General features: G+C 35.8%; 67 protein-coding genes and 2 riboswitches (1 of these 69 running past the window's edge). Of the genes, 20 read left to right on the forward strand and 47 right to left on the reverse strand.

What is annotated here, in order from left to right:
• Positions 1-282 precede the first annotated feature (282 nt).
• The 5 genes from J2S10_RS24955 to J2S10_RS24975 all read right to left on the reverse strand — a co-directional run bounded on the left by J2S10_RS24955 (position 283) and on the right by J2S10_RS24975 (position 4,014).
• Complete coding sequence (locus J2S10_RS24955) at positions 283-807, reverse strand: CBO0543 family protein (protein ID WP_307413520.1); 525 nt, start codon at positions 805-807, stop codon at positions 283-285.
• A gap of 177 nt (positions 808-984) precedes the next feature.
• A complete protein-coding gene (locus J2S10_RS24960) occupies positions 985-1,488 on the reverse strand; it encodes an SMI1/KNR4 family protein (RefSeq protein WP_307413522.1) in 504 nt (167 codons plus the stop codon).
• Between the two features lie 393 nt (positions 1,489-1,881).
• Positions 1,882-2,784 (reverse strand): DMT family transporter, encoded by a 903-nt coding sequence (locus tag J2S10_RS24965; RefSeq protein ID WP_307413524.1) that lies wholly within the window; start codon positions 2,782-2,784, stop codon positions 1,882-1,884.
• 346 nt (positions 2,785-3,130) lie between these two features.
• Complete coding sequence (locus tag J2S10_RS24970; protein ID WP_307413528.1) at positions 3,131-3,565, reverse strand: hypothetical protein; 435 nt, start codon at positions 3,563-3,565, stop codon at positions 3,131-3,133.
• A gap of 176 nt (positions 3,566-3,741) precedes the next feature.
• The gene (locus J2S10_RS24975; RefSeq protein ID WP_307413532.1) at positions 3,742-4,014 is read right to left on the reverse strand and encodes a hypothetical protein; all 273 of its coding nucleotides are present in this window, start codon (positions 4,012-4,014) and stop codon (positions 3,742-3,744) included.
• A 401-nt stretch (positions 4,015-4,415) separates the two neighbouring features.
• On the opposite strand from J2S10_RS24975, the gene J2S10_RS24980 reads away from it, so the two are divergent.
• Positions 4,416-4,775, forward strand: coding sequence for a darcynin family protein (locus tag J2S10_RS24980; protein ID WP_307413535.1), 360 nt, complete (start codon positions 4,416-4,418; stop codon positions 4,773-4,775).
• A 175-nt stretch (positions 4,776-4,950) separates the two neighbouring features.
• On the opposite strand, the gene J2S10_RS24985 is transcribed toward J2S10_RS24980, so the two are convergent.
• Both J2S10_RS24985 and J2S10_RS24990 read right to left on the reverse strand, forming a co-directional pair.
• Positions 4,951-5,436, reverse strand: coding sequence for a DUF3291 domain-containing protein (locus J2S10_RS24985; protein WP_307413538.1), 486 nt, complete (start codon positions 5,434-5,436; stop codon positions 4,951-4,953).
• A gap of 282 nt (positions 5,437-5,718) precedes the next feature.
• A complete protein-coding gene (locus tag J2S10_RS24990) occupies positions 5,719-6,543 on the reverse strand; it encodes an MBL fold metallo-hydrolase (RefSeq protein WP_307413542.1) in 825 nt (274 codons plus the stop codon).
• A 628-nt stretch (positions 6,544-7,171) separates the two neighbouring features.
• On the opposite strand from J2S10_RS24990, the gene J2S10_RS24995 reads away from it, so the two are divergent.
• Positions 7,172-7,813 carry a YARHG domain-containing protein gene (locus tag J2S10_RS24995; RefSeq protein ID WP_307413546.1) on the forward strand — a complete coding sequence of 214 codons (642 nt, stop codon included), beginning with the start codon at positions 7,172-7,174 and terminating at the stop codon, positions 7,811-7,813.
• A gap of 725 nt (positions 7,814-8,538) precedes the next feature.
• Here the strand turns inward: J2S10_RS24995 and J2S10_RS25000 are convergent.
• The 7 genes from J2S10_RS25000 to J2S10_RS25030 form a co-directional block, all read right to left on the reverse strand.
• Positions 8,539-10,257 carry an NAD-dependent malic enzyme gene (locus J2S10_RS25000; protein ID WP_307413549.1) on the reverse strand — a complete coding sequence of 573 codons (1,719 nt, stop codon included), beginning with the start codon at positions 10,255-10,257 and terminating at the stop codon, positions 8,539-8,541.
• Between the two features lie 213 nt (positions 10,258-10,470).
• The gene (locus tag J2S10_RS25005; protein WP_307413552.1) at positions 10,471-11,439 is read right to left on the reverse strand and encodes a 2-keto-3-deoxygluconate permease; all 969 of its coding nucleotides are present in this window, start codon (positions 11,437-11,439) and stop codon (positions 10,471-10,473) included.
• 141 nt (positions 11,440-11,580) lie between these two features.
• Positions 11,581-11,727, reverse strand: coding sequence for a hypothetical protein (locus tag J2S10_RS27555; protein WP_370876284.1), 147 nt, complete (start codon positions 11,725-11,727; stop codon positions 11,581-11,583).
• A 121-nt stretch (positions 11,728-11,848) separates the two neighbouring features.
• Positions 11,849-12,130: a response regulator gene (locus J2S10_RS25015; protein WP_307413554.1), complete on the reverse strand. Its 282-nt coding sequence runs from the start codon at positions 12,128-12,130 to the stop codon at positions 11,849-11,851.
• Positions 12,131-12,277: 147 nt separating this feature from the next.
• Positions 12,278-13,132: a cupredoxin domain-containing protein gene (locus J2S10_RS25020; protein ID WP_307413557.1), complete on the reverse strand. Its 855-nt coding sequence runs from the start codon at positions 13,130-13,132 to the stop codon at positions 12,278-12,280.
• A 233-nt stretch (positions 13,133-13,365) separates the two neighbouring features.
• Positions 13,366-13,824 carry a CBO0543 family protein gene (locus tag J2S10_RS25025; RefSeq protein ID WP_307413559.1) on the reverse strand — a complete coding sequence of 153 codons (459 nt, stop codon included), beginning with the start codon at positions 13,822-13,824 and terminating at the stop codon, positions 13,366-13,368.
• Positions 13,825-13,982: 158 nt separating this feature from the next.
• Positions 13,983-14,177, reverse strand: coding sequence for a hypothetical protein (locus J2S10_RS25030; protein WP_307413561.1), 195 nt, complete (start codon positions 14,175-14,177; stop codon positions 13,983-13,985).
• 348 nt (positions 14,178-14,525) lie between these two features.
• Here J2S10_RS25030 and J2S10_RS25035 point away from each other — a divergent pair, with 348 nt between their 5' ends.
• Positions 14,526-14,741, forward strand: coding sequence for a (4Fe-4S)-binding protein (locus tag J2S10_RS25035; protein WP_307413562.1), 216 nt, complete (start codon positions 14,526-14,528; stop codon positions 14,739-14,741).
• Between the two features lie 31 nt (positions 14,742-14,772).
• Complete coding sequence (locus J2S10_RS25040) at positions 14,773-15,063, forward strand: GNAT family N-acetyltransferase (protein WP_307413564.1); 291 nt, start codon at positions 14,773-14,775, stop codon at positions 15,061-15,063.
• Positions 15,064-15,274: 211 nt separating this feature from the next.
• Here the strand turns inward: J2S10_RS25040 and J2S10_RS25045 are convergent, their stop codons facing one another.
• From J2S10_RS25045 to J2S10_RS25085, 9 genes are all read right to left on the reverse strand, one after another.
• On the reverse strand, positions 15,275-15,598 hold the full coding sequence (locus tag J2S10_RS25045) for a hypothetical protein (RefSeq protein ID WP_307413566.1): 324 nt from the start codon (positions 15,596-15,598) through the stop codon (positions 15,275-15,277).
• 292 nt (positions 15,599-15,890) lie between these two features.
• Positions 15,891-16,688, reverse strand: coding sequence for a hypothetical protein (locus tag J2S10_RS25050; protein WP_307413568.1), 798 nt, complete (start codon positions 16,686-16,688; stop codon positions 15,891-15,893).
• Positions 16,689-16,961: 273 nt separating this feature from the next.
• Positions 16,962-17,402, reverse strand: a complete 441-nt coding sequence (locus tag J2S10_RS25055) for a cell wall hydrolase (protein ID WP_307413570.1) — start codon at positions 17,400-17,402, stop codon at positions 16,962-16,964.
• A gap of 608 nt (positions 17,403-18,010) precedes the next feature.
• On the reverse strand, positions 18,011-18,253 hold the full coding sequence (locus tag J2S10_RS25060) for a hypothetical protein (RefSeq protein WP_307413571.1): 243 nt from the start codon (positions 18,251-18,253) through the stop codon (positions 18,011-18,013).
• Positions 18,254-18,337: 84 nt separating this feature from the next.
• The gene (locus J2S10_RS25065; RefSeq protein ID WP_307413573.1) at positions 18,338-18,811 is read right to left on the reverse strand and encodes an SMI1/KNR4 family protein; all 474 of its coding nucleotides are present in this window, start codon (positions 18,809-18,811) and stop codon (positions 18,338-18,340) included.
• Between the two features lie 304 nt (positions 18,812-19,115).
• Positions 19,116-19,721, reverse strand: coding sequence for a hypothetical protein (locus tag J2S10_RS25070; RefSeq protein WP_307413576.1), 606 nt, complete (start codon positions 19,719-19,721; stop codon positions 19,116-19,118).
• A gap of 664 nt (positions 19,722-20,385) precedes the next feature.
• Positions 20,386-20,514 carry a hypothetical protein gene (locus tag J2S10_RS25075; RefSeq protein WP_307413578.1) on the reverse strand — a complete coding sequence of 43 codons (129 nt, stop codon included), beginning with the start codon at positions 20,512-20,514 and terminating at the stop codon, positions 20,386-20,388.
• 546 nt (positions 20,515-21,060) lie between these two features.
• A complete protein-coding gene (locus tag J2S10_RS25080; protein ID WP_307413581.1) occupies positions 21,061-21,285 on the reverse strand; it encodes a spore germination protein in 225 nt (74 codons plus the stop codon).
• Positions 21,286-21,418: 133 nt separating this feature from the next.
• Positions 21,419-21,640 carry a spore germination protein gene (locus tag J2S10_RS25085; RefSeq protein WP_307413583.1) on the reverse strand — a complete coding sequence of 74 codons (222 nt, stop codon included), beginning with the start codon at positions 21,638-21,640 and terminating at the stop codon, positions 21,419-21,421.
• Positions 21,641-21,801: 161 nt separating this feature from the next.
• Here J2S10_RS25085 and J2S10_RS25090 point away from each other — a divergent pair, with 161 nt between their 5' ends.
• Positions 21,802-22,023 (forward strand): spore germination protein, encoded by a 222-nt coding sequence (locus J2S10_RS25090; protein ID WP_307413586.1) that lies wholly within the window; start codon positions 21,802-21,804, stop codon positions 22,021-22,023.
• Between the two features lie 212 nt (positions 22,024-22,235).
• Here J2S10_RS25090 and J2S10_RS25095 read toward each other — a convergent pair whose 3' ends face one another.
• The gene (locus J2S10_RS25095; protein WP_307413588.1) at positions 22,236-22,811 is read right to left on the reverse strand and encodes a GNAT family N-acetyltransferase; all 576 of its coding nucleotides are present in this window, start codon (positions 22,809-22,811) and stop codon (positions 22,236-22,238) included.
• A 444-nt stretch (positions 22,812-23,255) separates the two neighbouring features.
• On the opposite strand from J2S10_RS25095, the gene J2S10_RS25100 reads away from it, so the two are divergent.
• The 3 genes from J2S10_RS25100 (at position 23,256) to J2S10_RS25110 (ending at position 26,622) form a co-directional block, all read left to right on the forward strand.
• Positions 23,256-24,290: an N-acetylmuramoyl-L-alanine amidase gene (locus tag J2S10_RS25100; protein ID WP_307413590.1), complete on the forward strand. Its 1,035-nt coding sequence runs from the start codon at positions 23,256-23,258 to the stop codon at positions 24,288-24,290.
• Positions 24,291-24,517: 227 nt separating this feature from the next.
• Complete coding sequence (locus J2S10_RS25105; RefSeq protein WP_307413592.1) at positions 24,518-24,769, forward strand: hypothetical protein; 252 nt, start codon at positions 24,518-24,520, stop codon at positions 24,767-24,769.
• Positions 24,770-25,398: 629 nt separating this feature from the next.
• The gene (locus J2S10_RS25110) at positions 25,399-26,622 is read left to right on the forward strand and encodes a two-component system sensor histidine kinase NtrB (protein ID WP_307413594.1); all 1,224 of its coding nucleotides are present in this window, start codon (positions 25,399-25,401) and stop codon (positions 26,620-26,622) included.
• Positions 26,623-26,791: 169 nt separating this feature from the next.
• Here the strand turns inward: J2S10_RS25110 and J2S10_RS27560 are convergent, their stop codons facing one another.
• On the reverse strand, positions 26,792-27,013 hold the full coding sequence (locus J2S10_RS27560) for an IS3 family transposase (RefSeq protein WP_370876285.1): 222 nt from the start codon (positions 27,011-27,013) through the stop codon (positions 26,792-26,794).
• A 317-nt stretch (positions 27,014-27,330) separates the two neighbouring features.
• Between J2S10_RS27560 and J2S10_RS25115 the strand changes: the two genes are divergently transcribed.
• Both J2S10_RS25115 and J2S10_RS25120 read left to right on the forward strand, forming a co-directional pair.
• Positions 27,331-27,474 (forward strand): YjcZ family sporulation protein, encoded by a 144-nt coding sequence (locus tag J2S10_RS25115; protein ID WP_307413596.1) that lies wholly within the window; start codon positions 27,331-27,333, stop codon positions 27,472-27,474.
• Between the two features lie 307 nt (positions 27,475-27,781).
• Positions 27,782-27,868, forward strand: coding sequence for a YjcZ family sporulation protein (locus J2S10_RS25120; RefSeq protein WP_307413670.1), 87 nt, complete (start codon positions 27,782-27,784; stop codon positions 27,866-27,868).
• 504 nt (positions 27,869-28,372) lie between these two features.
• On the opposite strand, the gene J2S10_RS25125 is transcribed toward J2S10_RS25120, so the two are convergent.
• Entirely contained in the window at positions 28,373-29,140 is a 768-nt protein-coding gene (locus tag J2S10_RS25125; protein WP_307413598.1) for a TSUP family transporter, read from the reverse strand.
• Between the two features lie 112 nt (positions 29,141-29,252).
• Here J2S10_RS25125 and J2S10_RS25130 point away from each other — a divergent pair, with 112 nt between their 5' ends.
• Positions 29,253-30,038 (forward strand): TrmB family transcriptional regulator, encoded by a 786-nt coding sequence (locus J2S10_RS25130; RefSeq protein WP_307413600.1) that lies wholly within the window; start codon positions 29,253-29,255, stop codon positions 30,036-30,038.
• A 946-nt stretch (positions 30,039-30,984) separates the two neighbouring features.
• Positions 30,985-32,679, forward strand: coding sequence for a multicopper oxidase family protein (locus J2S10_RS25135; RefSeq protein ID WP_307413602.1), 1,695 nt, complete (start codon positions 30,985-30,987; stop codon positions 32,677-32,679).
• Positions 32,680-33,379: 700 nt separating this feature from the next.
• Here J2S10_RS25135 and J2S10_RS25140 read toward each other — a convergent pair.
• The 4 genes from J2S10_RS25140 to J2S10_RS25155 form a co-directional block, all read right to left on the reverse strand.
• A complete protein-coding gene (locus J2S10_RS25140; protein WP_307413603.1) occupies positions 33,380-33,559 on the reverse strand; it encodes a DUF2187 family protein in 180 nt (59 codons plus the stop codon).
• A 170-nt stretch (positions 33,560-33,729) separates the two neighbouring features.
• On the reverse strand, positions 33,730-33,861 hold the full coding sequence (locus J2S10_RS25145; protein ID WP_307413605.1) for a hypothetical protein: 132 nt from the start codon (positions 33,859-33,861) through the stop codon (positions 33,730-33,732).
• A gap of 221 nt (positions 33,862-34,082) precedes the next feature.
• A complete protein-coding gene (locus J2S10_RS25150; protein ID WP_307413671.1) occupies positions 34,083-34,700 on the reverse strand; it encodes a LysE family translocator in 618 nt (205 codons plus the stop codon).
• A gap of 19 nt (positions 34,701-34,719) precedes the next feature.
• Positions 34,720-35,529, reverse strand: coding sequence for a TrmB family transcriptional regulator (locus tag J2S10_RS25155; RefSeq protein WP_307413607.1), 810 nt, complete (start codon positions 35,527-35,529; stop codon positions 34,720-34,722).
• 363 nt (positions 35,530-35,892) lie between these two features.
• Here J2S10_RS25155 and J2S10_RS25160 point away from each other — a divergent pair, with 363 nt between their 5' ends.
• The 5 genes from J2S10_RS25160 to J2S10_RS25180 all read left to right on the forward strand — a co-directional run bounded on the left by J2S10_RS25160 (position 35,893) and on the right by J2S10_RS25180 (position 40,206).
• On the forward strand, positions 35,893-36,405 hold the full coding sequence (locus J2S10_RS25160) for a CBO0543 family protein (protein WP_307413608.1): 513 nt from the start codon (positions 35,893-35,895) through the stop codon (positions 36,403-36,405).
• Between the two features lie 786 nt (positions 36,406-37,191).
• On the forward strand, positions 37,192-38,019 hold the full coding sequence (locus J2S10_RS25165) for a peptidoglycan-binding protein (RefSeq protein WP_307413672.1): 828 nt from the start codon (positions 37,192-37,194) through the stop codon (positions 38,017-38,019).
• 574 nt (positions 38,020-38,593) lie between these two features.
• Positions 38,594-38,722 carry a sporulation protein YjcZ gene (gene yjcZ, locus J2S10_RS25170; RefSeq protein WP_307413610.1) on the forward strand — a complete coding sequence of 43 codons (129 nt, stop codon included), beginning with the start codon at positions 38,594-38,596 and terminating at the stop codon, positions 38,720-38,722.
• A gap of 95 nt (positions 38,723-38,817) precedes the next feature.
• Positions 38,818-38,889, forward strand: a complete 72-nt coding sequence (locus tag J2S10_RS25175; protein WP_370876287.1) for a YjcZ family sporulation protein — start codon at positions 38,818-38,820, stop codon at positions 38,887-38,889.
• Between the two features lie 1,085 nt (positions 38,890-39,974).
• Positions 39,975-40,058, forward strand: a riboswitch (cyclic di-GMP riboswitch).
• Between the two features lie 25 nt (positions 40,059-40,083).
• Positions 40,084-40,206: an anti-repressor SinI family protein gene (locus J2S10_RS25180; RefSeq protein WP_307413612.1), complete on the forward strand. Its 123-nt coding sequence runs from the start codon at positions 40,084-40,086 to the stop codon at positions 40,204-40,206.
• Between the two features lie 224 nt (positions 40,207-40,430).
• Here the strand turns inward: J2S10_RS25180 and J2S10_RS25185 are convergent, their stop codons facing one another.
• A complete protein-coding gene (locus J2S10_RS25185) occupies positions 40,431-41,411 on the reverse strand; it encodes an LCP family protein (RefSeq protein WP_307413615.1) in 981 nt (326 codons plus the stop codon).
• Positions 41,412-41,872: 461 nt separating this feature from the next.
• Positions 41,873-41,922, forward strand: a riboswitch (cyclic di-GMP riboswitch).
• A 396-nt stretch (positions 41,923-42,318) separates the two neighbouring features.
• On the opposite strand from J2S10_RS25185, the gene J2S10_RS25190 reads away from it, so the two are divergent.
• Entirely contained in the window at positions 42,319-43,242 is a 924-nt protein-coding gene (locus J2S10_RS25190; protein WP_307413618.1) for an LCP family glycopolymer transferase, read from the forward strand.
• A gap of 163 nt (positions 43,243-43,405) precedes the next feature.
• Here J2S10_RS25190 and J2S10_RS25195 read toward each other — a convergent pair whose 3' ends face one another.
• From J2S10_RS25195 to J2S10_RS25265, 15 genes are all read right to left on the reverse strand, one after another.
• Positions 43,406-43,606, reverse strand: a complete 201-nt coding sequence (locus J2S10_RS25195; RefSeq protein ID WP_307413621.1) for a hypothetical protein — start codon at positions 43,604-43,606, stop codon at positions 43,406-43,408.
• 228 nt (positions 43,607-43,834) lie between these two features.
• A complete protein-coding gene (locus J2S10_RS25200; protein WP_307413623.1) occupies positions 43,835-44,494 on the reverse strand; it encodes a PspA/IM30 family protein in 660 nt (219 codons plus the stop codon).
• 1 nt (position 44,495) lies between these two features.
• Positions 44,496-44,897 (reverse strand): hypothetical protein, encoded by a 402-nt coding sequence (locus J2S10_RS25205; RefSeq protein WP_307413625.1) that lies wholly within the window; start codon positions 44,895-44,897, stop codon positions 44,496-44,498.
• Between the two features lie 435 nt (positions 44,898-45,332).
• Positions 45,333-45,476 (reverse strand): YvrJ family protein, encoded by a 144-nt coding sequence (locus J2S10_RS25210; RefSeq protein ID WP_307413628.1) that lies wholly within the window; start codon positions 45,474-45,476, stop codon positions 45,333-45,335.
• A gap of 82 nt (positions 45,477-45,558) precedes the next feature.
• Entirely contained in the window at positions 45,559-45,777 is a 219-nt protein-coding gene (locus tag J2S10_RS25215) for a DUF2922 domain-containing protein (protein WP_307413629.1), read from the reverse strand.
• Positions 45,778-45,813: 36 nt separating this feature from the next.
• A complete protein-coding gene (locus J2S10_RS25220) occupies positions 45,814-46,032 on the reverse strand; it encodes a DUF1659 domain-containing protein (RefSeq protein WP_307413631.1) in 219 nt (72 codons plus the stop codon).
• A gap of 332 nt (positions 46,033-46,364) precedes the next feature.
• The gene (gene pxpA, locus J2S10_RS25225; RefSeq protein WP_307413633.1) at positions 46,365-47,141 is read right to left on the reverse strand and encodes a 5-oxoprolinase subunit PxpA; all 777 of its coding nucleotides are present in this window, start codon (positions 47,139-47,141) and stop codon (positions 46,365-46,367) included.
• Positions 47,142-47,213: 72 nt separating this feature from the next.
• Positions 47,214-48,239 carry a 5-oxoprolinase subunit C family protein gene (locus J2S10_RS25230; protein WP_307413635.1) on the reverse strand — a complete coding sequence of 342 codons (1,026 nt, stop codon included), beginning with the start codon at positions 48,237-48,239 and terminating at the stop codon, positions 47,214-47,216.
• A complete protein-coding gene (pxpB, locus tag J2S10_RS25235) occupies positions 48,236-48,946 on the reverse strand; it encodes a 5-oxoprolinase subunit PxpB (protein ID WP_307413636.1) in 711 nt (236 codons plus the stop codon). The genes J2S10_RS25230 and pxpB overlap by 4 nt, the downstream gene beginning before the upstream one ends.
• A 53-nt stretch (positions 48,947-48,999) precedes the next feature.
• Positions 49,000-49,647: a pyroglutamyl-peptidase I gene (gene pcp / locus J2S10_RS25240; protein ID WP_307413637.1), complete on the reverse strand. Its 648-nt coding sequence runs from the start codon at positions 49,645-49,647 to the stop codon at positions 49,000-49,002.
• Between the two features lie 45 nt (positions 49,648-49,692).
• Positions 49,693-50,454, reverse strand: coding sequence for an IclR family transcriptional regulator (locus J2S10_RS25245; protein WP_307413640.1), 762 nt, complete (start codon positions 50,452-50,454; stop codon positions 49,693-49,695).
• A 33-nt stretch (positions 50,455-50,487) separates the two neighbouring features.
• On the reverse strand, positions 50,488-51,441 hold the full coding sequence (locus tag J2S10_RS25250; protein ID WP_307413641.1) for a DUF979 domain-containing protein: 954 nt from the start codon (positions 51,439-51,441) through the stop codon (positions 50,488-50,490).
• A gap of 2 nt (positions 51,442-51,443) precedes the next feature.
• A complete protein-coding gene (locus J2S10_RS25255; RefSeq protein ID WP_307413643.1) occupies positions 51,444-52,145 on the reverse strand; it encodes a DUF969 domain-containing protein in 702 nt (233 codons plus the stop codon).
• Between the two features lie 117 nt (positions 52,146-52,262).
• The gene (locus J2S10_RS25260) at positions 52,263-52,565 is read right to left on the reverse strand and encodes a hypothetical protein (RefSeq protein WP_307413644.1); all 303 of its coding nucleotides are present in this window, start codon (positions 52,563-52,565) and stop codon (positions 52,263-52,265) included.
• Positions 52,566-52,977: 412 nt separating this feature from the next.
• Positions 52,978-53,157: a hypothetical protein gene (locus J2S10_RS25265; RefSeq protein ID WP_307413646.1), complete on the reverse strand. Its 180-nt coding sequence runs from the start codon at positions 53,155-53,157 to the stop codon at positions 52,978-52,980.
• 301 nt (positions 53,158-53,458) lie between these two features.
• Between J2S10_RS25265 and J2S10_RS25270 the strand changes: the two genes are divergently transcribed.
• Together J2S10_RS25270 and J2S10_RS25275 are read left to right on the forward strand one after the other, a co-directional pair.
• On the forward strand, positions 53,459-54,811 hold the full coding sequence (locus J2S10_RS25270) for a glycosyltransferase family 2 protein (RefSeq protein WP_307413648.1): 1,353 nt from the start codon (positions 53,459-53,461) through the stop codon (positions 54,809-54,811).
• 592 nt (positions 54,812-55,403) lie between these two features.
• Entirely contained in the window at positions 55,404-56,513 is a 1,110-nt protein-coding gene (locus J2S10_RS25275; protein WP_307413651.1) for a GerAB/ArcD/ProY family transporter, read from the forward strand.
• A gap of 522 nt (positions 56,514-57,035) precedes the next feature.
• Here J2S10_RS25275 and J2S10_RS25280 read toward each other — a convergent pair.
• On the reverse strand, positions 57,036-57,041 hold the 3' end of the coding sequence (locus J2S10_RS25280) for a DUF2922 domain-containing protein (protein ID WP_307413652.1). 213 nt of this gene lie beyond the right edge of the window; the window shows 6 of its 219 coding nt (coding positions 214-219); its start codon lies beyond the right edge, outside the window; the stop codon is at positions 57,036-57,038.

Below are 57,041 nucleotides of genomic sequence, written 5' to 3' on the forward strand. Positions count from 1 at the left end.
ACTGAGTTTAGATTGGTCTCTATACTCGTATCTTACTGAGGGGCTCTATTTTTTTCAAACCTGATATTTAACAATCTACAGGAATGCTATCCTGCTTCGTTAGCACAAGAAGAAAAAAGAACCGCCACAGAGGTCCGTTCTTTAACTCTTGCCCCCGTTTGTTTAAGTGAAATTTTTCACAAAGTGCGATAACTGTCATGACAAAATACCATACTAACATTACTAACCAAGATAAATACCTCACTTTAATGCCCTTCCTAACAAAATTATAATAGGTCAGTATTATTTTAGAACATAAAATGGCACATCAAATATCCACCACAAGCCTAATACTATTGGAACTACCAGAATCCATGCAATGAAAGGTCTTTTGTAATGTAATAACAACATTGGAAACATCATTACATTGAAAGCTATATCCCACCAAATATTCCATCCATTATGATAGATAAGTACACCTGTAATGTGTGCAATCCCTTCAGTAATTGCATATATGCCAATCCATAAAACAATCATAAGGACCTGTTTCTTTCTTTCAGAACTCATCCTTCCAAGAAATACGGCAATTGTTACAGGATATTGAATAAGCATTTTTCCTAATGCAATTAAAGTATGATTTAGTTTAAGACTGTAATCAATAGACCCTCTGGGGTGAAACTCCCACATAGAGTGGTTAAATAATATGAACTGATACAGGAAATCACCTATTATTAAAAATAAGAGGGTTGAGTAATATTTATTAAAGTCCTTCCAATTTCCAAATTTCCACCCTATAAAAATATATAAGATAAACAGCATTACATTCATTTAGAATAATCCTTTATATTGTTTTTTCTTATTTTTTACATTTATTAACACAAATACTCTTATTGGGGATTTTTATTTAACTAAACTGTCCTTTAGTTTAATAAAAAAGAGGGGCTGCGCAGCAACCCGATTGTTCAACATAAGCCCCCGTTAGCAGAAGAAGGCTTTTCAAATACATTATGCTGAAACAATTCCGTTTTTAAATAATTCTGTTAGAGAATTCGCTACTTTAGCTGCACCGTTTGTTAGGATTTCATCGGCTTCGTTGCCAGAATCGTGATATATTTGATAAACAGGAGGATTATCGCTATCAAAATTTACGAAATAAGGGTCGCCTGAACCCGTTGGGTCTCCTCCTATACATACATAGCCCTTTTCAATAATGGGAATCCCAGGGTAATATTCAAAAGATTCCTCAATCATATGTTTAGGTTCAAGAATTTTAACATATTCTATTCCGTCATAATCATCATCAGATTCATATGCTTGCCAACCTATTTCCATATGAATAATGGGCAACTCAGAAATTAAATGATAGTACCAGCTTGGTATTTTATCTCCGAACTTTTCCTTCAATAATTCTATTTCTTCATTCGTTGCAGTTCTTCCTAATTCATTTCTTTCTGTTTTTCCAGATTTTTCAATAAACTTTTTTGCTTCCTCGAAAATGTATTCTGACATATTAACACCCACTAAGAAAATTTACTTAACAAGACTACATAAATAGTAAAAATTCGCTTTATTAAACAGAAATCCTTCTTGCACTAACCTGCCAGTTAGTTAAACAAAGTTAATGAAAAAGGACTGCCGAAAAACAGCCCATTTGTTGTGTAACTAAAGCACTCCGTTAGCCATCCATGCAGCGCAAAAATCAGCGCTGCACCACAGAGAATGAAAATGGTTAGGAAGTGTCATACTGATACTGACCTTAATCCAGTCAACCCTAATCCATAGACTTATTAATTAACGCTCTCCTCTTTTTTTTAACGATTGAGCAGGGTCTTCTTAAGTATTGTCATTTTTCTATTCTTGAAGAAATTTATTTTCATGGTAGTTTAATAAAGAAGTCTATTCTTAATTAGTATTTACAGGCAGATTATTATTCTGACTTCGAATTCTAAACCCTAAAGCAATTGCAGCTCCAATACAGCTAGAAAGGCACCCTACTACCAAATAAATTGATGGAGTTGATTCACCAATTAAAACAGAAGCAACCCCTCCAATTACTGGGAATAGAGCTACCATATACCCGCTTTTTGCTCCTCCAATTTTTTCTACAAGTTTTAAATAAAATAGCCAAGCCATAAAAGAAGCAATCAAAGTTAAATATAGCAAAGCAGATAAATATGTAACTGTTGTTGGAAGTATAATTTTATTTCCTTGGAACAGTACAATTACCCCCATTAATACACCAGCAACTGTAAAACCAATAGCATTTGCATAGATAGGGTTAATCTTTCTATTAGCATTTCTTGCAGAACTTGCATCACCAACAGCTGTTAGAATCGTACCTAACAAAGCAATCATGATTCCTTTTAAATCAGTAAGTCCTTGAAAATCATTTAAGTTCGGATAGATTAGGACACATACTCCAAATACCCCTAGAATTCCCCCAATTAACACGCGAGAATGTAATTTCTCTTTTAAAAAAACACGGAGAGCAATCGGAGTCAATATCACTTTTAACGAAAAGATTAAAGTTACAATGGCAGCAGAGCTCAAAATTGTGGCGTAATAAAGGCACAGATAACTTAATGCAAAGTTACATACACCAAAAACTATTATAAACGGGAAATCTTTTGTACGTGGTCTCCCCTTTGGTTTAAGGAACCACACAAGAACTAAAAATAAAAAAGCTGTCATAACTAAACGATATGATAATGATAATTCCAAACTGACGGGTGTTCCTTGAATTTTCACCGCAATAAAATTTAGCCCCCATACCATTAAGCAAAATATGTACATAAAATTTGTCATTGCATTACCTCATTCTACTGTTTATCTTAATATGTTAATAACTTCTCAAAAAGTAATTATAACAAATTTGAAAGAGTCAATTATCCATGATTTGAACATTTTCTTCTTCCACTAAACTGCCCCGTTAGCCATCCATGAAGCGCAAAATCAGCGCTTCACCACAGAGAATGAAAATGGTAAGGAAGTGTCAATACTGATACTGACCTTAATCCAGTCAACCAGTTCATAGACTTATTAATTAACGCTCTCCTCTTTTTTTTAACGATTGAGCAGGGTCTTCTTAAGTATTGTCATTTTACTAATCTTGAGGAAACTTATTTTCATGGTAGCTAAAGAAGAAACTAGCTCAATACTCAACAATATTAAGCCATTGACCATCGGGACCAATTGTTATATGAGCAACCTTATTTAATTCAAACATTTTGTATATGTCCAAATTCTTCTTGGTTATTTTACTCAATTGTTCTGATACATCAGTCTCGGAAAAAATGAGATAGTCCATTGTAGTAGACCTTAAATAAAATTCGTAAATAAATCGTTTTTGACTGTCTTTTATATAACCCAAATAACCTATTTCCCTTGGAAAAACACGTGGTAACGGGAATTTATTAACTTCAATAAAGTCATTTGAAATTTCATTTAATAGGTCTTGTTCATATTCAGGAATAATCGCATAGATATAACAATCTTGCTTGTAAAAGCTATTGATTATGCTAACAAACTCTTGTTCATCAATTTCTTCATCGAGTAATATTTCCTGTTTTTTCGGAATGCTTCTCAAAGCCCAATCACCTCTTTTTTTATGATTATACAATTAGACTGAAGATGTTTCCTTCTTCAAGTAACCTGCCACGTTACTTGAAGAAGAAAAAGCATTACCGTTGTTCCAGTAATGCCCCCGTTAATTAAACAAGTCTCCAGTACCCAATAAGTAGTGGAGAAATGTTCAGTTCAATTTTACAGGAACATAAAAACGAAATACGCGATAATCCATAGCATCGGAGCTATATTGATGATCATAGCAAACCGTTTCTTTTTTACACGGAAGTACCAAGATAAAATAGAACACACAATCACAGCAACTGGGTATAAAGAAATGGACAGAACAAAAGAAACATTATATAGATTCACACCATTATCAAAGCTCATAAAAGATAATCCCCAAATTAAAAACCATGGAATCAAAGAAAGCAAATATAGGATCTGGCTAATAATTAGATAAGTTTTCATTAATCCCCCTCCAACCATATTTTAGCATATTAATTTTACAATTATATCCATTGTTAAATGATAAATATAAAATCAGGTTTATAGTCTTAAATAAACTCGAAGAAATTCGACATTGATTTGGGAATCACGATTAAATAAAAAGTCCAAACCTTAAATATCCTGTAAAGCTGTATTAGTTGTTTACAAAATAATAAATAGCTTAGAATTTTGCTCTAAGCCATTTGTCTTAATAACAATGTTTTTTTCAGTAAAGCACCCTTTACTTGAAGTGAAACATTTCACAATACACTATACACTAGACAGCGTTTTTTTTGGCTTCATATGAATGAATTATAATCAGTATTTACTAAAAATTGGTATAATTAATTGTATTCAAATGAATTATAAGGAGAGACAAAGAAATGACAGAAACAAAATTAAATCACGGTATTATTATTTTATTAGAGTTTTATCCATCTTGGTTAGCTTTACCTCGTGAAAAAAGAAGAGAACTAGCAGGTAATTTTTATTCAATAATTGAAAAATACAACAAATATGTTAAGGTGAAATTTTTTGATGCTGATGCTTTTGGAGATGGTACCTATACCGATTTTATTTTTTGTGAGACAGAAGATTTAAAAATGTATCATTTTATGTGGGAAGAAGTCCGCGATACATATGCATATTCTAATGGTTACTTTAAAATTAAAAAAGTTATTATGGGTGTCCAAAATGCATATCAAAAATTTGAAGAAGAAGTTTTGAAAATGGAATCTGAATAAAAATAAAATCTAGCTATAAAAAAGGGATGAAATGTTTTAATCCTTTTCTGTTGCTAAACTACCACAATAGTTGAACAAGAAGCGATTGCCCTTGTTCAACAATCGCACCCGATAGTTTAAGTGTAATACTTCACAAATTCCTCCAAAATAAATAAAAATGTCACAGGAAGGTGTATTATTCATTAACGTCACCATTAGTATTAATCAAGAACGTCTCCCCATTTTCATCAAATGCATGCTTAAAATCAAATGCAAAAGGAGTCGGACCATACTGAATATAATGGTTGTATCTCCTGAATGCCTCCTCCCATGAGACATCCCTCACCATTTCTGTCCACCAAACTACATAAGATAGGTGTTTATCTGGATAAGATTCTATCCATCTGCTTCTATCTCGTAATGCTTGCATATGCTTTCCTGAATAAGTAAAGCGATATAAGGATTGAAGGCTTCTCCATACAGTTAGTGTAAGAATAGGAGAACCCTTTCCTTTTACGGTTTCTTCAGGGAAAGGGACTCCTTCAGGTGAAAACGCCTCTATAAGTCCTGATTTAGTTGCTTGACGATATACTTCATTTCCCACTTGAAAAAATTCACGAGAGGCTGGGTGGTCATAGGGGTGGTTTAGCCTACCAACAGTATAGATTGAAACTAATGCCATAAATAGCCCTCCATCTATAGTCTTTTCCTAAGATATATTCAAGTAAAAATGTGGAAATTCCTTCTTCAGCAAACCTGCTTCTTTATTTCAACAAGAAAGAGCTGCCACTATGACAGCTCAGACCTTAAACTCAAGCACTTGTTAATTGAAGAATATGATTTGTTCCCCTTGTCATCTCTATTTACTAACTTTACTGTTAAATGTTCAGGTTGGTTTAGGTAACTGAATTTGAGGAAAAAGTTCATTCATAAGTTCTTCAAGCTTTCCTAATAAATTAGTAAATTAAGTATTAAATAATGTTCCATTTAGTGCTTCAATATACCTTTTTGCTGACCTTTGAACCACCAAATCTGCATCTTCTCTAATAATCAGATTAAATGCGTCATATAATCGATTAAATGTAAAATCATTTACCCTATCTGCAATTCTTTCAACTGTTACACTGGGCAGAGGAATGAAGTTAGGATAACTATACATAAAACTCACCCACTTACGATCAGCCGCCACGCGTACTATATCTCCACTCAATAAAATTCCATTATGACTGCTTCCATTTTTCCACTCTAAAACAGTACCGCCTTTATAATGTCCTCCAATTCTTTGAAGGATAAGACCTTCCTTCAATTCTAGAGATTCTCCAGACCAAAAAATAATTTTCTCGCTGGTTCTAGTCACCCATTCTTTATCATCTTCATGTATGTAAATTGGAGCATCGAATGTTTCAGCCCATTCTACTTTACTAGAGTAATAATGGGGATGTGATAAAGCAATAGCATCAATTCCGCCTAATTTATTAATATGTGAAATGGTTGATTGATCAATAAATGTAATACAATCCCACAATAAGTTGTAATTTTTATCTTGTACAAGATAAGCTGTCTGTCCGATTCCAAAACTTGGATTAGTCTTTATGCTATGTAATCCTTCTTCCTGGAGCTTAATGATATTACTATATGTACCCACCTCTATCAGCTTTTCTAATGTGGTCCACACCTGACCTTTGAAACTAACAAATTGTCTTTCTTCCTCGCAAATCAAACATTGTTTTGGTGCTTCGATTGAACTCTCATACTGAACTCCACAAGTTTCACAAATAAAGTTTTTCAAAAAATATCTCTCCTTTACTTATTCACTTCCTATTTACTCTCTTTTAAAATTCACCTAACAATCCAATAATCCTTCTTCAAGTAAACTGCTTCGTTAGTTTAAGTATAATCCTTCACAATCTTTCGATCATTAGACCTTTGCGATTTAGCCCTTTTAATACTTAACTCTCTACAAATGACTTAATCCGAAGATATTCCGTTATGTTAGGTACCTATATTTCACACACCTTATTAGATATGACTCCTCTTGAAAATAAAAAGCCTTCTGTAAGAAGGCGTTAGTTTGTGATGGTGAATCAAAGGATATACTGTTACCTTTTTCCTGCACTTATTTTTTGGTTTCGAACCTCCAACTTTCTTATTTATTTACCTTCTAGGTGGCCAAGGTTTAGGTGGTTTTTTGGAGATGCTGCTGGTCTCTGTTATCAAACTGTTCTTTTCTATTAACTAAACTGTAAACAAGCCATGATATAGTATAGCTGTATCCCTAGTAGAAGACCGGCTCCTTACTAATAGGAAAGCCGGGCTTTTTTAAACGGTCAGACAGAACAGCACCCCTACTGATGACCTTTACTAGAAGCCAATTTGAATAGTAAAGGAAAATATCAATAGAAAGAGGAATATGTAAAATGGATTTTTGCACAAATTGTGGTGAAAAGTTAAATGAATCTAGTCGATTCTGCAGTAATTGCGATTCAATGGTGGCACTAGCTAAGAAAAACATTACCTCGGCTCCAAAAACGCGCATTGAAAAAAGGAAAGTTCGTTCGAAAACAATAGTATTAAGGAATAAGAGATTAGTGGTAGGGGTTGGATCAATTATTGGTTTGTTGTTCGTTTTAAGTGTTGCTTACTTAATCATTAAAGATTTTAATAAGCATGAACCTAAAACAGATGTAGCAGCTACAAAAACGATGGATCAATCTAAAAATAATAATTTGGAAAATAATATAGATCCAAATAATGGTAAAAATTCAACAGAAAAAAATATCAGGGAAAGTTCAAATCTTTCCTCTTCAGATAATATTTTGCCTGATAGTGATAAGAGGGCTCTGAGTGAAGAAGACATTGCTACTCTTACAAAAGGGCAACTGCATTTAGCTAGAAATGAGATCTACGCACGTCATGGGTATGTATTTAAATCGGCGGATTTGCAAAAATATTTTTCAAGTAAATCATGGTATAATGCAGACCCTTCCTATAATAGCTCTTTAAATGAAGTAGAAAAAGAGAATGTAAAGCTCTTAAAGGCGAGAGAGGATCGTCTTTAAAGGGCACCTTTTAATCTTAGGAATCGCAAATCGCGGTTCCGTTTTTGCGTTGGAGATAAGGTCTTTTGTTCAACTATTCTGCCCGTTAGCTTAACAAGAAAAAAGGATCGCCGCAGCAATCCACCGTTCTTTAACTCTTGCACCCGTTACTTTAATAAGAAAAATGAATAGGTGCAAATTTCCTTGCTTTATTATCCTTTTTAGATACAAACGTCAATTTGTTTTTATTCTATTCCCCCTAAACTTTTAAAAATTTTATATCTAATAACAATCGCCGTAACTATGTTGTACAAGCATTCATAGAATGAATATGTGAAAGGAGATGATTTATTTCGGATTTAGTCAAATTGTTTAGCAGATTCTGGACATCTTTCACTAGCAGCTTTTAGATATTTTGAGGCAGCTAAAACAATTGGGAAAGGGAATGGAGAGAAGAAGAAGATTAAGATTTTCTTATAATGGAGTTTATGCAGTTATTGCACCTTATAAGAAGATGTTGGTTCATGACGCTTTACTGTTTCAACTATTTCTTCAACATACTGTGTATTTAAACAAATCGGGAACGCATCCACGTTAGCAAAACTCTTAAACAAACCGTATGTATGAAAGCTTTACCCAAAATGGATGGGCTCCATTTAATCTAGTTAAATACAAAAATGCCTGTCACTGCCTGGAATACCGAAAGTTCGACAATTACCAGGAGTACAGGCATTTTATTTTACTATTTAATTATGATAGGAATAAATTCTTGTCCAATTACCCACACTCTTTATTTCCTTATACTGAGGTTTCCACATAGCATCTTCAATAGCAGTCTCAACATCTTGGATATTCGCCCTTGCAATTCCTTCGAATATTGCAGCATTAGCTACTTCAATGGCTACGTATTTTGAGACTTCATGAAGTTTTTCAATGGATGGCAGCAGGGATGCTCCAGGTGTGCTGGTGTCAGACATTCTTGCAACCGCATAAGCAGCAGCCGCGAACATTCCTTTTGAGATCACTTCAGCTTTTGTAACAATGGCTCCAAGACCTAGGCCTGGGAATACAAATGCGTTATTTGACTGCCCAATTTCATAGGAAACACCTTTGTATTCTACATTGGCAAACGGGCTGCCGGTTGCAATTAGAGCCTTGCCATCTGTCCAATTAATCAGGTTTTCCGGCACTGCTTCAGTCAGTGCGGTCGGGTTGGACATAGGCAAGATGATGGGACGCTCAACGTGCTTGGCCATTTCTTTAACAATTTCCTCAGTGAAGGCGCCGGCTTGTCCGGAAGTACCAATCAGGATGGTTGGCTTCACCCTCTGAACTACTTCCATTAATGAAATGATCCCTTCCTTATTCTTATCCCAGTCCTTTACTTCATCCGCCTTTCTTACATAAGGCTTCTGAAACTTCAGGACATCTGGTGTTTCATCCGTTAGTAAACCCCGATAGTCGATAGCCCAGAAACGGTCATAGGCTTCTTCTCTGGTCAGCCCTTCAAGAACCATGGCATCTGCGATTTGGTCAGCTATACCAATGCCGGCAGCCCCTGGTCCGAAGACAACAATACGCTGGTCCTTGAGAGTAGCTCCTGTTACTTTCAATCCAGACATAACTGCAGCAAGGGTTACTGCACCTGTTCCCTGGATGTCATCATTGAAGGTAAGGATTTTGTCACCGTATTTGTCCAAGATGTTACGCGCATTCACGTTGCCAAGGTCCTCCCAGTGAAGAAGAACCTCTGGAAAGAACTTTCTTGCAGTCTGCACAAATAAATCAATGAATTGGTCATAACGCTCACCGCGGACACGGGCGAATTTGTTGCCGATATAGATAGGGTCTGCAATCAAAGCCTGATTGTTCGTACCAACATCCAACACGACTGGCAGAACACGGCTTGGATCAATACCAGCTGCCGCTGTGTACACGGCAAGTTTACCGATTGCTATATTAATACCACCTACCCCCTGGTCCCCGATACCAAGAATGCTTTCAGAGTCGGTAACGACGATTAAATCAATGCCATTTTTGGGCTGTCCAAGGTTATAAAATGCCTTTTCAATGCCCTCAGGATCATCAATGGAAAGATATAAGCCACCTGGGCGGCGGTAGCTATGAGAGTATGTCTGGATAGCTTCACCAACAGTAGGAGTGTAGATGATTGGGAGCATTTCTGCTATGTGTTCTTTCAAAAGTCGGTAAAACAAAACGGCATTACGGTTATATAAATCATAAAGCAGCCCGTTTTTGAACAGATTCGTAGTTCGCATCGAATATTGCTCATAGGCCCTATTTGCTTGTTCATCAAGGGTGAACACCTGGGGAGGTAACAGGCCGTCGAGTCCAAGGTCTTCCCTTTCCTCTTTAGTAAAGGCCGTTCCTTTATTCAAAAAAGGATTTGAGAGAACTTCTTTTCCTTTTAATGTTGTAATAATAACATTCTCAGGTACATTCATGGTGTTTCCTTCTTTCTATCTTAAAATAGCTATTCGGACAATACCGGAACATAGATTTCTTACCTTTCCATGTTAATAACATTTTCCTTATCACACTAGGTTTTTTAATTTAATGACCCTTTTTTGTTAACTAAACAAAGCAGACAGTAAAACCGCTGACTGCTTTGGTCCATCTTCCACTTTTCCGTGTTTATTAATTTACTTTACTTTTTATCATGCTGCACTTGAAATTGATTTTTTAGCTTTTTTCTTTTCGGACATTTTAAATACATAGTTAACAATAATCGGGCAGACTATTGCAGATATTACACATGCTGCTGCAATTTGTGCAGTAGCTCCTGGTGCTATCGAAGCTAAGGTTGGATCTGCTGCTGCAACAACAGCTGGTGTAGCTACAGCATTTCCTGCAGTCGACCCTGTTGCTAAACCAACTATAGGATTTTCTTTAAATAACTTCAAAAGTACGTAAGCTCCAATTCCAGTGAATGCAGCTATTAATCCTAGTAATATTCCAGGACCTCCCGCTTGTATAATAGTTGAAAGATTCATTCCTGCACCTAATGGGAATGAGAAGAATGGGATTAATAATAATTTACTGCTTCCAAGGAACTTTCTCATATCAGGATCAATATTTCCTAAAATCATTCCTATTACTATTGGAATTAATACTCCTACAAGTGTTTGAAAAGGAATTGAGGCAAGGCCGGATGCACCTAATGCAACTAATGTAAAAAATGGACCATCTTTTAAAGAAAATAACGCATATGCCCCTACATCAGTTTCGTCACCATACGATGAAGCAAGAGATGCATATAATCCACCATTAGCATTTAATAACGCTGCAAGGATTGCTAATGGTGATAATCCTAGTATACCGGCAGGCCCAAAAAGCATTGCTACAGTTAAACCTATACCAGCACCTACTATAAATTTTCCTGTTAATAATATTGCACCTTTTTTTAATGCCTTTGGTGCTAATTTGAAATTAATTTGTGAACCAATTAAAAACATAAAACATGCCAAAATTGTTGATGATGCTTCTTTACTGAATAATGCCGTTGTAAAACTTCCAATTTTCAAAAATTGCGGGAAAAATGTATTAGTTAATACCCCTAAAAAAAGTGGAACAACCATCAGACCACCTGGAATTTTATCAAGCGTTTTCTTAATTGGAATTTGCATTTTTAATCCTCCTAAAATAGTTTTTGTAATCTTGCAACACCAGTTTTTCTAGCTGCTTTTATGATTTCTTCTGCTACATTTGCAGCTATTCTTTTGTCTAGTAGACTTAGTATTACGTAATTTAATTCCTCATCACTAATGCTATTTGCTATAGCGTAAGCTGCCGCTATTTTTCATTTCCTCATTAATTTCTTTTGCTGTAACATCTAGAGCTCCTCTAAATGCTATTTTTACCAATTTCTCCAGCAATCGTAGAAAGCGGTTCCATTTCCTTGCGGGTTGTGCCATGTTTTATCCCCCTTTGTTTTGTTACAAGTCCATCATATTCCCAAATAAACCGTTTTCATAGAATATGAAAGTTTAATAATTCTTTTTGTAAATAAAAAAAGTAAGCAGCTGCCATAACTGCTTACAGAAAGTTTTTTATTAAGTGCTCTTTAAATTTGTTATATTCATGCTGGTATACGGGCCTTCCGATCGTTCCATAGATAACCTTGACTTCAAGGATTCCTAAGTCCTTTAGGAAATTAAGATACTTTCTTGCCGAAACCCTTGATATTCCTACAACATTTGCTACTTCATCAATGGAAAAAGGCCCGTCCTTCAATTCATGAATCGTATCCCATACCTGCTTTAAGGTATCCTTCGTTAACCCCTTTGGCAGTATGTTTTTTGAATGTAAAAAAGCCAAAAACATGCATAAAGTGAATGAAAACTTGCATATTTTCGGCTTATTTATAATTTGGGATATTGAAGAAAAGCACCCAATAGTTTAATTCTTCACAATCTTTATTGCTTTCAAATAACAAAGAGCCGGCAATGATCTGCCGGTTCTTTGTTACTTGACTACATTGAAATAGCCCATCATATAATTGTCTTTTGACATTGCCCAGCCTTTGGCATCGTCATCGCATGGGATCGTACACATCCACATGAATTTCCCTTCTTTTTGTGGAGTAAAAGTGAAAGTGGAGACAGCGGGAACACCGTCTTTCGCACTCGCTTTAGCTACGAAATTGAGTCCAAGGTCTTTAGCTGTAATGGAATGCTCACCTTGGTCAAGATTATAAACTGTCACCTCTACCGGCTGTCCGACTTTCATAGTGATGTCGCCAGTCGCAAAGGAATCATGCATTTTTCCGTCCGGACCCAATTTGTAACCAGGGTTCACCACCATGGATACATGCTGAACTTGATTACTAGCAGGAAGTACCGTAATTTTTCCTGTCATATACCCTTGCTGCGACATTGACCATTGTTTGCTGTCATCGCAGACATCCGTACAATTCCAGGTGAACGTGCCTGATTTGGAAGGTGTAAAGGTATAGGTGGTCTCTTTCGGCTGACCTTTCTTAGTGGAGCCTTTGATTTTTACACCTAGTCCAAGTTCAGGTGAAACATAGGTATGTTCCGCATCATCATAATTCAAGAAGTGAAGAGTGACTGGTTGGTTTTGTGTGATTTGTATATCACCGTTGATAAAAGCATCGTGCTTCTTCCCATCAGAACCGAGTTTTGAACCTGCCTCTACAACGATATATTGATTGAAAGCCGTTTGAACGGTCTTGACTGTCTCGGATGTAGCAGCCTTAACTGGTTTTGCCGATTGGCTTGTCCCACATCCGGCTAAAGAAAGGGAGATAGCAGAAGCCAGAGCGACTGCGATAGCACCTTTATTCGCTGTTTTGTTCACGATAAACCTCCTAAAATGAAAAGTTTGAACATGAAAAGCATACCACATCTTTTAAAATCCCCACGAATCTTAAGGGAATTTTAATTTACCTATCTTATTCCAAACTGTTTAACTTTTTATAGAAAGAAGGTTCTTGATATTTGGTCAACTCAATAATGTTCTTTCAGAAGGCTCAGCCTTTTTTTAAAAAGCATTTTTACTGAGTCTAACATATTCGTTGTTCTCTAATTTCCTTATTGTTGATTCCTTCTTAAAAGATAACTAACATATTGATAAAAGCCAATCAAAATTATATAAAGTATAGGGTAAATTATTATTGAATACCAAAACTTCCAACCGTTATAGTAAAATGTTTTACTCCATAGGAATAGTAATTCATATATATTCGCAAAAAGTGACCAGCAAGAAATATAAATAACCTTTCTAATCATATTCTTTTTGAAAGGAAAAAAATTTAAAAATACTATATTAATAGCTGGATAAATACCAAAGACAAAAATAAACCCTTTAAAATCAACACCTTTGTTAAAATACCCATATAAGTCATATTTTAAGTCCCAAAGGATATTAGCAATAAGCTCTAAAAAAGAAGAAAACAAGGTCGTGGTTAGAATTTCAATTCCAGAAATACGTTTTGGGATAAATATCGCAATTAGATTAAATATTATAACTGAAAGGATGAGAAATACCACATTATATAACCCCAATCTACAACGAATCGCTTTGGTTATCCTTCCCTTTAAATGTGATTAATATTTCTATCGGCTTCTTATTCTTGTTCAACTATACTGCCACGTTAGTTCAAGTGAAACATTTCACAAAGTACTTTCCGCTAGTCGTTTTTTAGGTTTTATAAAATAAGTTGAATGATTGTGGAATAACTCTGGCCAAAACCAACATTTACCATTTTGATGAAAAACATTGGCAAAAACATAATAATACCACAATAAATAATAATCTCACTAATAACAGTTTTTTGTTTTAATTTTCTCCATTCCAACTCCATCAATTTAATCACTTTTACCACCTCCATGGATTTGATCATAAAAATAGTCTTCCAATGTGCTTGAATGTTTTTGTATTTCTTCTATATCAATATCATGAAGAATTAATACTTTTGAAATCTCACTTTGAGACAGGGTTAAATCATAAATCCGAATTCTCTTGTCTTGTACAATCTTCATATTGAAAATATGGAGTTCATGTTGGAGATTCCTCATAAAATAAAGTACTATTAAATTAATATTGTTTTTCAAAAATTTATCATGTTGCTACCAAGTGACTCGTTTTTTGGTAAAAACCCATCATACAGTTTTGTGAAATTTAGATCAGAGGAAGAATTAAGAGTAATTTAAAATTATTATTCCCACAGATCTATTAGAAGGAGGATATTATGAGCGAAAATATTAAAACTTATGGAGCTGAAGGTATCAAAATATCTTGGAAACCCAATATTTGCAAACATGCAGCAGAATGTGTAAAGGGATTGCCAAGTGTATTCAATACCCAGAAAAGTCCTTGGGTATCACCACAGAATGCAACAGCTAAAAAAATTATGGAAGTGATTGATCGTTGTCCAAGCAGAGCACTTACTTATGAGCAAAAATAAACAGAACTAAAAAAGTTAGGAGAATGAGGAAATGACTGAAATTAAAATGGGCAAGAATGAATTCTATATTGAGGAATCTAATGAAATTATTGCAAGAATTCAATTTATCCCAAGCGGAAAAGATGTAAATGGAAGAAATTTAATTATTATAAACCATACAGTTGTATATGAGGGACATAATGGTCGTGGATTAGGCAAAGAATTAGTAAACAAGATAGCTGAATATGCAAGAGATGAAAACTTATATATTATTCCTGTATGTCCTTACGCAAAAAGTGTTCTTGAAAGTAAGGAAGAGTATCAAGGTGTACTAGCAAATTGATGCCATTTTATTATATATGCGTTGAATCAACTACACTTAACTGGACAAAAAAATAAGGTCAAGCTTAGACTAATCACTAAATCAGGGCATACTGCTAATTAGTATAAGAGATCCAGTGAAGAAGCTACGATAACGAGACAACCAATTTATTAAAATGCCTAGAGATTAAATAAAAACACCGACATTCAAATCTTTGTTTTTATTGATTTATTTATAATTGGACATTAAACAATTGTCTTAACCTTCTGGTGCCTTCGTATACCATTGCAGCATCCCAAAAACGCATCTTTCCTTGATAGCCGTGCGGATAATAAGAGTACTCAATAAACTCCTCATTAACTCTAACAGGATCTGCTACTTTTATTCTTAATTCCTTCATTTTTGATTTTAAATCAACCAATTGCCTTCGTAATTCCTTTAATTTGGACTCAATTAAATGCTGATATGCTTCGGGAATTTTAAATTTCAATGTTAAAGCTGCTTGATAGTCGTTTTCAAGAATTTGAATGAGATAGGTCGTGTAAATGTAATTCAAAAAGTGTTTTCAAAAAGTATTGAGAGAACATTGGAAATTGTCTTGGAATCGAAAAAAGGAGGGGCCACAATATAATTTAGGCCCTTGATTGAGGGCTAATTTTTTTCTTTAACCCCCTAAGGAGCATAGATTATCTTAATCTTACTCCACTAAAGCACCCGTTACTTTAAGAACAATTTTTCACAAACTCTACTCCATGCCATATAAAAAAGCCATCATAATGCCTGCCCAAACCAGACACTCAGCGTTTGACCACCATCTAATAGGAACTCATCTTTATTGCACACGGTACTTAGTTTTTAATGCATACAGGTTCGTATCTAATTCCTCGTACCTTGGAAGAGATAAGGATTTGTCGAACCCGTTGCGAAATAATTATCTTACGCCGAGGAAAGTACCCTTCACCAAAATATTCCGAGGTATAATTTAAGTCTTTGTAATTATCCCAAGCTTCAACTCCGTAACAAAGAACAGAGTCCATTGCTTTCCCAAAACTTTTGAATCCACAATTGGAGCAGTCTATTGCTGGGTTTAACATTGTTTGTAATGGTGGAAGCTCATTAAGAGGTACTAGCTGATAGGCAATTTCCTGTATATTCTTTTTCGTATACACTGGTCGGTAACTAATACCAGTAACTGAGTTTGCATCAAATAGCCGTTTTACTTTCGGTGAAACTAATAATTCAGCTTCCCAAGACATAATGAAATCTCGGCTTCCAACACTGTTCCTTCGTATCATAAGGTCGTTAGTTTGATTTATATAAGCATTACACTGATTACACGATGATGAAAAGTATGTATCAGGAACTTCCGAATAAGGATTCAGATCTTGGTACGTTGGATATAGAGCTAGTAATGGTGCCAAATCAAACTCTTTCTTACTAAATTCCACACGTCTCCGTTCTTCTACCTCAACACCAACTGAAATTAATTCATCTTTTAGTTTGTTATACTCAGGTAGGTCCGAGTACATCCGCACTAATGTACCGTCTCTTTCCTTCAGGACGTGATTGTAACTATCTAGAATCGAATCAATAGCATTTTTATAATTGGATGCATCTATGCAAAAAATTGTTGACAGAATTCGCATATTAAATGTTCCCCCAGACATCTGCCTTTGAAGTTGCTTTTTCACAGTTTTAGAGTTAAATATTCCACAACAAACGGAATTCCTTGTTCAACTGCTTCATTAGTCGAATAAGAAAAGGCTGCCACAGCAGACAGCTCTTAAAGGAAAGCACCCGTTAGCTTAAGTACAATATTTCACAATCTTGCATTCTTGGATAAAAACTATTACTAAAAGTTTTATTTTATTTTGTGTAAATATTCTAAATAAGTAAAAAAGCTTACTCTTTGAGTAAGCTTAACCGCTATAAACACTATCACAAAATCCAGGTTTTGGTTCATAAAAACAATGTTGTTTAAATTGACCAGATTGAGGTTGACCAAACCATGTTGGAGGGCATGGAGCATGTGGATTAAAATACCAAAGAGCAAATTTCGCTGGTTGGTCTCTCCAATAATCCAAATTCTGTTTTGCTAATCTTCTTTCAGAAGTTCTTGCTCTTTGATAAAATACATTCCCTTTTTGAACTGCTTCAAAGGAAAAATTTCCTCCTTGTACTTGAAAAATAACTTGGTTAATTGTTCTTAAACCTTTAAAGTCTGTACAATTTGCTACAAGACGATTCACAATTACATTTCCAACATATAACATTCCCTGTTTTCCTTCACCTTCGGCTTCTGCTCTCATCATCCTTGCCATTAAGTCAACGTCTGAACTTCGGTAACTTACTCTTGGCATTTTTCCACCCCAAAAATATAGTATGAAAAAAAGGCTACATTCATGTCATTGTTTATATAATAAGAATGCTTAGTTTTTAAAACTTACAGTTTTTAAGTAAAATGAAAACTATTGCATTCTTTTTATACCTTTATTCAACTATACTGCCCCGTTACTTCAATAAGAAAAGCCGCCATTATGTTGGCAGCATTAATCTTCCGAATTAGCACTCGTTAGTTGAAGAAAGAATCTATCCCTATTGCATTTGTTTTTATGGAAAATCATTCTTTAGAGGATCTTTTTCTAACCTTGTTAAAATATAACGATACTAAAATCAAAATTATTGCACCAATAATAAAAAATATAACTTTGTGTAGTAGAAGCCCGAAAGCCAAGGATAGGAAAAGTATAATAAGTCTAATTAACGCTTCTACTTTATAATTGTTCATTAAACCAATTCCTTTCAGAAGTTAACTTTAGTGAATTAAACTGCTTAGTTTGTACAATAAAAAACTCGAAAATGGTGGCTTGATCTTAAACTCTTGCACCCGTTTGTATAAGTACAAAACTTCACAATCTTGCTAACCTGAATCTCTAAGTCATCAACTCAGGTCTCGATAAAAATGACATCACATCCAATTTTCAATTTTCTTTTCAATTAATTTAATAACACTATGAGAACCTATAAAATCAACAATTTGATAACCAGTTTCAGTTTTCTTTATATTACACACGGCTACTGCATTTTCATTTATATAAACTGAATACAAAGTATATATATCATCAATAGAATATAAATAATTTCTATAAATTTCATCTTTTTCGTCAGCAATATTCTCTATCACTTTTAGGTTTATTTCTGGTACTGGCATATATGTATTCCCCTTTTACTGCTATCATTATCCTTCTTAAACTCAAGCATCTGTTAGTTGAAAAAGACGAGTAGTACCGTCTGGTTAGATTATTGCATTCTTAAACAAAGAAGTAAGGTCATCTGCTAATTGATTTTTAGAAAAATCATCGTGATATATTCGAAATACGCTTGGCTGCATTGAACTTAGTTTGATATATATAGGGTCACCGCTTCCGTGGGAACAACTTGCTAAAAAAACATATCCATCTTTTAATACCGATATCCCAGGTTCATATTTATTGCTTTCATCAATTATGTCATCCACACCTCCCCATATAATATATGAAATCCCATCATAATCTTCATCTGGTTCATCTTCTTGAATTCCTAACTCAGCATCTATTAAAGGGACAGTTGTAAATAATTCGATATACCATTCTGGCAATTTTATTTTAAGTTCTCTTTCTAATTTTGCTAACTCTCTTTCGCTTGCCGTTTTGCTAACAAAATCGGGATATTTTAACTTAATTCTTTCTACAAGCCTTTTGGCTTCGATAATTATTTCATTATTTATCATTTTTCATACTCCCATTTCAATTTATCTATTTAGAGTTCGATTGAGTCAAACAAAATCCTGCTAATCAAAAAATCCTTGTTGAACTAACCTGCCACTTTAGTTTAAGTGTATTTGTTCACAATCTTTAAACAATAAAAACCCCCTTCATCATTGGAAGAGAGTTTTTTACAGATAACCGCAGATAGAGTCTTGATCTATTTTTAACGTATAAAAAGCTAACCAGCAATCTGATCAACTTAATAAGAAACTCAATCTATTAATCCATAAGTTGCAATTAATATTTTTCCTTGTTTAGCCAATTCCCTTATTTTAGTTGGGTTGTCTGTAAAGGATTACCGGCTAAAATTTTTTCCACATCCTCATATCCCGGTAGAAAAGCATAGTTGTATCGTGCAGGAAGTGCAAACACGTAATAATTATTTCGACCCAATTCAGTTGGGTCCACAGGAGCGGCTCCTATATGAAATACTCCTTGCTTAAGTGAGTTCCACTGGTTAATTGTAAATACCATAATTGGGATGTCCTGGCGTGGGGTTTCCTTAGTCCATTTAGGATCTCTAATGGATATAATCGGACCTGTTTCATCTACTGTACTGCCGTTTTCATTAGCGATCCCCTCCCACTGACTAGTTATAATTGAATAACCTCTCCAACTTGCAGGAAGCTTAAAGCTAAAACCGTATTTTGTATTTTTATAGACAATTGATTTTGATACATCAGATGAAGTGGAAGTGGAAGAAGATGGGGTTGAATTGTTGGAAGTGGTGTTTTGCTGTCCGCTGGTAGTGGTGTTTTTTTGATTCTGATTACCGCCTGTCGGACTGCTATTTCTTGAACATCCCATAATAAGAATTAAAGCTAGAGTTACAAGAGCCCATTTAAGTATTGATTTTTTTAATGCTAAGTTCATAAAAATTCTCCTCACATTAAACATTTTTGAAAAAAACAAGTATTCACCCAAGGTCCCATGAAGCTCTGTAAACACTTTTGTTTTTCCACTAAATAGTCTATCTGAAGATTGACTTAATTTCTAGGACTCCTCCAATAAGTCCGTTTTATTATTTTTATTCACCCTTGATTCAAATTAAACCATACATACAAGTATTTTCCAGTTATTTAATTATTAATTTTTATTAACCTAACCTGAGACGTTTGCTCAACATGTTTCCAGAAAGAACAACATTTGAAAACTCTTTGCAAAGTCCTTTATAATTAGAAAAATTGTTGCCATCTAAGACAAAAACCTTTTTCATTTCCAAACACCTCTACCGCTTCATTTAGGGAAAATATAATATATCATATTCTTGAATTAACCTGCCCGGTAGCTTAATAAGAAAAGGCTGCCGTTTGTGGCAGCCAACTATTTAAGGAAAGCCCCCGATATGAGTGAATTCCCTTAGTGACTATGATTAGATAATCTGGTATCAGAAGCACTGAATAGTTTTTTTAATGCTAATTAATGTATCGTTTAAAAGATAATGAAGTTAAAGTGGCATATTAAGGGAGACAATCCTTACTTTACGTTTTTACCATTACTAATTAATATGTAAAAAACAAAGGGAGGCTCCCATTGTTTATTGTTTTTTCAATTCATTAACAATCTCATTAATACGTTTTTCCACTTCATAAAGGTTCTTCTGCATCCGATCACGCCGACTGGTCAAGACCTGCAATTCCTGTTTCAATTCCTCTGTTTTGCTCATTATTTCCCCTCCAGATTATGATATATCACTAATATACAAACAGAAAAACCATTTTAATATAATTCGTTAAAATCTTCAATTGCTTTTTCGCTTGGTTCATTATGTATTAATTTTATTTTTAAATTATATTGCCCCGTTACTTCAATAAGAAAAAGCATTACCGTTGTTCCAGTAATGGCATAGGATATATGCCATCTCCTTTTTACGGTTCCTATATAGGATACGGGCATCCATTGTCATGGTATCATCACTCTTACTTCCATCATCCCTTTCATCATCCCTTTCACTTTTGTATGCCTTATCATATGATTGGTGCAAGTTTTGTCGTGCCCATACAGGCACCGGTCCGGAAGCAAACCCTTTTGGAGATAAGGCAACAGCAGTCGCCTTATCTCCTAAAACAGCGTTTAGTTCTTCCCTAATATGTATATGTTCAAAAGGAAAAAAGCCCTCAGATTTCGGGGGCTCTGAAGAGTGAAGTAAACGAAGGCAGGGACATTCACTTTTTTCCAGGTCGGGTGATTAGTCCAAACGTACTTAATGGCTTTAATTATTTCTGACAATCGGCTGATCAATTCCATCTGGGTCAATAAAATTCGTACTGTTCACAGCCGTATTTGTCATAACCCCAAAGGCTGAGTTAATTGCTCCGGACCCAGCAAACACCCTCGATTGATCCTTAGGGGATAAAACAGAGCTATCACCGAATTTGACAATAGCATTTGTAGTGACGTTATGAATTTGTAGGGGTCCACAAATAGTTACAGGCATTAGAAACAACCTCCCATTTAAAAATATTTTCAATAACCTATGCTTTGCTCCCTGACTTTGTTCTTCTTTCGGGTACGACTAAAAAACGAGATGTATGAAACCGAATGGAGATGGGGTGCATGGCACTTTATAATTATAGTCCCGAAATTGGCTGATCAATTAAATTGGAGTCAATGAAAATTGTACTGTTCACAGCCGTATTTGTCATAACCCAAACCGCTGTGTTTAATGACCCAGCTCCAACAGGAGTCTTAGATGCAACTTTTGGTGAGACAATAAGGCTATCACCAAATTCGACCACACCATTTGCACTGATGGTAGTAATTTGTATGGGTCCAAAAATATTTGCAGGCATTGGCTGGCATCCTTTCATTAAGTTTATTTCAATCTATGCTTTTATCCCTGTCCTTGTTCTTCTTCTTTAGAGGTACTGCCCAAAAACGAGAGATACTATGAAACATAATAAAACTAATTGACATACATTAGAGTATAAATTCATAAGGGAGTGTGATTAAAATGGTTGGATATGACCGAGGTTCTATTGAAATAGATGAAATTGCAGGAGGAATCGTTAATTTTGACGGTTCACTAGTTATTTCTCCCAAACTGGCTTCAAAAGCTGCCTATGGTGCAGGTTCCAACAACACTGCGGTTTTCAATTTTACTCTTACTGGTACGAATTTAACGAATACGAATGCAGTTGATCTCTTTGATCAACCAGTAAGTGGAAATATCTAAAATAAGCGGAAAAAGAAGTGCACAATCAGCAAAGCCGGAACCTGTGAGCGAGCAGGAATCCGGCTTTGCTTATGTAAAAAAATAACGTAGCGTTAAAATCCACATTTTGTTAACCATACATAAATCAAAAAAATCCCAGTGTGTTTCAACTAGGTAATTATGTCAATAAAAAGAATGATTCATTTATTACCAGGCTCAGAAAATTACTTCTTTTATAGATTGTCCAATATATTTTCATTTAAAGGCTTTTTATTAAAGGTTAACACTTCATCAACTGGCTGATAGGATTCTCCATAGAAGTGTTCATCCTTATAAGTGTGAATCATATCATAGGTTTTTTTCATAGCTTGAAAAATCATTTCTTCAGACTCATTGTACGGTGCCCAATAGAGAATTTCCATAGGATTCACCTCATTTGTCGCCAGCGAACGTCTTCTATATCCAATGGAATGGGCGTGCTCGAACCCTTCCCGTTTATAATAATGCAGCCTTTTTTCGGTATCACTGTCTTTATAGTTCACTGGTTCCACTTCAAGGATTATTGGTTTTCCTTTGCGTTTCATTTTTTCCATCAGTTTATGACCAAGCCCCTGTCCACGGGCATTTTTCGAAACGAAAAGGTAATCAATAAAGACAAATGTGTCAAATTCCGCATACATAAGGACGTGATTAGAGCCCTCATCCTTATGATATATGTTAGAACGCTCTTTAAGGAGTGTTTCCATATGTTCTTTTGATTTCATTTCTTCAACCGGAAAATACTGATTTAATTTTTCATACCAATGCATAGATTTACTCCCTTATATTGTTATAACTTTTCCTAGAAATTTAATATAAGAGAAGTATGTGTTGATTTTTATAATTAATACCAAATTATCTTTTCAAATGATCATTTTATCAAAAGGAATGCCGAAGCAGTCCATTTGTTGTGAATCGTTAGCTTAAGAGGAAACAAACTTCATATCAGTATAATTCTTCACAATCTTAACATTCACAGAAAAGAGACATGCCGTAGCAATTCTGTGAAGTTCAAACTTAATTAATATTTACTCAATTAGCGAGCCGATAAAAAAAGGGAAATAACGGCAATAGAAAACAATTAAAATACCTTTTTATCACGGAATATTTATCGAGATTTTTATTCACTTTCAAAAAATAATTATATTCAGATAAATACTTGTCCATATTAGTTTTAAAGTTTAAAAAATCATGGAGGTTACATAGCAATCAAAATGAAGAACTTAAGACTAATTAAGGTACTAACAATTCTTAGTGTTATTGTATTACCCTTCCTCGTTGGTCTTTCTCAAAAGTATCAAATTAAACTATCAAGCACCCAAGCTGGATGGGTTCTCAATGTTAACATTAAACAGGCGAGGGTTAAATTTAAAACTAAAACTCACAAACGAGTTACTCCAACTGAAAATTTAGAAGCAACCGTAGGAGTCAATGGTTTAAACGTTCGAGAACAACCAAGTTTATCTAGCTCGGTTGTAGGAAAATTAAATTTGGGAACAAAAGTAACCGTCAATGATGAACAATCTGGATGGGCAAAAGTTAAATCTTCTTCTGGTATCCAAGGGTGGGTGTACACAAATTACATTTCTAAGGACGAAGCTAGTAACAATAATACACAACCTGTTACTGGACCCACAATATCAACAGATAGCATACAAAATACTCAGGAGCCGCTTAAAGGGAAAACCATTGTGCTTGACCCAGGTCATGGAGGGAGTGATGATGGGACAACAAGCATTGTTGGTACATATGAAAAGACATTGACCATAGCAACAGCTAAAATTGTTGACCAAAAGCTGGAAAATGCAGGTGCCAAAGTCATTATGACTCGGACAAACGATACTTATGTTCCGTTACAACAACGTGCAGATGTCTCAAACAAAAACCATGCGGATGCTTTTATTAGTTTTCATTACAATTGGATAAATGACCCATTAATAAATGGATTGACTGATTTTTACTATCAAAAATCAAAAGATTACCTTTTAGCTTCGGATATTTTAAATGAGGTTGTTAAAACAACGGGATTAAATAATGATGGAACAAGATTCGATGACTTGGATGTTTTACGAAACAATTCACAACCATGTACACTGATTGAACTTGGCTTCCTTTCAAATAAACAAGATGATTCGGTTGTGGAAAGCTCTACTTACCATGATAACGTGGCTCAAGGGGTTTACTTAGGATTACTCGATTATTTTTCAACGAAAAAACAAGAAACAAAGAGCAAAGACACGAATCATTAAAATCCAGTGTCTTTGCTCCTTTTTGTTTTTTTAAGAATTATTTCCTTAGTCACTCATGAATTAAGGTAATAAGTGAGGGATTTTGTTTTTACTATCTTTTTAATATTTTACTATAAAAAAATCATAATGTTTTTTATTTTTTACACAATTTTAACAACCTAAATAAAACAATAATGGTATAATTTTTGAAAAGGCTTACAATCGTTGAAGTTTGAGGTGAATAGATAATGAATTTCTATGAAAAGTTACCTGTTGAGTTTTTAATTCACTTTTATAATGAAATTATTAAAAATATTGAAAAAGGTATTCTTACGAAAAATATGTATTATGAATTAGGCATAATTATTTCTGTTGCTAATCGGAGAGGAATTTCCTTAGACCAACCTTCTGATTTTAATGAAGTGATTAATCAGCAAGCCTTAAATGATTTATTACAATTGGAACAAGTTCGTACAGGGTGTAGTTCTCAGATTGCCTAACCCTTATTTTTAATGTTATAATTTAACTAAATTTACTTCTATATATAAATCTGACTTAAAATAATAAAAATGGGTGCTACCAGATAAGGTAACACCTTTTTTATGCCCAACTTTTTAGGTAAAGCACCCCTTTAGCCATCCATAAATCGCAAAAACCTTCGCTTCACCACAAAGAATGAAAATGGATTTAAACCGTCAATACTGATTCTAAGGCTGGGAGAGGAAGATCGCTGAACTATGGTGCGTTAGAGCCCATGTGATGTTGCGAATCGCATATTACCTTTTAACCCGAAAAGAAATGTACGTTGACCTAGGCGAGGATTATTTTGATAAACAAAGACAAGCATCAATCGTCCAACATTCGGTTCGAAGACTAGAAAACTTAGGTTATTTTTGAAGCATCCTAATCCTTTATTCCACTCCTTTAATACCTTTTATCAGGCGTCTCTTCTTTTAAAAAAAATGAATGAGCTGCGTCTATTTTAGTATTGCCATTTTCCTATCCTTGTAGAAGTTTATTTTCATATCAGTTTAAGTGTAATACTTCACAATTTAATTACCAAAAGAATTAACTTTCCTAAAATGGTATAATCTATTGTAGAAACCGCTTTCTAAGGAGTTAAAGAAGAATGAAAAAAGGATCCCTTCTTACTAGCACCTCTCCAACTAATGATCTACTATTAGAAAAGATACGACTTGAAACTGTTCTTAATTCACTTCCAATTGGAGTTTTTATTATTAACAAAGACGGCGAATTCACTCATATGAATGATATTGTTTATGAAATATGGGGAGAGAATGCTTTTTCCGCTAAAAATGTTTATGATTATAGAAAATACATTGCTTGGTGGGAAGCTTCAGGCAAACAATTAAATGAGGATGATTGGGCAGCTTCAAGAGCATTAAAAGGTGAAAGTTCCTATGGTGAAATCATAAAGATTCAATCTTTTGATGGTAAACTAAAAACAATTCTAAATTCTGCTTCCCCCATTTATGACTTTGAAGGCAGAATTGAGGGTGCTGTTGTAGTTATTTCAGATATTACAGAAATAAAACGGACAGAACAGGAACTTCAACATCATAAAAATCATTTAACCAAATTAGTCAGTGAAAAGACTCTTGAATTAGAAAAGTTGAATAAAAAACTTCAACTTGAAATAGAAGAACGTGATAGATTACAAAGTCAAATAAGGCATCTAGACCAACTAAATTTAGTCGGACAAATGGCAGCAGGTTTAGCACACGAAATACGAAATCCTATGACAACTATTAAAGGATTCTTACAATTCCTTCAAAACAATAAAGAATTTGAAAATTCCAAAGATATTTTCAATCTAATGGTCGATGAGATGGATCGTATAAATGACATCATTTCTGAATTTTTAAATCTATCTAAGAATAAAAGGATTAATAAAAAGAAGTGTTGCTTAAACGATATAGTTTTATCTATTTCTCCATTAATTGAAAAAAATTTTATATTATCAGACCATAATTTTAAACTTAACCTACAGCCTAACATTCCTTTTGCATTTATCGATGAGAATGAAATAAAGCAGTTAATTTTGAACCTTGTTCGTAATGGACGTGAAGCAATGTCCAAAGGGAAAACATTAACAATCTCAACATACTTTACAGATGATTTTATCACTTTAGCAATTCAAGATGAGGGTACTGGAATTAAAAAAGAGCTTATAGAGGAAATTTCTAAACCGTTTTTTACTACAAAGCCCAATGGTACAGGATTAGGTTTACCAATATGTTATAGCATTGTACAACGTCATAATGCTAAAATTGAATGCAAATCTACTTCAGCAGGAACTATATTTTATGTAAAATTTAAACCTACTTCATAAACTAACATCATTTATGAAAACAAATTTGGTTGAGCAAACTTTGCCCAGCCTTTTTCTTTATGGTTTATATGAAACAAGGGATTACTTCTACTTAAATAAAACTGCCCTTTAGTTGATTAAACAAAAAATCCGCCATCGTGATCTGACCCCAAAAAGCTGGACAAAAATATTATGATGCTTCCTCGGTGGTAAGAAGCCTGTACTTTACAGGACTCTTACCACTGAGTTTTTCTTTTATTCGATAGTTGTTATAGATACTAATCCAATCTGCTGCAGCCTGGGAGACTTCCTCAAAAGATTGGTAATCGTAAAGATAGACTGTCTCACATTTCAAGAGGTGAAAAAAACCCTCCATTGCTGCATTATCAAGACAAGTTGCTTTTCGTGACAAATTTTGAATGACATGGTGTTCCTTAAGCTCTTTAACCCAGCTACAATGTTTAAAAATAAGATATTAACGGAATCAAATAAAACTCTATTATAGAGCTTATTATTTTAATTAAAGTAAACTGCTCTTATTTTGTCACCCTCGCCTTAATGGTTACAGAATGAAACCGCTCATGCTCATCTCTATTTCCTCATCGGTGATTCCGATATAGCGGAGTGTAAATTATGGGCTGTCCGCGCAAAACCCTAGTGAAAGAGCCCTTCCATTCTTCATTTCTTAACATATTTTATAAGGATTGAATATAAAAGGAGGGCTATGAAATGTTTGGATATGGTGGATACGGCGGATTTGGTGGTTGCGGATGCGGCGGTTATGGATATGGCGTTGGTTATGGCGGCGGTTGTTTTGTTTTAATCGTTGTATTGTTTATCTTGTTAATCATCGTTGGAGCAGTTACCTGTTAGTAATAAATAATTACATTTCTTAAAAATATGAAAAAGCCCTTGTAGGGCTTTTTTATGTTTGAGACTATTCAGGTATATGTGCAATGAAAGGTTATGGAGCTACGGGGCTTCGGCTACACTTTAGCTTATGCATAAGTTCAAGGGAATAACCAATAAGTTAAGCCTTATTTTAATTTACTTTAAATCAGCACTTGTCCATTCCATTTTAGTTCTTGTACATATGTTATTACTACCACCAAATCGTAACACGGCATACAAACATTACCCTATTAAGAACGTTTGCTTATACAGCAGACGTTTCTTGTTTATGGGTGAGGAAAGACACGGTTTTGCGTTATTCATAGTATTGTTCATTCTTCTTATTATCATTGGAGTTTCTTTCATGTTCTACTAAAAAGTTCGGTAAAAGCCCTAGGAATTTAGTCCAGGGGTTTTTTATATTTTCATACATCCTGTTATCGACGTAGACGATGGCGCCAATCATCCAAGCCGAGTAGTAATTTTCAGACGGCTTTTGCAGCCATCACCAGTATAACACTAATGAAAGCGTTTACCAACTGGTTAATGTTGGACTCTTTCGCTTTGGGCTATTGAAAAGGCACTAGCGTTGAAAGAAAAGTTAAAAAAAGATAAGTAAAACAACGGGGTATGCCTCGTTTTTTTGTTTAGATCCTGTTGCTAGGGGCGTCTCTGAGCGAATAAGAACATTTCTTGCGGTCCGAGAATGCTCCGTTAGCCACCCATGAAGCAGAGCTTCTCCACAGAAAATGTAAGAAAACTACGTTCTTTCATAGTAGTGTAAGTACAGTGTTTCACAAACTTTAATTGTTAACTTAGTACCCGTATATAAAGCAAAATAAAATACTGTGACCTAGAAGGAAGCACAGTATTTTAAAAATTATTGAATATAATCATAAATATTCTTCGCTAACAATAAACAGGTTACTGCAATAAATATTGCACGGATATAACTACTTCCTCTTTTAATCGCAAATTTTGAGCCACAAATCGCCCCAGCAAGTTGTGCAATACCCATTATTAATCCGTAAGTGTAATTTACTTGTCCTAAAAACATAAACATCAACAATCCAGCAATATTACTACCAAAGTTTAAAAATTTTGCGTTCCCCGCAGCCTTTAAAAAATCAAATCCAATCAATAGGAAAGAAAAAATTAAAAATGAACCTGTTCCAGGACCAAGAAATCCATCATAGAAACCAATAGCAAAAATTGCAACCATAAAAATAATGAAGTGACGGATAGACAATTTTTTTGGGGTTGAAATACTACCCCAATCTTTCTTGAAAATGGTATAAATAGCAACTGCTGCGAGCATTACCAACATCAATGGCTTTAGCAATTCAGGGTTTATCAAATGAACAGTCCATGCACCCACCATCGAACCAATAAACGTGAGTGGAAATAATTTAAACACTGATTTTATATCTAGTTTACCAGAACGATAAAACATAAATGTACTCGTTAACGAACCTATTGTGGAAGCTAGTTTATTAGTAGCTACTGCTCCTGCTGGATTCAGCCCTGTAAATAATAATGCAGGCAATGCAATCAGTCCTCCGCCCCCTACAACTGAATCAATAAATGAAGCTGAAAATCCAAAAACAATCAAAATAAATAATAACGATAGGTCTAAGTAAAAATGCATCTCAATCAACCTTTCTGTAGTCACTACTAAAATAGTAACTAATCGATTGCGAAATGTAAATAGTTATTGTAACGTTGATACTAAAGGAAAAAACAATTGGAGGACGAAAAAAGTGGACTACATAGTGGAACAGCTCAAAAAATTAGGTTTTAAAGAATATGAAGCTAAATCTTATTTATCTCTTATTAAACAAGGTCCTGTTACAGCCTACCAAGTTAGTAAAGAGTCAGGTATCCCTAGGGCACGAATTTATGAAGTGTTAAATAATCTTGTTGAAAAAGGAATTGTCATGAAGGAAGAAATAAATGACACCGCTCGATATTCACCCCTGCCTGTTGACATCTTTTTGCAGAAGGCTCAATCAGAATGGCAATCGACTTATATGGAAATAAGTGATACGTTAAGAAGTCTAGAAACTTCTGGAGAAAAAATAGACAATCGTGTAATAACTTTAAAGGACTATAAATCGATAATTAGCTATTGTGTGACGTTAATAAAAAAAGCAGAAAAGCGTATTATTATTTCGATGTGGGACGATATGTATGAGGTGTTGAAGGAGGAACTGGCTCAGGCGGTTGAAAAAGTAACCGTACAAGGTATTACACTACATGTTGAAAATCCAATTGGTAATGTAGAAATGCATCGTATCACACCTTTTACTGAAACCTCATCTACAGAACATTGGTTTATTTTGTCCATAGATTCTAAAGAAATGATTTATGGACCATCATTTGAGGAGCGTAGTGTTGCTTTTTATACAGATGACCCTGTTCATATTTACCTATTAGAGGATTATGTGTGGCATGATGTGCTAGTAAATCGACTTGTCCGACGCAGCCAAGACGATTTAGAGAAATGGATTACTACTGAGCGAAGAGCCTTCTTTATGGAAAAATAAGAAGCATATTTAAAGAACCAACAAAATAAAGCATAAGTAACTAAATGAAAACTTATGCTTTATTTTAATTGTTTAAGTAACCTCAACTTGCTGTGCCCCGAACAAAATGAAATATAATGTATGAGACTTTTGAAATTTTCTTATTGAAGTAACCTGCTTACGTTAGTTTAACAAGAAAAAAAGACCGCCGTAGCGAGCATTGGCGGAGCCACATATTTAACTCAAGCACCCGTTACATCAACAAGAGCATCGTTTTAATTATATCTTTTGGTTAACCAAGAAATGATTAGAAATAAAAAAGATGAAATTGAACTATAACCAGCCATTTTTATGTTTTGGAACCCATATATTAAATCTATAATGCAGATTCCAAGAAGCACAAGTGCTATTGAACTAAACCACCATCGGATGTGTAAGGAAGACCTAGAAAAGATTTGGTTGTGTTGTTTATTTACAATAAAACCCATAATATAGAGTAAAACTGAAATACAAATAAAAGACCAATAAAGCATATTCTCACCTCAAATTGAAATTCAAACCTTCAAAACATTCAACTTTTATTAATCTTTTATATGTACGAAAAAAACTTCGGGTAAGTTTCATAGCCAAAGTATTAATTTATTCTTATTCAAATAACTGACCCGTTAGCCGAATAAGAAAAAGGCTGCCGCAACAGCCTTACTTTCTTAAACTCAAGCACCCGTTACTTTAAGTGCAATTCTTCACAATCTTTTTTTTTAGAAACGAAAAAGCTGCCACTGCAGCCCTTTTTTTAACATAAGCGCCCGCGGTTTAATAAAAAAGATCCCTAAACCAAAAAAGGATGATTAATCGGGACCGGGGCTGCTGATAAAAATGAGCAAGAATCAACTCTTTTTTGTCATAAATTACCTGTTTAAGAAATAAAAATAAAAGGTATGTTAATTTTTTTACAGGAGGAAGATAAATGTCTTTACAGAAGTTTGTAGATGCATTACCTTTACCATCAATCATAAAACCAAAAGATAAATCAGATGGCATTCCATTCTTTGAAGTAACCATGAGAGAAGTAAAGCAGAAATTACATCGCGATTTGCCGCCAACTACCGTTTGGGGTTATAACGGTATGTATCCTGGTCCTACATTCGAAGTAAGAAGAAATGAGCCTATTTTAGTCAAGTGGAAAAATGAATTGCCCTTTGAACACCTGCTGCCCGTGGATCGAACACTTCATGGTGCAGAACCAGATAAACCTTCAGTAAGGACGGTTGTACATTTACATGAAGGTCGGGTTAGACCGGAAAATGATGGATATCCTGAGGCATGGTTTACGCGAGATTTTGAAAATGTTGGGCCGAAATTCGCCCATGAAGTCTATTTTTATCCAAACTGTCAACGCCCTGCAACACTATGGTATCATGATCACGCCCTTGGAATCACTCGTTTGAACGTTTATGCTGGGCTTGCAGGATTTTATATCCTCAGAGATGATGAAGAGGAAGAATTGGACCTTCCAAGTGGAAAATTTGAAATTCCGCTGGTCATCCAAGATCGTTCGTTCTATCCTAATGGTAAATTGTTCTATCCAACCCAGCCAGGCCATGAGCCACCGCCAGCACCACAGCCGCCTCCACCAATAGATCCAACATTACCAAATCCATCAGTCGTTCCTGAGTTTTTTGGCAACACAATATTAGTCAATGGAAAAGTATGGCCCTTCCTTGAGGTTGAGCCAAGGAAATACCGGTTCCGCATCCTTAATGGCTCCAATGCTCGCTTTTACCGTATTAGTCTTAGTTCTCCTAGTCTAAAATTTACCTTAATTGGCACGGAAGGAGGACTATTGAAAAAAAAGATAGAAAATGTTTCCCAAATTACCCTTGCACCCGCGGAACGGGTCGATGTGGTTATCGATTTTTCAACCCATAACGGTCAAAGTATTATTTTAACAAATGACGCACCAGCACCATTCCCTGGTGGCGATCCACCATCACCGGACCTTACGCAGATTATGGAATTTCGTGTCAAACAAAAACTCTCTAAACCTGACAAAAGTAAAATTCCAAAACAGCTAAGTTGCCTAGAGAGACTTGATCCTGCCGATGCTGTAACGGTACGAAAAAATGTCTTAGTGGAAACTACAGATGAGTTCGGGCGTTTAAAACTTCTATTAAATAATCTGGATTGGGATCAATTGCCTATAACAGAAACCCCATATAATGGGACTATAGAGATTTGGGAGCTTTACAATACTACACCGGATACTCATCCCATTCACTTGCACCTTGTTACTTTTCAAATATTGAGTCGTGCTACGTTCTCCGGTGATCCAAATGATAATCCTGTCATTGGGCCGCCACTGCCACTCGATCCGAGTGAAATGGGTTGGAAAGATACCGTTCGTGCAAATCCTGGAGAGGTTACCCGTATAATTGCACGGTTTGGGCCATTTACAGGAATCTATCCATGGCATTGTCATATCCTTGAACATGAAGACCACGATATGATGCGACCGTACGAAGTACTCCAAAATCATAATTTTGACCCATGCATTCCGATTCCAGGCGTGTGTCCGGATGACTCGTTTGCTCAATGTTGTAATGAAGACCATGATGAGACAAGTTCCCATGACCATCACCATCCTCATCACCGCCACCCTTAAAAATAAAGGTAATAGTAATGAAATAAAGACTAGCTTTTTTGATTTAATAGCTAGTCTTTTTTATATGTCAGTACTTCATGTTTCCTTAATTGCAATAGAAATTAGATAATTCTAAACTTGTATTTGTTTTTCAAGAGTGTGTTATAATCTTTCACTATTTCACCTGAATAATTAAACAAAAAATTAATTTATCAATATAATGTTAAGATATTTCAAAAGGTTCAATAATCTTTCAAAGTGCAACAAAAAATGCGTGTGAAAATCCAAACGTGATATTTTTGTTAAATAGAACAAAACATTATAAAATTCTAATCAAATGTTCCTATTGCTTCTTTCACTAAACTGCCCAGTTAGTCGAACAAGAAAAAGGCGTTGCCTTCTTAAAGCATTGCACTCCGTTTGCAAATAGAAAACATAATAATCTTACAAATATGTGTACTTGTATTGTGGTTCTTCGTTCCTATTAAAGGAATTGAGGATATTGGAAATAGTTGATAGAGGTTGTTCAAAAGTAGTGAAAACGATTAATAAAGACACAGTAAAGAACTTTTTATATAAAAAATTATCTTAATAAGCAAATCAGAAAAAAAGACCGCAATCGTTAAGGCGGTCTTTTTGGGTGGCATTCTTTGTTTAATTTATTTTGTTTAAATCTTTATGTATTCTTATCCTTTAACAACTTTAATCATTAAAAATATCTTTAAGAATCAGTTATTTTATAATTTTTATGATTGACTATTGTTGTAAGTGGTACGTCTTTTTCTTTATTGTATCCGTATTCAACAATAACGGAATTTTCTCTTACAACCGTAACAATTCCATTATAGCTTTTCCCTTCACGCTTAAATAAAATATTGTCCCCGATTTTAGCAGTTGCCATTTTATCACCCCGAACTTATTATTTTCAGCAAAGATAAAAAGATGCAAGAAAAAAATTAAAATACTAGCTGTAATTATTGCGAATAAAAAAGAAGGCTACCGCAAAAGCCCTATCTTAAACTCAAGCACCCGTTACTTTAAGTGAAATATTTCACATATCTTTATTTACTATTACCTATCTCTTTTTTTGTTTTCTTCTAAAAGATATATTATTTTACCTAATCTTCCTACAATAAAAACAGACATAACTGCAATAAAGTATAATGCTGCTTTATCTAAGTTTTCTAAAGTATATTGAATCAAACCACCAGCTCCTAACCCTATTTAATGGATGTAGATTTTTAATTCTTACAATATATCCCTTCCATACTATCATTTGAAATTATTCAACAATAGACAGCCAAACTCCTTCTTTAACCTGCCCCGTTGCAACAAGAAGAAAGCCACCAAAAATGGCAGCTGGATCTTTAACTCTTGCACCCGTTACTTTAAGTGTATTTCTTCACAAATTAAAATAATTCCCCTTAACTAGAAACCGTAGTTATCCCGATAGTAATCGCAAAAATAATTAAAATAATACCAAGTCCACGGTCAAACCAATGCATATACTGTTGATAGAGTTTTCTAAAATGGTTATTTGAAATAAGTATCGCTAGTAAAATAAACCAAAGTCCAATAGCTAAAATGGTTTCTCCACCATATACCCATCGCATCCATTCAGGAGTGTCATGTCCAAGAAATTGAGAAAACACACTTAAAAAGAATAAAGGAGCTTTTGGATTTAAAAGGTTACATAGGAATCCCTCACGAAAACCAAGCCCTATAGAGGGCTTTAATTTCTGTTCTACGCTTATTTCTTTTGAACTTTCAGATTGTGCTTTCGAACGAATTCCTTTGTACCCTAACCATAGTAAATAGATAGCTCCAGCAAGTTTAATGATATTAAAAACAGTTGGAAATTTATCTAATATGATAGTAAAGCCTAAAATGGTATACGTTATATGAACAATTAATGCACTGGCAATACCTAGTGCTGTAGCAACACCATATTTTCTACCTATCCCTAAACTATTTTTCATTACTACTACAAAATCAGGTCCAGGTGATATTGCTGCCAAAACACCGACTAAAAAAACTTGCATATACACAAAAAACAACTCCTTATATCTTCACGTTTTGAACAATATAAGTTAATAATTCGCTGCCTTGCCATAGTGAATTAAAATTGTCATTTCCTAATTTGTCAGTAACAACTTTCATCATCATATCGTGGCGAATATATTCTTTTGCCAAGAGAACTAACATTGGTTCAGCCGTTTGAATAGCCTGTGGGATTTGACCATCAATAAAACCTGCAATTAGTACCTCTTGATTATCTTGAATAATGATTGTTAATCTTTGGCTCATTCTATGTTTTTCGACTGAAGCTGTATATTGACGATGATAAAATACGTTTCCAAAAGATGTAGTTTCTTCATCTGTAAAGAGTAATGAATACATTGTAATTCCTTTTTTAACTTGTTCTTCGGCAGAACTACGTAATTCCCCTAGCTCCTCTTTCCATACAGAAAGCCAGATTTCCTCATTTGATGCTTTCATCAATTTTTGCATTGCATGAATGATTTGCATACGTCCCTCAATATGCTTTATTACATTCACTTCTACAGGTTTTTCAATACCTTGCAATTCTGTCTCTAAAAAGGTAAGGGTCTCTTCTGTTTTCCTTTTTCGATTCATAACCAGTTCCTTTACTGGCACTGGAGTATAGGTTGGTGGTTCGGTTCGAAGTTCTAAGATTGCTTCTTTCAATACTAATTTTGCAATGACCGAATAAACCATTGAGCGTGGCACACCACTCTTTTTACTTATTTCATAACCATTAATAGCAGGCTCCTTAAGTAATGTTATATAAACCTTTGCTTCATTTTTTGAAAATCCAATCTCTTCAAATTGCTCAATTAAATGTTCCATAATAACCTCCTTTATAGTTGTAATATGTATTACTACTATAAATAAAATAAAATTCCTTGTCAATAAAATAAAAAAAGTGAGAAAATTTCCTCACCACTAGAACTAAAATATTTAATACATCTTCTTCAACAAACCTGCCCCGTTAGTCGAAAAAGAAAAAGGCTGCCGCAACAGCCCAACCTTACTTTCTGGGACTCAAACTCACCAAAAGGCATCGTCTTTTATTAAAGCAATGCCCCCATTGGTTACCAAAAGTAAGGCTAGCAGGTAAATTCATCAGTAATAATTCTAGGACGATGTTTACGGATGAATTAGGAGCTGGACGAGAATAATAAAAAGCAAAAAAGAAAAAGGCTGATTTGAATGTTCAATATTCTAGTGACAGTAATAGATGTTTTTGTAGCTTGGCGTTGGGGTGATTGGCGTAACTGGACGAAATATCAAGCAACCATTTTATATACGATTGTATTTGATTTACTATATAACTTTCTTACATACAACCACTCTCTATGGAAGTACGAGCCTACAACACTATTCCCAAACCACACTACAATGAGCTTGTTGGTAATGTTTGTTGCTTATCCAAGCGTATTGCTCGTTTATTTAGGTCGTTATCCCTTTGGTTGGATTAAACAGATTCTTTGGATCGGCTTCTGGGTGTTCTTATGGTCTGCACTCGAGTTTGTAAGTCTAAGTCTAGGGCAATTTTCTTACTATAATGGATGGAACTTTATGTGGTCTGTATTATTTGATATTACATTCTTTTCTATGGCACGCCTCCACTACAAAAAGCCATTATTATGTTTTGCCCTATCTGTAGTAGCACCAGTGATATTGTTGTGGCTTTTCAAAGTGCCAATCAGTAATATGAAATAAACACCTAATCCATTAGTTCTGACATTTCCATTGTCTCTATTCAAAGATTACTGCCTCTTATCATATAAGAAAAATGAGGTTCCCTTACAATTCCTTTGTTTAACTCTTCCACCTTTTATTGCAACAAGTACTTTTTCTTATAATGCATAGTATCTTCGAAATGCGTAAGATACTTAATTCATAATTTTCCAAATGTTGGTTACAAATAAGATGATTACTTTGATAAAGGGGTCTACTTTATTTTTCTAGGATTGAAGAAAAAACTTGGAATAATCTTTTCTATTGCTATTTTAGCTGGTTTACTCACCACCATTTACAGTACTTTTTTATTATGTTTACAAAATTGACAAAAAAGTTAATAAGCTAAATAATCGCTAGATAGATAATTCCTAGCTTTTATTATTTGTTGCACTGTTGTTGTCAAATGCAACATTATAGACAAGGAATTTTCATTCTTCTTCTTTCACTAACCTGCCACGTTACTTGAATAACGATAATGAAAAAGGACTGCCGAAACAGTCCATTTGTTGTGATAGTAAAGCCCCCTATAGTTTAAGTGAAATAGTTCACAAATCTATTAGTATCCTGCTTTTCAAGTTGATAGACCCATTATTCATAGCCGTTCAATTAGCATTAGAGATAACTTTGGGCAAAGTTACCCTTGAAGATGCTGTACAGAATACTCTAATAAGATTAGTAACTGCACTGTTGGAACAGGACAAATTTCATCCCCATACACTTTTGTTAGACGATATCATGTTTAAAATCATGAAAGGATGTAGAGATATGCCGGGGTTACCAACGATTGGGATAGGTTCTAAAGGTCATTATGTAAAACTACTGCAAATGGATTTAAATGGATTAGCACTTAATTATAACAACTTTACGATAGATGGTATATTTGATTCAAAGACAAGTAATGCAACAAAAAATTTTCAGGACCGATTTGAAATAAAAAGTGATGGCATTGTAAGATCTCTTACATGGAAATTATTAATTGAAAATGTTAAAGCTGTACAAAAACTATTGAATTCCTATGGCTATCATACTGGATATCCTGACGGGTGGTTTGGCTCTCATACTACAGATGCAGTGCGAAAATTCCAAAACCATAATGGGCTTTCCCCGTCAGGAATTGTTGAACCAAGAACACGAAGAAAATTGTTTAATCCACATCCACAGGATAATATAGATAAGCGTCCGAGTTTAAATGACATAAATTCACTCCAACCGCACGTTGCGATGCTTGCAAGAAGATTTCTGGAATTGACAAGATCGCATAATTTAGATGTTAAGATTACTCAGGCATTCAGAAGCTGGGACGAATCAGACAGATTATTTGCTCAAGGGAGAACAACACCTGGACCAATTGTTTCAAATGCCAGAGGAGGAGACTCCTATCACAACTGGGGATTAGCCTTTGATGCCGCACCTGTTGAAAATAGTCAGGTATCAAATGATATACAGAAATATTTTACTATGGGGCATTTAGGAGAGCAGTTAGGTCTTAAATGGGGAGGAACATTTAAGACTATAGTTGATTATCCGCATTTTCAATATACGTTTGGATTAAACACATGGGATCTTCTGAATGGTATTACACCGCCTAAATGAGTGTTTTTATCCAAAATCAAAACTTTTTAAACAAGCTGAAAGCCTTTCAATAAGGAGACATTCTTATCAGGAATGTCTTTTTTGTACTGTCAAACCAATTTGATAAAGCTAACCTGCTTACGTTAGTGGAACAAGCAAAAAAGCCGCCGAAGCAGCTGGTGATCATCAACTATTGCACCCGTTAGTGAATTAATTTATTACATTCATTACTCCTACATATATGATGCGTTTTCTCTAATTTACATATCCTTTTATAATAGACTAGCAAGAATAGTAAGAGTATGAGGTCTAGAATGATTATATTTTTTTAATTTCCTGCCTAATTTACTTTTAATCAGCACTTGTCCATTCAGTTTTATTCTGAGTGCATATATTATTACTACCTCACATCCAGCATATTGAAGTACACCGTAGAGGCGTTTGCATGTATTGCAGATGCCTTTTCATTTTTGTTTAAGCAAATTTCGAATTTTGTCTTAACTCTATGATGTTTGTCCAATCGATTCTCGTCTTATGAAATATATATATATAGCGAGTGTTTATACTTTGGATATTCAAAAGGGTGGTGAAAAATATGGGCTTTGGATACGGCGGCTACGGCGGCGGTTATGGCTACGGCGGTGGCTATGGCGGAGGTTCAACATTTGTTTTAGTAGTAGTATTGTTCATCCTTTTAATTATCGTACTAACAAGTGTGATTTAATGTTTAATAAACTAAACACGTTTTGACATTGGACTTTGAGCAAAGTCTATTTAGATCAGCAAGTGCTGGAGGTGTTATAAATGGATGGATTGAGAATGTCTACTGCGATAATCGTGGTATTGTTCATTCTGCTTATCATTGTAGGAACTTCTTTTACGGGCTACTAATTGTACGGAACAAAGGGCAGGTTGAAAGTTAATCTGTCTCTTTGACAATTAGACTGCTGAAATGAAAGGAGGATAAATTAAAATGCGAAATTACGTTGGACGTGCTTGTGAGATCAGGGACCATTTTGGAAGAGTTCACAGAGGAGTAATAGAAAGGGTTGACCCATCCAGAGGAATATTTATGCGTCGAGGCTTTTTTCTTGATTTCATTCCCTTCTTTTTAATCGCCTCTCTTTTCTTTATATAAATAGAAGAAGACGTTTATCCTTTGAAATTAAAATCGAATTAGAAAGAAGAAGACGCTTTGAATTCGAAAGAAGACGACGCAGATTCTTTTAGACAAATGATTAAAACAGATTTAAAAAAGTGTTTCCTTTGAGTCTACGGACTCTTTTTTATAGAGAAAGTTCAACAGATGGGAATAAAAATTCCACATTTATTTTTTTGCAAATGGTTTATTGCACGAAACTCCCGTTTTATCGTGCAGGATTTATAATTAAATATCCTTGAGTGGAATTTTTCTTGTTCAACTAAACTGCTACCTTTAGTTTAAGTACAAACCTTCACAACCTCTTCTAAACTTCAAAATAGAAATCCCATTTTCTTGATCGAAGCCTTTGCTCAACGCGAGCAAAAGTTATTTTTTACGAGTTCTTTCTATTATATATTGGTACTCTTCAGTTTTATTTCGTACTCCTTAACTAACTTATAAAAAAGTTGTCTTTTTAATCCCTATTTCCTCCATCGCCTTCATAGGTGTCATCTCTCCCAATTTCCATCGATTGTAGACTTGTTTAAATTCTTCTGTAATGGTTGATTTCGGTCTTCCAAAAGCTACTCCATTTTTCAATGCGACATCAATAAAGAAACAACCTAATCATTCAGGTTGTTTCCTAGATAAATAGCCAAACTATTAGAATCTCCTATTCGTTCATCTTTACCAAAACAATAGGATTATTGGTAAAGATGAATTTCTTTCTAAATGCCAACTATAAAGAGAAAATAATGTCGAAGTTTTTCGAATTTTCTTTGTTCTGTATACAGAACAACTATGGTAATATTTTCTTATGGGGCTTTAGTACTTTAAAAGATAAAGGCAAACCAATTGAAAGATTGGGACGCAAAGCTACAGGTCTAATGTTCTAAACGACGATGGCTGAGCTACCTAAAATAATTTATATTTTAGGAGGAAACATGGTACCTACTTTGATTGACGAAAAAGAATTAGATACAGAATGGGCAGAACTGATTTTGGAAGCATTAAAAACCGGCATATCTGTTGATGAAATAAGGGATTTCTTCAATCAATCCGCTTGACCTTTATAGGTCTTTTTTTTTATTGGAGTCTTCCATTTTTCATAACTACTTTTTTATTAAAATCAGCTATTTAACTTCCCTTGTTCTCCCTCAGTTTACAAATAAGTCTTTCTCTTTTAAATACATTAGACAAACAAATCAAAAAGACGTAAAACATAGACATGAAGAATATCTATATTTTACGTCTTTGTTATAGGATGGAATAAATGTAAATCCCCTTAACTTTAAAAATATTGGGCTATGATACTTTTCATTTGTTGCGGATCAATCACGATTTGATCATTCTTTGCCTTTAGAATATCATCGTATAAACTTTCTCCAACCCCTTGGAGTTGCAGGTAATTTAATTGTTTGTTAGGATCAAAGTTTTTCACTGTAAGACCAAGACTTAACATATCGGACGTTGACATATTGGTACCAATCATATATTTTGAGACGGAATTGATAAGTGATGGCAGTTTTGGAATGTTACTAGGGCTTAAAGCTTTTTTGGCAATCCCTTTTAAAGCCTCCAATTGAAGCTGCTGTCGTCCATAATCGCCGTTTGCTAGGGAATGGCGCTCACGGGCAAGTGCTAACACCATTTTACCGTCAAAGGAATGAGCACCGGCATTGATCACCTGATTGTTTATTTTTTCATCAGCTGGTACATTCATTGTGATACCGCCCATGGCGTCTACCATCGATTGAAGGCCCTCAAAATTGGTTTCAACATAATAATTAATCGGCACTCCTGTTAATTCACTAATCGCTTGTACCGCCTGTTCTATCCCTTGCTTAGGCCCTTTGTTGGCCTGCAAGATATACTGGACGCTCGTTAGTTTTGTATAGCCATAACCATCTAAATGAACACGAGTATCACGCGGAATGCTTACCGCATTAATGAGATTTTTCCCCAAATCAACATGCACCAGCATCATAGTATCGGAATGCCCAATCGTTTCACCTGGTCTTTCATCTGATCCCATGATTAAAATGTTGAATCCAGGAGCATTCGCATTGGTTTGCTGTTGTGTTTGTTTTTGCTCTTCTGGCTGTTCTGGCTTTCCTGGCGTCACTGCCTTCCCCGTAGCAACAACAGGAATGGTTTTAAAATGATTCTGTGGCTGCAGCTGATGGTATTCAAATCCAATGGCTGCGACTGCAACAATGATAATCCCTAAAAAGCAGTAGCCAATAACTTTCCATTTTCCCTTCTTTTTCATAATCCCTCCGCTTGGTTTAGTATTTTTCTGGTAATTTTATAATATTCATAATATTTTACCACCATTTGGAATGACTGTCAGCAACAATTCATCGTTCCGTTTCCTGTCGTCACACATACACGGACGCTGAAGCCCCTTCCCCTATTCCTAGCCAAAAAATCGAATGGAGCTTTTTAGCAGGCTTTCAATCGTTCGGCAATCCTGTTTCTACACTAAGGATCACTACCTGGTAAAGTATTGATTCGATTAAATTCTGTTCTCCTCTTTTGAGTTCATTTTGTATGGTGCAATCTGTGTAAGTGGGATTTTTGGTATTTTTGAATGTAATATAAGGAAATTCACAGGGACTCATACCAATGGCATACTCTTTTTTAGAAAAAAGTCGGCAAATTCGGTTAAAATAATACAAAAGTAACAGATTTTTGATGATTTCTTACAAATTCCCATTTATAATATAAAGTGCCAACAAACGGCAAAGTCACTGAAAAGTGATGACGCAAAGCCTGCCAGCCACCATCAGGGAGAAAAGGGGAAGTAATTGATGTCCAACTATTGGCTTACACCAGAAGAAGTAATTAGAAAGAAAAAGAGAAACAAGATTCTATTTTATATTACAGTTTTGACAGGGACCGTCATACTTAGTGCTTTATTCACATTTCTAGCACATAATTTATAAACTAATGAGATCCTAATTTTTTGTTGGGATCCTTATTAGATTTCTCCTGAAAAAAACTAGAATTAAAGAGTTACTATTTTCTACAGGTAAAATTAAACGAAATTACTTTTAGATTCAATCATTTATTAAACCCGTCTATTATCCAAATATTTTCATATCCATTTTCCTACTTTTTTGATATTCTATGTATTAGATGTAAATATTTTGTAAATTTACCGGAGGATTTATCAAATGAAGTCGCAAAAAAAGAAAAATCGAAAATGGTTAAAAGGAACAGGAATCGTTCTACTTGTATTATTGATTGTGGGTGGAGTTTATACTTATTCAGTATTCAAGTCCTTTAAAAATGCTGTAGAAACGATGAACCAGCCAATTGATCGTAAGCAATCAGAGAAACGGGTAAAACCTGTTGCTTTGCCAAAAAAAGATCCATTTTCTGTATTAATGTTAGGTGTGGATGAACGACCTGGGGACCAAGGCCGGTCTGATACGATTATTGTATTAACTGTCAACCCAAACAACAAATCAGTAAAAATGCTTAGTATCCCACGTGATACGCGCACAGAGATCATAGGAAAAGGAACGGTTGATAAGATCAACCATGCCTATGCATTTGGTGGGGTTCCGATGTCAATGAATACGGTGGAGAACTTCCTTGATATTCCGATAGATTACTATATACAGGTTAACATGGATGGATTTAAAGATTTGGTGAACGCTGTTGGTGGTGTTACCGTTCAAAATAACTTAGACTTCACACAAGATGGTGTTCATTTTCCAGTAGGTACAGTAAATCTAAACGGTGAAAAAGCATTAAGTTTTTCCAGAATGAGACACGAAGACCCTAGAGGTGACTTTGGACGTGAAGCAAGACAACGTGAAATTCTTCAAGCAGTGATCAAAGAAGGAACAAGCCTTTCATCATTAACGAATTATTCCACCATTTTCTCTGCTCTTGGGAAAAATATAAAAACAAATCTTACATTCGATCAAATAATGGACATTCAAAAAAATTATCGGGATGCAGGCAATAACATACAGCAAGTGGAAATAGCAGAAAAAGGAACAATGATAGACAAGATTTATTACGGACTTGTATCAGCAGAAGAAAAACAAAGAGTTCAAAATGAATTGAAGACACAGTTAAATCTATAAAATAAAGCGAGCTGATTGGAGAGATTCCAGTCAGTTTTTTCTTTGTTTGAGTATTTTACATATTTCGAGCAACTCAGCTAAATAAGGAGCATTCTTTGCTCCTGTTACCCCAAAATATTCCTTCATGAATGCTGCTCTGCTGTCTATGACATAAACCCTGTTACTACCCCACATACGTAGATTCGTTTCCCGCTACATATCCAGGTTCGGTTTTGTTGCCACCGTTTCCAAATAATATTACTAGCATTGAGACCGTCACGAAAACTACTAAAAACTTACCTATTTTCCTTATTCCACTAAACCAGTTTGTGAATTTTGCCATTTTAGATTCTTTCTTCTTGTCATTGATGTTGAACTTGTTCATGCCCGAACCCTCCGTTTTGTAGTTATATACCCGCCTTCGGCAATTCACCTTGACTGTAATACACATTTCATTTCAACTTATCATCATTCAAGCCATTCATTATCTAAAATAATCCGCGGTATGATAAGTTTTACGAAAGCACCCCCGTTATAAAGAAAAAGAAGTACCTTACCTATCTTTCGGGGGTACTTCCTTTCCTACCTGTGCATCTATATGATCTGCCTCTAACTAGATTACTTTTTCCTGCTCATATTTCAATTTTTCCATTTCCTTTTCTACTTCTTCATCGTTCACAAAATCAAGGCGCTCAAGTATTGGAGTTGAAAACTGGTTACCCGCTTGCACTTGGGCTTCCATCAATAAAATTCGTTCCTCTGCTCGGGCAATCCCGCGACCAATATTGTCCGTTTGAAAACTAAATGATGCTTTTTGAATCTGGTTAATAGACTGGGCAACATTTACCCGTGAAGCTAAAAGGAGTTTCTTATGCTGCATTTCGTTATACGTTTCCTTCAGCTGATTCAATTTTTCAATAAGATTCCGGGTTTGTTCCTTAATTGCTTCCAGCTGTTCCTTATAAAGGCTTAGCTGCTCTTGATGGACAAGTTTTTCTTGAACCGCCAATTTCGCCATCTCATCCTCGCCCCGTTCAATGGCCAGTTTTGCCTGACGAACTCTTTTTGCTAAAAGTCCTTCTGTTTCCAGAATGAGCGCAGCTTGTTTTTTCTCCACAAAAATCTGGCTGGCTAACGCTTTCTGGCCTTTTGCAATCTCCTGCTCCATTTCTCTCGAATACTCATTCAACATCGCAATCGGATTCTCCATACCATCCAGCATTCTATTAATTTCAGCCATCGTCATTGTTTTCATTCTTTTAAAAATACCCATTTTACTCATTCTCCTTTTTATATGTTAACTCTTTTTCCCACTGATCTAAAATACGTGCATTTTGGTTAATAACAGGTGTATGTGAACTTATTAAAGGTGTTTCAATAAATTGTTGCATGGAGGAAGCCTTTGCCTTCCTTCTAAGCCATCTCACTAATAGAACTACAGCAGTTAGGAATAATAGAAGCCCGATCCAATGGAATTCTCCTCCATGATGCAGGTCTCCCATAAAATGGTGGGATCCGAAACCACCTTGATTTCCCCATCCTTCCGAGCTAAATCCATTACTTCCGTCTTCAAAGCGCCGATGGCCTCCTAATAGATGTTGAAAAAATTTAATTCCAACCATGATAGAAGCGATCATCGCACCCCAGAAAATACCTAACTTTACTTTAGTATTCATCTCTATCTTTTCTCCTTTCAGTCCTTGATGATGTGAAGTTTAATAGAGAATGGTGAAAACTTGGTGAAATCTATTTCTATTAAAAAAATTTTTGAAATAAAATTCTTATTAAAAAAAACGAAAAAGTCTCTTTGGGACTTTGTCGCCTTTTTTTATCATTTGCAGCTTCCAAAATGTCATTTTTCGACCTATTCCCTAGGAAATGCTTCTTAAACAAACGTTTGATTAAACATCCCGCCAGACCTTTATTCTAAAGGGTTTTGTCGTCTAAAGTGCTGAAAATAATGTCAATTAGTGTTTCATTTTGTTAGGATGAGATTGTTTCTGGTACTGATTCCAAAAAATGATCAAAGAAATCATAAAAGACGTAAAACATAGACATGAAAGAATATCTCTGTTTTACGTCTTTGTTATTGAAATGGAACTAGACAATAGTCAATTCCTTTCCTTCATTCGTTCGGGCAGATTCTGAATGGATTGGACCACCATATCAAGCTTTGTTTCAATCCGATAAAGCAAGTATAAGGACACAACAATTGGGAATCCTACCTGACTGATGATAGGTATGAGCTCATCCACGATTTTATCTCCTTTCTTTTAATTATGATGACATGTAAAAAGAAAGACCGGCTTCAAAGTAATCCGGCCTTTCGTCTATTCATTAAGCAAGTTCATAATCAGTTATATTACGCTCTACGATTCTAGCACCTTGAGCGGAAACTAAATTGCCGCCTGCTGTATTAATAATGTCTGAAGCAATAATGTCTGCCATCGATTGCTTGACAACCGCTTCATTCACTGGTTCTTTTGGATTATCAACGGTCAATCGAGCTGTCTTCCCGAACTCGGTCACAAATTGTAATTCCAATGTTTTAGCCATCCCTTTCACCTCCTACCGTAATCGAATCTCCAGCCATTAGGCTAGAATCTCGGTGTTATCCGCTCTTTCAACGCTGCTCAGCTGATCCTTGCACAAAACAGATAATGCTTGTGCCACTTGATAGAGCTGATTTGCTGTTGCTTCTTTCTTGATGTTGTTCAATGTCTTTGCTTTTAAAATGGGAGCTCCCTTCTCATCCATTCCAACTTCAAAGACCAATCGCAGCTTTGTTTCTGCTAACATTGCCTGTGCCATTGTCTACCACCTCCTCTCACCTTCTATATATAAAAAAAGGGAGAAAAAGGACATGGTAGAGGGGCTGTTTTCTATTGCTCATGTGGAATGTTATGAAACATAAGGTCGTCTTTTGTCTCTTTAATTGGAGCAAATTGCGAAACATGGAGGACTTCATTCGTCCACTTTTTATATTCCTGAACAAAAAATGGAAGTAGGTATAAACAGCTACTCGTTCATTTCCATTTACCAAACTCCTAGTTACAAAAAGCAAAAAACCCTTTTGCTTTGGACAAAGGGTTTTCCTGTTTTCTTGTTAATACCCACACACAAGACTGGAAAATGTCAACGGTTCACCCTTGGACAAACTTCGAGGCGTACCAGGCACGAATTTCAATACCCTCTGTTTCGAGGCCGGAACGAATTTTGCGAGCAAATTCAAGGGCGTGTTGACCGTCACCGTGAATGCAAATCGTATCTGCTTGAACGGATGTATCATCCCCTTGCACAGTTCGGACGCGTCCTTCTTTTACCATTCTTATGACCTGATTAACAGACTGCTCGTCATTGGTTATTAAGGCATTTGCTTGTTTTCTCGGCGTTAACGTCCCATCCAGTTGGTACGTCCTATCTGCAAATACTTCATGGGCGATTTGCAGCCCGAGTTTTTCTCCAGCCTTGATGAGATTACTTCCTGCTAGGCCAAACAAGATTAACCCTGGGTCTGCCTTGTAAACGGCTTCGGCAATTGCCATCGCTAGCTCCGAATTTTTCGCTGCCATATTGTACAACGCCCCATGCGGTTTGACATGCTGCAAGCTTCCCCCTTCCGCACGGATGAAAGCATGGAGAGCCCCGATTTGGTAGAGAACGATATCATAAGCTTCCTGTGCAGAAACATCCATGTTTCTACGACCGAATCCAATTAAATCCGGCAGTCCGGGATGTGCACCAATCGCAACGCCTTTTTCCAATGCCAGCTTAACCGTCTCTCTCATCGTTGTAGGGTCTCCTGCATGAAAGCCGCAAGCAATGTTAGCTGAGCTTACGTAATTTAAAATTTCTTTGTCATTTCCTTTTTGATACGCACCAAAACTTTCACCCATATCACAATTTAAATCTACAAACATATTACTGCCCCCTTCCTTGATACTATAAAAAAACAAAGTTTGTATTCACCGAACCATGTATAAAAATAAAACTCACGAGCGAGTCGCATTGATGTTACTGCGTGTGATCAATTCGATTCCGTGTGAGACCGTTTTGATCATTCTTTCTACTCTCATCATTGCTTGCTGTGCATCCATCAAAGTAATTTCCTTAAATCTGATCTTTTCTCCAGGTTTTCGCTGAGCTAAAATCGGCAAATCAACAGAAGCAACGAAACCAATTTTTGGATACCCACCGGTCGTTTGCCGGTCTGCCATGAGAATGATGGGCTGACCATCAGACGGGACTTGAATCGTTCCTGCGGTTACTGCCTCAGAAAGAAGTTCCAGCGACTGCTTCAATTCTACCTTGGAGCCGGATAACCTGTACCCCATACGATCAGATTGCGGAGTAATTTGAAATTCTTGTTCAAAAAAGGCACGCCTGCTTTCTGGTGTGAAGTTTTTGAACTGTGGTCCTCGAATGACACGAACGGTTGAATTTTCATATGAAGGGAGAATGTTTTCTCCAATGTACCAGTCTGCTGCCACAAACGGGGCACTGTCACTTTTATTTGCTAAAAGTCCGATAAGTTCTAAGCTAATAGCTTTAGGCTGTTTCGTTTGCAGGTGATCGCCTTTTTTTAAAGGCCGTCCGTTATATCCGCCAATTTCTGCCCGTAAATAGGTGCTTCGGCTTCCGAGGACTTTGGGTACATCCATACCGCCTGCAAAGCTAACAAAGGCGCGGCAGCCTTTTTTCGCATGACCAAACTCCAGGACACTTTCTTCTCTCACCCAGATGGGACGCCAAGATGGTACCGGTTTCCCGTCTATCAAAGGGGAGAAATCACCGCCGCAAATGGCAATAAGCTTATCTTCATGAAACTTTAATCTCGGTCCAAGAAGCGTGATTTCCAGCGCAGCTTTGTTCTCAGGATTACCGACAAGGCGGTTTGCAAGCTTCAAAGCGAGTGTGTCCATCGCCCCGCCCACGATGACACCATGCTGCTGATAACTGAATCTCCCCAAATCTTGTACGGTTGTGCTCAGTCCTGATTGAAGTACTTCAACACTCATGAATCTGCCCCTCCCAAATGATCGTATTCTTCCCGTGTAATCGGTCGAAAACGAACAATGTCTCCGGCACGTAGCAGGCTTGGCGGATCTTCTCTAGACTGAAATAAGGACAACGGAGTCTGCCCTATAAGCTGCCAGCCGCCAGGACTTTCAATTGGGTAAATCCCTGTCTGTTCCCCGCCTATCCCCACAGCGCCTTCAGGGATTGTTAAACGAGGAGAACGACGGCGGGGTGTGATGATCCGCTTGTCCATGCCTCCTAAATAAGGGAACCCGGGGGCAAAGCCGATCATATAGACAAGGTACTCAGCCTCGGAATGAATACGAATTACTTCGTCCGGTGTTAGACCATTATGATTGGCAACTTCCGACAAATCCGGGCCGAATTCCCCCCCATAGCAAACAGGAATCTCCATCCTTCTCGCTTCTTCTACTTTCCTGTTCGAGAATTGTGAGACAATTTCTTTCAATTTACTATGGACCCATTCATATGGAAACGATACCCCTTGGTTAAACAGCCGGATTGGGTCATAAAAAACGGCCACCGTCGTAAAGCCGGGTACGATTTCAATCATCCCCTCAAAAGGGTGTTCCTCTAAATAGCATGATAAAGCAATCACTTTTTCATGTGTCTTTCTGTCAATCCCTTCGCCCATTTTGACAACAATCCCCGAATCCCCGAGCGGAGAAAATTGGTCGAGATCCATTCTACTCCCCTCCTTACTCCAGTTAAAAGGAGATTTTACATTCTCCTCTTTTATTAGCTGATTTGACCGCCAAGAGCAACGATGTCTTCTTCAAATGTTACGGCTGCCTCGATTGCTACCTTTAATCCTTTTACAACGGTTTCTAGCGCCATGCTCGGCTGACCGGGATTTTTCACAGCCTGTTCAGGGAGGAACGGAATGTGAATGAATCCTCCAATAATGGCATTATTCATTGATGCAAGCTGATGCATTAACCCATAAAACAGATGATTGCACACAAACGTTCCCGCCGTTTGCGATACGGAAGCCGGAATCCCTTTATCGTTCATCTCTTTCACCATTGCCTTAATCGGTAAAGTCGACCAATACCCGACAGGTCCACCCTCCACTATAGCAGTACCGATGGGCTGATTGCCTTCATTGTCCGGAATCCGGGCGTCATCCACATTGATCGCCACCCGTTCAGCCGTAATATCGGAACGTCCTCCCGCCTGCCCGACACAAATGACGATGTCAGGTTGGGTTTCAGAGATTGCCTTTGCTAAATGATCAAGCGATTTATAGAAAACCGTTGGAATCTCGCAGACTTTTATTTCGTATTTTTCCGTAGAAGTTCCTGCCAATTCTTTAACAGCTTCTAATGCCGGATTGACAGCTTCACCACCAAACGGATCAAAGCCAGTTACTAAAACCCTTTTCATTGTTCTCCCTCTTTCTTTGTTCATTGCAGGGGATCTGCCTACTTATTAGTTCCCTTCCCGGTAGCCCAATCGAAAAGATATTTCCTTTGCGGCATTCTTGATTGAGTCAATTAATTCTGGAAGACGATCGGTCCCAAAGCGAGAATCAGGACCGGCAATGCTGAGTCCCGCAGCCAAACAGCCCGTATGATCAAAAATCGGTGCAGCAATGGAAACCGTATCATTTTCCAATTCAGAATAACTTATTGTATAACCAAACTTTCTAGCATCTGCCAAAACCTGCCTCATTCGATCCTTATCCGTAATGGTCCCAGTACCGATAGCCGTCAGTTCCGTTTCCTGTAAATAGTGTTCTTGTTCTTCTTTCTTTAAAAAGGCCAGGATAATTCTCGAACAAGCCCCTGCATATAACGGGGCTCTTCGGCCAACTTTTGTATAAAGCCGGACGGGATGCGGCGTGTCTAATTTTTCAATATATATGGCATCATTGCCATCCTTTATAATCAGGTTAACTGCCTCTTTCGCCTTATCCCTAAGTTCCTTCATGATTGGTAAGGCGAGCTGCCTTATATCCAATCGATCAGCAACTAACTGGCCGAACTGTAAAAACTGCAGCCCAAGCAAATATTTGCCCTCATTGTTTTTTTGCAGAAATCCCATCGTTTCGAGCGACCCGACCATCCGATGAACAGATGTTTTTGGCACCCCCAAAAGTTCAACCATTTCATTTAATGTCAGTTCTGAATGATGTAAAAAAAGATTCAACACATCCATCGATTTCACAACTGTTATATTTTTGTTTTGCATCCCTTGCTCCTCTTTTTCCCAATCTCTTCTTAATTATAGCGAGAACAAATACATAAACAGAATATTAACCCCTAAAAGAATGAGTGCAGTCGGAACTTGGACTCGAATGACCTGGTATTTATCCTTTAAATCCAGCAAGGCGGCCGGAACAATGTTAAAGTTTGCTGCCATTGGTGTCATCAATGTTCCACAATAACCGGCAAACATTCCGATTGCTGCCACATGGTTGGCATTCACTCCAAACTGATTGATCAGAAGAGGTACAGCAATTCCTGCTGTCATGACCGGGAAGGCGGCAAATGCGTTCCCCATAATCATGGTAAACAAGGCCATTCCGATACAATAGGCAAACACGACCCAGAAAAGAGAATGAGCCGGAATCACATTGCCTACTAACTTCGAAACAACGGTTCCAACACCAGCAGTAGTAAAAACAGTTCCTAACGTCGCCAACAATTGCGGCAGTAAAGCAGCCCAGCCAATTGACTCCATCAATCGCCTTGATTCCTTAATCGCAGTGACAGGTGAGCTCTTTGTCATCCATAAGCCGATAATGAGCGCAATGAAGGCAGCAACACCTAACGATACAAGTGTTAAACTCGTTTGATCCAGTAAAAAGGTACCGAAGATTTTTACCCCTTTTAAGCCTGTTGATCCTGCGACAGTTAAAATGGGAATTAATAGAGCAGGAATAAAGAGCTTATTGCCTAAGCGTTTACGGTTATTCTGTCTTTCTTCTACACTTGCCTCATTGTAACTGCCAAGCTTTAACCCGCCGAAGCCCGCAATTAAAACAAGACCAATAACGAGAATACCCATATAAAAAGGCGGAATCACCTTGCCAAATAGAAGTGATACCCCATATAAGCAATAGAAAAGCCCTGATGTGAAACGTCGTGGATTTTTACGGTCTGAAAATGTATAAATACTTCCTGCTATCGTGATAATTCCTAGAAACATATAAACATATTCAATAGAAATAAACATGATTACGCCTCCTTTTTCTTCGGAATTTTTTTGCTTTCTTTCTTACCTAGACTGCGATCGAGTGAGCGATCAAATAAATATAACCGAATGGAATGAACGATGAGAGCGGCAATCGCAGTTGGAATCGCCCATAATGCCATCTTCAATGGATCAGAATGAATATGATTTTGTTCAAAGAATCCTTGCATTAATAAAATCGCGCCTATGGCGACAAAAACATCTTCCCCGAAAAAGACACCGATATTGTCTGCTGCAGCAGAATGGGCTCGGATTTTGTCCCTTACTTTATCAGGAACCTCTCCATATTTAGCCTCCGCAGCACCTTCTGCCATTGGCGCAACAAGTGGGCGAACCATTTGTGCATGTCCGCCAATAGAAGTAAGTCCAAAGGCAGCAGCTACTTCACGAATAATAAAGTAAATCGTCAGAATGCGTCCTGTCGTTGCAGCTTTTATTTTGGCAACAACATGTTCCGCTTGATCACGCAAACCATTACGCTCTAATAACCCAATAATCGGAAGCGTGACAATAAAGACCGCCATATAGCGATTGGTAGTAAACGCCTGACCAAACTGTGTAATAATCGAATAAAGGGACTGATGGGCAACAAGCCCTGTGACAAGGCCTGCCAACGTTACAACTAATAAAGGATTTAAACGGATAATAAAACCAATAATAACAATGACAACTCCAATTAAAACCATCTTCCCAACTCCTCTACCTTATTTTTTCTCGTTGTGACATCCAGATAAAACTTTTATCCTAGCCTTGCGTCTAAAGCGGGCGAATTCGTTCAAGCCCGATTCGGATTGTTCCATTTTCTAATGGTTCGGGTACAACTCTTGTAAAAAACGGTGAACAAGATCAAGGTGCTTTTTCTTCGGTTGAAAGGCTCTAGCCTTTATTTCAACGATATGAACGTCTTTTACCTGTTTTAATTGAGGCAATACCTCTTGCATAGCCCAATGCAAGCCAATTCTCCCGGCCATCTCCACCATTGCAGCCGTCTCCCAGCTTGTGCGACGCGATGAAACCGTAATACGTGCCCGAATTCCGGTTGGAACCGCTTTCATATCAAAGGAATAAAAAAGTCCGTTTACACTCCATAATTGCCGAATATCCATTATGTTCTTCCCACCTTTTATCGTTCCGTTTTTCGGAACATCTATTCCGAATTGTTAATTAAATCATAATATTCATAAACCTAAAAATCAACCCTATTAAACTAATAAATAATGGAAGGGCAGGAGTTTGGAAGCTAAAACACGATCTAATGTAGAAAAAATCGTTTGGTCGGCAAATTTCGGGACACCCCTTTTATAAAACTTCCAGTCGAAAATGGTGTTCTAAAAAACGCAAAGAAACGTCTGCTATTTAAGCAAACGTTCTTTAGAAGGTAATGGTTTATGCAGATGTTACTGGTTTTGGTGGTAATACTAACATATGTACATGCTACTAAAACTGAATGGACAAGTGCTGATTTAAAGTAAATAAAGTTGACCGGTTCATAATAAATAAAATCCCCTCAAAAAAGGCTCACAACAAATTAATAAGATCGTTACTATATTTTTCTAGTTGTGTTTGTAAGACTGATATGTAGCTCGTCATAGCCATTCTCACTATTGAAGGGTAATATCGATTGTTAAGTTCTTGTTCACATTCCTCTAAATCCATCTTTTTTACAGCAATAATTTTATTTAATTCTTCTTTGCTCATTAATAACTCCCCCTCAAGAAATCCTTGCAATCTACACTTAATCTTTTTTAAACTGTAAAACTAGTATAGGCAGATTTCTAACAATATAAACTATGAGTATTGAATGAAAAATTTAGGAAGATAAAAAAAGACAGACTGCTCATCTTGGTGAACAATCTGGCTTTCGTTATACCCTAATTATGGTTTTGCAGTCTTCTACTAAGTTTTTAAGCAATTCCAATAAAACCTACTATTAAATCCCCTGTAGGATATGTTAAATTAATAGGATGATTGTACTATATTAGAGAAAGGCCTACGTTCTATGAAACCCATTTTAAATCCACTTAACTTACCATTAAAGCCCGCGTACAAAAATTACTATATTCCAATCAAAACAAAGTTTCTCATAAGTCACTTTGGCGCTTTTCTATGGATGTGCTTCACTATTTACTTAGCATTTCCATGGTTAAAAGATCTGGCACATATTGTTTCATTTCCACTTGCTTTACTGATAATCGGAGGCATTTCTTACATTCCCGGTTATATGAATGCCTTCTTAGTTATAAGCTTACTTTTAGATCGACAGCCTTCCTTTAAGAATGAATTTCCTACGAATGAAATTACCATACTTATTGCTGCCCATAATGAAGAAGACAAAATCTATCAGACTTTGAAATATATAGATAAGCAAGACTATCAAGGGAAAATAAAGGTATTTGTTATCAATAATTGTTCCTCAGATCAAACGGTTAAGGAAGCATTAAAAGCTAAAGAGGAATTAACGATTGAAATTAAGGTCCTACATGAAGAGACCCCTGGAAAATTCAATGCATTAAATCAGGCATTAAAAGTAGTAACAACTCCTTATGTCATTACCATAGATGCGGATACCCTGCTTCATCCGTCTTCTATTCGTTATCTTGTAGCACGAATGGAATCTAGCCCAGCAGAAGTTTGTGCTGTTGCCGGTTCTGTTCTAACCAAAAACAGCCGAGAAAATTTATGGACAAAAATTCAAGAATGGGATTACTTCTTAGGTATTGCCTCCATTAAAAGATTACAAGGTCTGTATCAAGGCACGTTAGTTGCCCAAGGTGCCTACAGTCTATATAAAACAGAGTGTATTAACGAAGTGGGTGGCTGGCCTGATGCAATAGGTGAAGATATTGTATTAACTTGGCGATTACTTCAGAAAAACTGGAAAGTTTACTTTGAGCCATTAGCTGTTTCATTCACTGAGGTTCCTAGTACCCTTAAACACTTTGTCCGCCAAAGGGCAAGATGGGCAAGGGGCATGATTGAAGGATTAGCGGAAATAAAACCTTGGAATCAGCCTCAGGCTTATGTTAAATATTTAACTGGTATCAATTTAATCATGCCTTATTTAGATCTAACCTATACGCTATGTTGGATTCCCGGACTTATAGTATCATTTTTCGGTTTTTACTGGATTGTTGGACCAATGACCTTACTTGTTCTGCCCTTAACACTCATAAGTTTTGGTATTCTTTATTTCTATCAAAGAAATTTTGTATTTAAACCTTTGAACCTTAGAATTCGAAAAAATTTTATTGGCTTCATCTTCTTCGTTCTTGGTTATCAAATGATTATGTCTCCTGTATCAGTATACGGATATATACAAGAGTTGTTTAAATTTAAAAGAAACTGGAAGTGACGATTGCAATCTATATTTGGGTCCCATTCCTCCTTTCTCTATTAAAATAATTGAATATATAAATTATTGTAAACTCAAAAAGACCCTTCAAATCAGTGGCATACAAGGATTTGAAGGGTCTTTTTGTGTTTATGGTTAACAAAATATATAAAACTTTTAAAAATGACGGCACGGAGATTTTATATTAATTCGTCAATTTTCTTCCTATGATACTCCAATTTATTTCTTAATTTAGCTTTGATTTTATTATCGAGACAACTATCATGTAACACTTGATAATAGTTCTTTCTTAGATAATGCCAACTGTATAGAATCTTAGATATTAACGACATATAACCGCCTCCTATCCTGGATCTCCCTACATAGTTCGAACATGAAAGCGTAATCACGAGCGTCGTTATCTGAAAATTCCGTTTTAAAATTCATTAAAACATGCTGATTCCACAAGTGCATAATAAAAAAAAATTAATGAGGAAATTTATTAAAAGATATCAATTAAGGTAATAGTAAATGATGATAAAGCAACGATATGATCAGATAATAAGGTGTTTTAACTGTGGAAACTATCCCTAATGAAAAAGGAAGTTAATATATGGAGAAGGCAAAGATAAATGCATACCAGCTGTTTGTCTTAGTGGTTTTGTATGAAATGGGTAGTGCTCTACTTTTTGGTCTAGGATCAAAAGCGAAACAGGACGCTTGGATTGCGATTTTGCTTGGTTTAGGAGGCGGTCTAGTACTCTTTCTTGTATACTACCGACTGTTTAAATTTTATCCTGATATCCCCATTACCAGTTATGTTCAAAAAATAACTGGTAAATGGATTGGGCGCCTAATTGGTTTGTTATATACTGTTTATTTTTTATTTCAAGCATTTAGGATCTTACGTGATTTCGGAGAACTATTAGTAACGACAAGCTATAACAATACACCATTAGTTGTTATCAACGCATTGATGCTGTTAACAATTATTTATGCCATTCATAAGGGTTTTGAAGTTATTGCAAGGGTTTCAGAGCTATTTTTTGCTGTTGTTTATTTTTTGGCATTAATGGGTTTCTTTTTAATTCTCTTTTCTGGCTTAATTCATTTAGATAACCTTCAACCGATGCTTGAAAATGGATGGAAACCGATATTTAAAACGGTCTTTGGTCAAACAGTAAATTTTCCGTTTGGAGAGATGGTTGTTTTTACAATGTTTTTACCCTATATAAATGATCATAAAAAAGTGAAAATATCCTGTATTGGCGGGATGATAATAAGCGGGATTAATATCGCTATTACAGCTGTTGTTAATATTGCTGTTCTAGGAATAGATACGTTCACTCGTGCTAATTTCCCTCTCTTAAGCACAATTAGTAAAATACACTTAGCAGAATTTATAGAAAGACTGGATATATTCTTTATGCTTTATTTAGTGATAGGAGGATTCTTTAAAATAGCAATTTTTTATTATGCTGGAGTAATGGGGATTGCTGATATTTTCAAATTTAAAAATCAACGAAAGCTCGTTTTTCCTATTGGGTTTATTATCTTACTTTTTTCCATAACAGTTTCTTCTAATTTCGCAGAACAAATGAAAGAAGGTGAAATAGTTATTGAATATTATTTACATTATCCCTTTCAAGTGATCATACCGGTTATTCTACTAATCATTGCTTACTTTCGAAACATGAATCATCAGGAACCCATACAGATGTAAGGTCTCCAGCAAGAAGTTGCCATTCCATAAGACTCTATTGGACTTTTCGCTTTTTTATATTATTTGTAGCTAGCAAAGTGTCATTTTTCGACCTATTTCATGTAATATACTTCCTAAACAAACGATTGATTAAAAATCCTTCCAGCCCTTTATTCTAAAGGGTTTTGCCGTCTAAAACGCTAAAAAGAATGTCAATTAATGCTTTATTTTATATAGATAATTTTAAATGTTACTTTTCATTTAAGTAAAATGACATTTCTCAACCAATTTAGACCTTTTTCCCTTTCAATCAAACGTTTGATTAGTTTTACTTAATTGCCCGCTATAAAGGGATTCTTACTGCTTAACTGGTTAAAAATATGTCAGATCATTCTTCGACAAAAGTAGGGTTATGACTGATATAAAAGTCTACCGACTTAGATTATGGGGATCAAAGGGAATATGACTATCTCCTTTCATACATAATAAAGGCATATAAAAGAAAGACCGGCTTCACTCTGAATCCGGCCTTTCCTCTAGTAATTAAGC

Source organism: Neobacillus ginsengisoli (assembly GCF_030813055.1).

Coding starts and splice junctions, on each gene's coding strand:
- J2S10_RS24955 (WP_307413520.1), bottom strand. CDS start 807: ATGAATGTAATGCTGTTTATCTTATATATTTTTATAGGGTGGAAATTT.
- J2S10_RS24960 (WP_307413522.1), bottom strand. CDS start 1,488: ATGTCAGAATACATTTTCGAGGAAGCAAAAAAGTTTATTGAAAAATCT.
- J2S10_RS24965 (WP_307413524.1), bottom strand. CDS start 2,784: ATGACAAATTTTATGTACATATTTTGCTTAATGGTATGGGGGCTAAAT.
- J2S10_RS24975 (WP_307413532.1), bottom strand. CDS start 4,014: ATGAAAACTTATCTAATTATTAGCCAGATCCTATATTTGCTTTCTTTG.
- J2S10_RS24980 (WP_307413535.1), top strand. CDS start 4,416: ATGACAGAAACAAAATTAAATCACGGTATTATTATTTTATTAGAGTTT.
- J2S10_RS24985 (WP_307413538.1), bottom strand. CDS start 5,436: ATGGCATTAGTTTCAATCTATACTGTTGGTAGGCTAAACCACCCCTAT.
- J2S10_RS24995 (WP_307413546.1), top strand. CDS start 7,172: ATGGATTTTTGCACAAATTGTGGTGAAAAGTTAAATGAATCTAGTCGA.
- J2S10_RS25000 (WP_307413549.1), bottom strand. CDS start 10,257: ATGAATGTACCTGAGAATGTTATTATTACAACATTAAAAGGAAAAGAA.
- J2S10_RS25005 (WP_307413552.1), bottom strand. CDS start 11,439: ATGCAAATTCCAATTAAGAAAACGCTTGATAAAATTCCAGGTGGTCTG.
- J2S10_RS27555 (WP_370876284.1), bottom strand. CDS start 11,727: ATGGCACAACCCGCAAGGAAATGGAACCGCTTTCTACGATTGCTGGAG.
- J2S10_RS25030 (WP_307413561.1), bottom strand. CDS start 14,177: ATGATCAAATCCATGGAGGTGGTAAAAGTGATTAAATTGATGGAGTTG.
- J2S10_RS25035 (WP_307413562.1), top strand. CDS start 14,526: ATGAGCGAAAATATTAAAACTTATGGAGCTGAAGGTATCAAAATATCT.
- J2S10_RS25040 (WP_307413564.1), top strand. CDS start 14,773: ATGACTGAAATTAAAATGGGCAAGAATGAATTCTATATTGAGGAATCT.
- J2S10_RS25050 (WP_307413568.1), bottom strand. CDS start 16,688: ATGCGAATTCTGTCAACAATTTTTTGCATAGATGCATCCAATTATAAA.
- J2S10_RS25055 (WP_307413570.1), bottom strand. CDS start 17,402: ATGCCAAGAGTAAGTTACCGAAGTTCAGACGTTGACTTAATGGCAAGG.
- J2S10_RS25060 (WP_307413571.1), bottom strand. CDS start 18,253: ATGCCAGTACCAGAAATAAACCTAAAAGTGATAGAGAATATTGCTGAC.
- J2S10_RS25065 (WP_307413573.1), bottom strand. CDS start 18,811: ATGATAAATAATGAAATAATTATCGAAGCCAAAAGGCTTGTAGAAAGA.
- J2S10_RS25070 (WP_307413576.1), bottom strand. CDS start 19,721: ATGAACTTAGCATTAAAAAAATCAATACTTAAATGGGCTCTTGTAACT.
- J2S10_RS25075 (WP_307413578.1), bottom strand. CDS start 20,514: ATGAGCAAAACAGAGGAATTGAAACAGGAATTGCAGGTCTTGACCAGT.
- J2S10_RS25080 (WP_307413581.1), bottom strand. CDS start 21,285: ATGCCTGTAACTATTTGTGGACCCCTACAAATTCATAACGTCACTACA.
- J2S10_RS25085 (WP_307413583.1), bottom strand. CDS start 21,640: ATGCCTGCAAATATTTTTGGACCCATACAAATTACTACCATCAGTGCA.
- J2S10_RS25090 (WP_307413586.1), top strand. CDS start 21,802: ATGGTTGGATATGACCGAGGTTCTATTGAAATAGATGAAATTGCAGGA.
- J2S10_RS25095 (WP_307413588.1), bottom strand. CDS start 22,811: ATGCATTGGTATGAAAAATTAAATCAGTATTTTCCGGTTGAAGAAATG.
- J2S10_RS25100 (WP_307413590.1), top strand. CDS start 23,256: ATGAAGAACTTAAGACTAATTAAGGTACTAACAATTCTTAGTGTTATT.
- J2S10_RS25105 (WP_307413592.1), top strand. CDS start 24,518: ATGAATTTCTATGAAAAGTTACCTGTTGAGTTTTTAATTCACTTTTAT.
- J2S10_RS25110 (WP_307413594.1), top strand. CDS start 25,399: ATGAAAAAAGGATCCCTTCTTACTAGCACCTCTCCAACTAATGATCTA.
- J2S10_RS25115 (WP_307413596.1), top strand. CDS start 27,331: ATGTTTGGATATGGTGGATACGGCGGATTTGGTGGTTGCGGATGCGGC.
- J2S10_RS25120 (WP_307413670.1), top strand. CDS start 27,782: ATGGGTGAGGAAAGACACGGTTTTGCGTTATTCATAGTATTGTTCATT.
- J2S10_RS25125 (WP_307413598.1), bottom strand. CDS start 29,140: ATGCATTTTTACTTAGACCTATCGTTATTATTTATTTTGATTGTTTTT.
- J2S10_RS25135 (WP_307413602.1), top strand. CDS start 30,985: ATGTCTTTACAGAAGTTTGTAGATGCATTACCTTTACCATCAATCATA.
- J2S10_RS25140 (WP_307413603.1), bottom strand. CDS start 33,559: ATGGCAACTGCTAAAATCGGGGACAATATTTTATTTAAGCGTGAAGGG.
- J2S10_RS25150 (WP_307413671.1), bottom strand. CDS start 34,700: ATGCAAGTTTTTTTAGTCGGTGTTTTGGCAGCAATATCACCTGGACCT.
- J2S10_RS25155 (WP_307413607.1), bottom strand. CDS start 35,529: ATGGAACATTTAATTGAGCAATTTGAAGAGATTGGATTTTCAAAAAAT.
- J2S10_RS25160 (WP_307413608.1), top strand. CDS start 35,893: ATGTTCAATATTCTAGTGACAGTAATAGATGTTTTTGTAGCTTGGCGT.
- J2S10_RS25165 (WP_307413672.1), top strand. CDS start 37,192: ATGCCGGGGTTACCAACGATTGGGATAGGTTCTAAAGGTCATTATGTA.
- yjcZ (WP_307413610.1), top strand. CDS start 38,594: ATGGGCTTTGGATACGGCGGCTACGGCGGCGGTTATGGCTACGGCGGT.
- J2S10_RS25180 (WP_307413612.1), top strand. CDS start 40,084: ATGGTACCTACTTTGATTGACGAAAAAGAATTAGATACAGAATGGGCA.
- J2S10_RS25185 (WP_307413615.1), bottom strand. CDS start 41,411: ATGAAAAAGAAGGGAAAATGGAAAGTTATTGGCTACTGCTTTTTAGGG.
- J2S10_RS25190 (WP_307413618.1), top strand. CDS start 42,319: ATGAAGTCGCAAAAAAAGAAAAATCGAAAATGGTTAAAAGGAACAGGA.
- J2S10_RS25195 (WP_307413621.1), bottom strand. CDS start 43,606: ATGAACAAGTTCAACATCAATGACAAGAAGAAAGAATCTAAAATGGCA.
- J2S10_RS25200 (WP_307413623.1), bottom strand. CDS start 44,494: ATGGGTATTTTTAAAAGAATGAAAACAATGACGATGGCTGAAATTAAT.
- J2S10_RS25205 (WP_307413625.1), bottom strand. CDS start 44,897: ATGAATACTAAAGTAAAGTTAGGTATTTTCTGGGGTGCGATGATCGCT.
- J2S10_RS25215 (WP_307413629.1), bottom strand. CDS start 45,777: ATGGCTAAAACATTGGAATTACAATTTGTGACCGAGTTCGGGAAGACA.
- J2S10_RS25220 (WP_307413631.1), bottom strand. CDS start 46,032: ATGGCACAGGCAATGTTAGCAGAAACAAAGCTGCGATTGGTCTTTGAA.
- pxpA (WP_307413633.1), bottom strand. CDS start 47,141: ATGTTTGTAGATTTAAATTGTGATATGGGTGAAAGTTTTGGTGCGTAT.
- J2S10_RS25230 (WP_307413635.1), bottom strand. CDS start 48,239: ATGAGTGTTGAAGTACTTCAATCAGGACTGAGCACAACCGTACAAGAT.
- pxpB (WP_307413636.1), bottom strand. CDS start 48,946: ATGGATCTCGACCAATTTTCTCCGCTCGGGGATTCGGGGATTGTTGTC.
- pcp (WP_307413637.1), bottom strand. CDS start 49,647: ATGAAAAGGGTTTTAGTAACTGGCTTTGATCCGTTTGGTGGTGAAGCT.
- J2S10_RS25245 (WP_307413640.1), bottom strand. CDS start 50,454: ATGCAAAACAAAAATATAACAGTTGTGAAATCGATGGATGTGTTGAAT.
- J2S10_RS25250 (WP_307413641.1), bottom strand. CDS start 51,441: ATGTTTATTTCTATTGAATATGTTTATATGTTTCTAGGAATTATCACG.
- J2S10_RS25255 (WP_307413643.1), bottom strand. CDS start 52,145: ATGGTTTTAATTGGAGTTGTCATTGTTATTATTGGTTTTATTATCCGT.
- J2S10_RS25260 (WP_307413644.1), bottom strand. CDS start 52,565: ATGGATATTCGGCAATTATGGAGTGTAAACGGACTTTTTTATTCCTTT.
- J2S10_RS25265 (WP_307413646.1), bottom strand. CDS start 53,157: ATGAGCAAAGAAGAATTAAATAAAATTATTGCTGTAAAAAAGATGGAT.
- J2S10_RS25270 (WP_307413648.1), top strand. CDS start 53,459: ATGAAACCCATTTTAAATCCACTTAACTTACCATTAAAGCCCGCGTAC.
- J2S10_RS25275 (WP_307413651.1), top strand. CDS start 55,404: ATGGAGAAGGCAAAGATAAATGCATACCAGCTGTTTGTCTTAGTGGTT.